The organism is Bacillota bacterium, assembly GCA_012518215.1.
Classification (GTDB): Bacteria; Bacillota; Dethiobacteria; order DTU022; family PWGO01; genus JAAYSV01.
Map to the genome: position 1 here is coordinate 115,343 of JAAYSV010000006.1, position 57,671 is coordinate 173,013.

Genomic DNA, 57,671 nt, shown 5'->3' on the forward strand with positions numbered 1-57,671 from the left:
TTGCAGGTTTCGATTACACTTTCGGCCGGGGGGCAGCCGGAAACATCTCCCATTTGAAGGAATGGGGTGATATATTGGATATTGATGTGCGGATCTGTTCACCGGTAAACGTGGAAGGAAAACAGGTAAGCAGTTCTGCAATCCGTGAACTGATTGTTGCCGGGAAGGTCAGGCAAGCCTGCAAATTGTTGAACTACCATTATTTTCGCCACGGCAAGGTTGTTCCCGGGGCGGGAAGGGGAAAGGACCTTCTCGGTTTTCCCACGGCAAATGTCAGTTTTGATCCGTCCATGGTCCTGCCCGGCAAGGGGGTATATTGCACGATCGTAAAACTGGATGGGCAACTGTTTGTCGGTGCAGCCAATATAGGGGTACGCCCAACATTCCCGGACCAGGATCTGGCAGTTGAAATCAACATAGTCGATTATCATGGGGATCTGTACGGCCAGATATTGACGGTTTACTTTATTGATAAAATCAGGGATGAGATTGCTTTTTCCAGTGCCGATGAATTGAAAATGCAGATCGCGGCAGATATAGAAACTATCAGGCGGAAAGCGGAAGGTTCTCTGCCGCTTCTTTTACCCGGTGGGTACAAATACGGGGTGACTAAATAATTTGCATGCCCTGTTAATTTGCGTCATTTTCTGATATCATTATGCCATTAAACAAAATGAACCATGGGCTAGGTTTTACGAATCCCGCCGTTTTACTTGGCTTATGGCGATTTATCGAAGGGGAGGTGAGTATCAAGTGCTGAAGCAGGAAGAAAAACGCAATCTGATCAATAGTTTCCGTTTACATGATAGTGACACCGGTTCTCCCGAAGTTCAGATTGCGCTGCTGACGGAAAGGATCAACAATCTGACCGAGCACCTGAAAAGCCACAAGAAGGACCACCATTCCCAGCGTGGTCTTTTGAAGATGGTTGGAAAGAGGAGGGGGCTTCTAAATTATTTGAGGAACAACGCCCCGGACCGTTACCAGTCCATACTGTCAAAACTCGGGCTGAGGAAATAATTCATGACAGGCAGCTGCTTGACTTGGCCAATCAAAGCGGGGTGAAGGCCCCGCTTTGAAATTGAAAAGGAGGAAATGTATTTTGGATACGTTCAAGTTGGATTTGCAAGGACGGGAATTGCTATTGCAGACCGGGAAACTGGCAAAACAGGCTGGAGGATCGGTACTTGTAAGATACGGCGATACCGTCATTCTGGTTACGGCCACGGTTTCGGATCAACCGAGAGAAGATGCCGATTTTTTCCCGCTTACCGTGGACTACGAGGAGAGGCTCTATGCTGTTGGCCGTATACCGGGTGGGTTTATCAAAAGGGAGGGCAGGCCGACGGAGAAGGCCATACTGGCAGCAAGGCTCACGGATCGCCCCTTGCGGCCGCTTTTCCCTCAGAAGTTCCGTAACTCAGTTCATATCGTGACCACCGTTTTTTCTGTGGATCAGGATTGCCCTCCGGAGACACTTTCCATCATCGGTGCTTCAGCGGCTCTTTCTATTTCCAGGATCCCCTTTGACGGACCGGTGGGGGCGGTGGTTGTGGGTATGGTGGATGATATGCCTGTGATAAACCCTACCGTGGAGCAGATGGAAAAAAGCATCATCAATTTGATTGTTGCCGGAACCGCAGATGCGATCATGATGATTGAATCATCGGCAGCCGAGATTGGCGAGGAAAGGTTGCTGGCCTGTATCGAGGCTGGTCATGAACAGATCAAGCGAATCGTGGAACTGCAGGAAAAAATCGTGGAACAGAAAGCTGTTCCCAAGATGGAGGTGCCCGAGGCCGAAGAACTTCCCCGGGAAGTGGAAAATGAGGCCAGGCAGGCACTGTCCCGTGAAATCCGGGCAGCATTTGATGTTCATGAAAAACTGGAAAGAGAAAAACAGCTGGAACATGTCAAGGAGGCGTTTTTCGAACAGTACAATGAACTCTATCCCGACCATGAGGCGGCAATCAAGGATGTATTTGAATCCTCAATGAAAGAGACCCTGCGTACAATGATACTGGAAGAAAACATCAGGCCCGATGGAAGAAAAGCCAATCAGATCAGGGAAATAAGTTGTGAGGTGGGGATCTTGCCCCGTACCCATGGCTCTGCACTGTTCACCAGGGGGCAGACACAGGTGTTGAACGTCTGTACTCTCGGGGCGTTGAGAGACATGCAAATTCTTGACGGCCTGGGGGTAGAAGAATCAAAGCGTTTCATTCACCACTACAATTTTCCGCCATTCAGCGTTGGGGAAGCCGGTTTCATAAGAGGCCCGGGGAGGCGGGAAATCGGGCATGGTTCTCTTGCCGAGCGGGCTCTGGAGGCGACAATTCCGAACGAAGATGATTTCCCGTATACGATCAGACTGGTTTCCGAGGTGCTGGAATCAAACGGTTCGTCATCGATGGGCAGTGTCTGTGCTGCTTCCATGGCCCTGATGGATGCCGGGGTGAAAATCAAAAAAGCCGTTGCTGGCATTGCCATGGGCATGATCAAGGAAGATGGAAAGTATGTCATTCTTTCTGATATACAGGGTATCGAGGATTTTCTGGGAGATATGGATTTCAAAATTGCCGGAACCAGGGATGGAATAACGACGATGCAGATGGATATAAAGGTCAAAGGTCTTTCCCGGGATATCATGGCCGAAGCTATCTCCAAGGCCAGGGAAGGTTATCTGTACATCATGGATATCATGGACGAAACCATCTCCAGGCCCAACGACGATCTTTCCCCCCATGCACCACGTATCATCACCATGCAAATCGATGTTGATAAAATCCGGGATGTGATCGGCCCCGGTGGGCGGATGATCAACAAAATCATCGCTGATACCGGTGTGGGGATAGATATTGAATCTGACGGGAAAGTATATATATCTGCTGTGGACAGGGATGCCGGGCAGAAAGCTCATGATATAATCGAAAGTCTGGTAAAAGAAGTGGAACCCGGCGAAAAATATCTGGGTAAAGTGACCCGTGTGGAAAAATACGGCGCATTTGTTGAAATATTGCCGGGCAAAGAAGGCCTCGTTCATATTTCACAGCTCGATTTTGCACGGGTGGATAAAACCGAGGATGTCCTCAATCTTGGCGACGAAGTGCTGGTCAAGGTTATCGGTATAGACGAGAGAGGAAGAATCGATTTATCCCGGAAAGAAGCCATGACGAGGCCTGCCAATCAAAAACGGTCATTTGAAAAAGGTCGGGATAGAGATCGCAAAAGACCTTTTCCGCCACGCAGGAATCGCTAGATTCAAAGCGGGCGGCCAGGTGCATAATTGAACATGGAAGTGCATATCTATAATCAAAAAAAAAGAGGTATGCACTTTTGTTATGGTTGAATATCCCCAGGAAACAGCTGCTCAGATTGCTCATCATTCTGCTTGTTTTGCTGGCTGGTGTCTTGTTTTACAGTACGATAATAAGCACTGCGGATGACGGCCCCTATTATTTCAGTGATACTTCCCAGCCACAGGCAGCTCTCACTTTCGAGGTCACATGGGGTGAAGGGAACCTGAAAGAAATTCTGGCTATCCTGAAAGATGAGAAGGTGAAAGCCACCTTTTTCGTCAGTGGAGCCTGGATTGAAAATTTCCCTGAAAAAGCCAAAGAGATACTACTTCAGGGGCATGAATTGGGCAAGTATTCTTTTTCCAGTATCCCCTTTACTTACCTGACCGAGGAAGACATGACCATCGAATTTGAAAATTTCAATCGGCTTGCTGCCGAAATACTGGAGTACCGTCCCGGAGTTTTTCGACCCCCGCTGGGAGAATACAATGAAATTTTGCTCGACGTGGCGAAAAAGAATGGTTACCAAACTGTTCTTTGGTCAATTGATTCCCGTGACCTGGTGGCCAATGACAGCGAGGAGATCATCGAGTGGATATCGGAGAAACTCCATCATGGAAGCATCATCAATTTTCGTACCAGCAGCGACCATACCACCGTTGCTTTACCCTTGATCATAAAACATATCCGGAAATCCGGCTACGACGTGCTGGACGTATCCCGGCTGATAGAAAACCATAATAAATGAAAGGAGCGTGAAGGATAATGCGGAAAAGGACCTTGTTCCTTGCCGGTTCAGCTAGCAGGATCAAAAGAATCATGTTCGTTCTGGCTATCATAATCCTGCTAATATTTGCAGCCAAACTGATCGTCTCGGCTTACCATACCAAGATGACCAGTGTGGAGAAGGGGGTCGTATTCTGGGAAAAAAATGTGGGAAAATGGTCTCGGGATGATGTAGAGAAATACGTAAAGAAGATCGCAGCCCGGGAAATTCGTCAGCCGATCGATGCCGAAATTGACCTGGCCAATAAAATGATCGTCCCCGAAGTCAGCGGGATGCGCATAGATGTCGATGCTACGGTTGAAAAGATCATGGATGCAGAGCCCCATGAGAAGGTATTGCCTCTTTACCGACAGATAAACGCACGTATCAAATGGGATGATTACCCTGCATTGCCGGCTTCCCGGGGGAATCCCAATGAAAAGTGTGTTTCCTTGATGATCAATGTTGCCTGGGGAGAGGAGTACCTTTCTGAACTGCTTTCGGTTTTGAGAGATGAAAATGTAAAGGCGACTTTTTTCATTACCGGAAAATGGGCCGAAAAGAATCAGAAATGGGTTCAAAAAATTGCCGGGGATGGCCATGAACTTGGGAGCCACGGTTATTCGGATGCAGAGGTGATGACCGATCTCAACAATGACGAAATAGAAAAGTCATTGCTGGCTACCAACGAGATACTGTATGAAGCCAGTGGGAAAGAACCGAAGTATTTTACTCCCCACAAAGGTGAATATAACCAGCTCGTTCTGGAAATAGTGGCACGGAATTCCATGCGTACGGTGTTGTGGTCTCTTGATACGGTGGATTGGCGTGACCAGATTGAAAAAATGGAAAGCAGTATCAAGGAGAATGTCAAGGGTGGGGATATAATCTTGATGCATCCCACCAGGGACATTTCCGAGCTGTTGACCAGGATTTTACCTTTCATGAAAGAAGAGGGGCTGCATGTTGTCACGGTAGATGAACATCTGTCTTCTTTTCCCTTTTTTGATGGCCCATAACCCGGTATATAGAACAAAAGAGGGGAGACAATAGGGATGGCCAGGTTCAAATTTTTCAATTACAAATTCTTGCTCCTCGTCCTTTTGATATCGGCAGTCATATTTTTTCTGGTTTTCAACCCCCTGGACAGATACAAACGCTGGAGATACGGAGTCAAAAGCGGGGTCAGGCTGGAAGGCCTCCTGGTGGAGAGGTTGCTTGAAGACGAATTGATAGATATAATAGGCCGCGCTGCTCCGAGTATAGAAGTTCCCCCCAGAAATGCTTTTGTTGATCACAAGAACAACGAGCTGGTACCTGAAGTAAATGGCAAGAAGATACATACTTCCATGACCGTGGAGAAGTTGCTCAACGCTGGTTCCGACTCATGGGTTTCACTGGAAATCATAGATATAGATCCACTGATCACTGTTTCTCTATACGAGAGTATTGCGAACGAGATCGGCCGTTATCAGACATGTATCGGGGGCGGTGGTGGACGTGCCGAAAATATAATTCTGGCTACCTCCTTGCTTGACAATTATCTTCTTTCGCCCGGTGAAGTTTTTTCCTTCAACAAGGCGGTCGGTCCGATCACCTGGGAAAGGGGTTTCAGGTACGCACCGATAATTTCCGGCGGGGCTATCGTGCCGGGGATTGGAGGGGGATTGTGCCAGGTTGCATCGACTCTTTATAACGCCGTTATGAACGCCAGCCTTGAAGTGGTGGAAAGGACCCCGCACAGCCGCCCCGTGGGATATGTCCCCCGCGGGAAAGATGCCACCGTATCTACAAACATCGATTTCAAGTTCCGGAATAATACCGGGGATTTCATTCTACTCAGGACCTCCAATGCCGGAAACATGATCAACATTTCCATACTGAACAACGGGGATAGGGATTCTTGACAACAGTTTCTTCAGCATGTACCTTCAAAGTAAATGAAGAAATGGAAGTGAACTGATGAAAACTGTCAAGGTCCACATCAAAAAAATCAATGAAAATGACGGACTGCCCCTGCCTTCATATATGACCGGGGGGGCTGCAGGAATGGATCTCCATGCCGCCATTGACGGTGCCATTACAATTGAACCTGGGCAACGGGTGCTTGTTCCCACGGGAATAATTGTTGCTCTGCCGGATGGGTATGAAGCTCAGCTGAGGCCGCGAAGCGGATTGGCCATCGATCACGGTATAACCGTTCTCAACACACCCGGAACGATTGACTCCGATTACCGGGGCGAGATCAAAGTAATATTGATAAATCTGGGCTCTCGCAAATATACTGTTGATAGGGGGGATCGTGTCGCCCAGCTGGTCGTCAAACCGTGCCCGACGATAGAACTCCTTCTTTGCAATGACCTTCCTTCCACGGGGAGGGATTCAGGCGGATTCGGGCACACGGGCCGGTAATCATGACCTGAAGCAACCGACTGTATGACAAACTTGAATTTGTCCGTGCCCTATCATTTCTGAACAAAGTGAGGAAAAAAATGAGATTGAGTGAAATTGCCCGCAAAGAACTTATTGATTTTAACGAGGGAAGATTCTGGGGGCCTGTAGGACGGGCGGATCTGATGATCGATGAAGAAAGCGGAGCTATAAAATCATTGGTCCTGGGAAGGGGCCGCTTTGCGGGTTTTGCCCAGAGTGAGGAGATTGCCATACCCTGGTCAGCGATAATCAAAGTCGGTAAAGATGTAATCATTATCGATATAGATTCCCGGAAAACAGGCATGGATTAGAAAAGTGGCCATGGATGCTCATGGTGCATAAAATGCCCCCTTTGGGAAGATACTAATGGACGTATCATCAACAAGGGGGATAGCTGTTTATGTCTAAAGTAGTGATCGGATTGTTTCATGATAGGGAGATGGCCGAAGATACGGTCATGGAGCTGAAAGATGAGGGTTACGAGAAAGAAATTTCACTGGTAGTCAAAGATGAACAGGGTGATCCGGGCGGCATGGATGACCAGAGTTTGATGGAAGGCACGGTCACCGGCGGTGTCCTGGGTGGTATTGCCGGATTGCTGGCCGGAGCGGGAGCGTTGCTCATTCCGGGTATCGGCCCGATTGTGGCCGCCGGTCCTTTCGCCGCCACTCTTGCGGGTCTGGTTGGAGGGGGGCTGGCGGGGGGCCTGATCGATTATGGTGTACCGGAAAGTAGAGGGGAATATTATGCAGAAAGGGTTCGTCAGGGCAATATCCTGATCACCCTCGAATCCAGCGATGCTCATGTTGACGATGCCGTTTCCATCTTGCGTGCAAACGGGGCCAGGGATGTGGAGGTACATGGATAATTGAATATGTAGAAAATGATTTTATGTAGCCCCGGGGGGTTCCGCCGGGGCTATTTTTTTCACCGTGCCACCCCGGGAAACATATACTGTAATGAAAATGTTTGGAAAAGAGGGCAAAGGGTGTGATTTCTCAATTAAGCAAATTGAATATAACAGTGTGTGGGGGGGACTCCAGAGAACTGGAATTGTACAGGATATTCAGACAGAAAGGCCTCAATTTGAAGATGGTCGGTTTTGACAGGATTCAAGATATTTCCGCTGCAGACCGGGCAGGGCTTGAAAATCTGGATGGTATTGATGTGCTAATATTGCCGATCCGGGGTTTCAACGAGAACGGCCGGATCATCTCAAATTTCAGTCGCGTTCCGGAAGCGAAGCAGGAAGGATCACGGGTTGGGGGATGCGATGAAGAGTTTGAATCATACCATATCGAGCCCATGCTCCGAAACTACAAAGGCAAGAATCTCCTGGTCCTTATCGGCTCTGTGAAAGATGAATTGCGACGGGAAGTACCATCGACGGTACGCTTCATAATCACCACCGCAGACAAGGAGTTCATGCAGTTGAACTCCATTCCCACGGCAGAGGGTGCCATCATGAAAGCAATGGAAGTTTTCCCGTCGACCATACATTCCAGCCGCATTTTGATTTTGGGATTGGGGAAATGCGGCATCACCCTTGCCCTGATGCTGAAAGGATTGGGCGCCAGAGTGACGGCGGTGGCAAGAAGAGTTGAATCCTGCGCCATGGCAACCAGTCTGGGTATCGAGGGGATTCTATTTGATGATCTGGACAGCGTTCTGTCCCGGGCAGATCTGATTTTCAATACGGTACCGGCACGGGTTTTGCCGCACAGCGCTTTACAATTGATCAGCAGGGAGACGTATATCTTTGATCTTGCTTCACATCCTGGCGGGGTAGACCTTGAAGCTGCACGGAATTTGAATCTAGAAGTCTACCTTTTGCCGGGGTTGCCGGGAAAGGTGGCGCCGAAAAAAGCGGGAGAGATACTGGCCCGGGTTTATCTCCGACTCATTCACACACACTGTGATTTTATCAATTCATAAAGGAGGTTTGGCCATGAGTTTGAAAGATCTTCACATCGGTTTCGGATTGACCGGTTCACACTGCACAGTTGAACAGGTATTGCCTGTAATGAAAGAAATTGCATCCCGCGGTGCATTCATATATCCCATCATTACCCCGTCATTTGACCAGGGGGAAACCCGATTCGGATCGGCGAGTGACTGGAAAAAAAGAATCGTGGCAATTTCCGGCCGACCGATCCTTAAAACAATTTTTGACGTTGAACCGCTGGGGCCGGGTAACATCCTGGATGTTCTCGTCATTGCCCCATGTACGGGTAATACCCTGGCAAAGTTGTCAAGGGGCATCACGGACACATCTGTTCTTATGGCGGCGAAAGCTCAATTTCGCAATCGCAAGCCCGTTGTGGTTGCCATATCAACCAACGATGGCCTGGGTATAAATGCAATCAGTCTTGGCTATCTACTCAATTACAAGAATATTTATCTTGTGCCATTCATGCAGGATGAACCGTACAATAAACCGAATTCACTGGTTGCCCGGATGGATCTTCTTGTTCCTACCGTGATTTCCGCCCTTCAGGGAAAACAGATTCAACCGCTGCTTTTTACCCCGAATCAGTAATATCGATATCAGGGAATTTACGAGGGGTTTTGCACGGCAGCAAGCCGGAAGACGAAAAAAATGTTTTCAACAGGCAGGAGTGCACATTGTATTTGTACAGGGCTATCAATTCCGGGGTAGCAATGGAATTTATTCAAGCTACTGCAGGAGCCTGCAGCTAGAAGCAGGGTTCTATCAGTCAATGTTTCATTCAGGCTGTATTTCTGGTATATTATATATACTGCAAGGTGATGATGGTATCAGGCATTGGTGCTGGTTTCTTGCCAAATTTGCAAATCGTGTTACGGTCGGTTTATGCAGTTGTACATAATCATACAAGAGGTGCATACAGTTGCCGCACAATATGAAGAAACAGGATACGTTGCAGATTATCCCACTGGGCGGGGTGGGGGAAATCGGCAAAAATATGTTTGTGGTCAAGTACGGGGAAGAAATACTGGTCCTGGATGCCGGCCTGGCTTTCCCTGAAGATGAGATGCTCGGTATTGATATTGTCATCCCCGATATTTCTTACCTTGTGGAAAACAAGGAATGGGTCAAAGGAATAATCTTGACCCATGGCCATGAGGACCATATCGGGGCGATGCCCTATGTTCTGTCCGATCTGCCTGATGTCCCGGTCTGGGGAACCAAACTCACCCTGGGAATGTTAAAGGCAAAGTTCACCGAATTTCCGCAATTTGATGACCTTGAATTGCATGAAATTCACCCCAGGGACAGGCTGGAGATCACGCCCAGCCTGAAATTGGAATTTTTCCGTACCAATCACAGTATTCCCGATTCCGTGGGGGTAATCATAAAAACCCCTTCTGGCATCGTGGTCTATACCAGTGATTTCAAATTTGATCAGACACCGGTCAGTGGGTTGGTTACTGATTACAACCAGCTTGCCAAGCTGGGTCGGCAGGGTGTGCTGGTTATGCTTTCGGACAGTACCAACGCTGATTTGCCCGGTTACACGCCTTCTGAAAAGGAGGTGGGTGAAACGTTGGACGATATCTTCAGGGTGGCCGAAAGCCGAATTGTAATTGCCACCTTTGCCTCCAATATTCACAGGATTCAACAGGTCGTGGATGCTGCAGTACGATATGACAGGAAGATGGCCATCACGGGGAGAAGTATCATCAACTCGACCAGGATAGCCATGGAACTGGGGTACCTGCACGTTCCCGAGGGGTTTCTTGTGGAATTGGAAGATCTGGAGAAAATGCCCAGAGAAAAGACAGCTGTACTCATGACCGGCAGCCAGGGGGAGCCGATGTCCGCCCTGTCGAGGATATCGAACTGCGAACACAGGGATATGGGAATCCACCGCGGAGACACGGTGATCATATCTGCATCTCCGATTCCAGGCAACGAGAAGATGGTTTTTCGCACAGTGGACAATCTGTTCAAACTGGGTGCAGAGGTTTTCTATCATCAATTTTCCGGGGTGCATGTATCCGGGCATGGTAGCGAAGAAGAGATAAAAATGATGATCAACATGGTTCGCCCCAGGTACCTTATCCCTGTTCACGGAGAATACAGGCATATGATGCACCATGCCAAGATAGCGGTGAAAATGGGCATGCCCGAAGAAAATGTTTTCCTGACCGAAAACGGAACGGTGATGGAAATTGTTGGAAAGAAGGCCAGGATGCTTGACAAGGTTGCCGCTGGAAATATACTGGTCGACGGGCTGGGGGTAGGCGATGTCGGCAACGCTGTTCTCAGGGATCGTAGAATTCTTTCCGAGGATGGGATCGTTGTCGTGACGGCTGCTGTTGAAAATGATCGCCTCGTAGCTGGCCCCGAGATTGCTACCAGGGGTTTTGTTTACGTACGTGAATCAGAAAATCTTCTTGAAACAGCCCGCAATTCTGTCCTGGAGTATTTTCAGGTGATAGATGATCGTAAAAAACGAAAGGATTGGTTGGTCCTCAAGGGGGAAATCCGCGAAAGAATGAGCCGTTTGTTCCGGGAAAAGACCGGAAGGCGGCCGATGATCATCCCTGTTATCATGGAAGTTGATAGGGAATAAATATTTTACCCGGCCAGGATCAACAGCAAAAAGGCTTCATTCCCCCGGGACATACCGCCATCAAAATCCTATTTAAAAATGATTCATGTAGGTCAGAACTGCATTCTCGCACCACCCTGCAGGCATACGTTGAACCGTGGAACGCCCTATAGAAAAAGGTATTCAAGGCTTGATGTAGAAATATTATGATGATTGGCACAACGGCAAATTGCCCATGTGGATTTGCCGGCTATCAAATCCGGTATTTCTTGATCCAGGTGTAAAATATTTTATTTGCAGAATGCAGTAACCGGTTTCTTGAATGTCACCTGATGTTATTTATTTATGTTCAAACGATAATATTTCCAACATTTGCTGAAGGAGAGAATCAGTGACAGACATCATAACATTCATGCAGAAGGACAAGAACCTGAAGCCTTTTTTTGAAGCCCGTTCTGTAGCCATCATAGGTGCCTCCCCCCATTTTCACAAGCCCAACGGACGTCCCGTTCAATCACTCCTTTCCTCGGGTTACAAGGGAAAAATCTACCCGGTGAACCCCAATTATCGATCAATCGGAGATCTGGTATGCTATCCTTCCATAAAAGACATATCCAATCCGGTCGAGCTGGCCATAGTTGTCATACCGGCGGCCGGTGTTCTGCCCGCGTTGTATCAATGTGCAGAAAAGGGCGTCAAGGGAGCGGTAGTTATAACTTCAGGATTTTCGGAAACAGGAGAGGAAGGGCGGCTTCTGGAAGAAGAAATGTCCGAACTGGCTCGTCAATCTGGAATGCGCATCATGGGGCCGAACTGCATGGGGATGATCAACAATTTGAACGGGCTTTGGGCCAGTTTTGCACAATTGGTGATACAGAAAGAACAATTTTACGAACGCAGTTTCAGCTTGATTTCGCAAAGCGGTTTTTTTGGAGCGTTTATATACAGGATGGCGGGGCAGGATAAACTGGCTTTCAGCCATTTTGCCAGTGTCGGTAACCAGGCCGATCTTGATTTTACCGATTTTCTTGCATACATGGTTGCTGATCCGGATGTGGAAATCATAAGCGGCTACATCGAGGGGCTGGAAGATGGGGGCAGGTTTCTGGCTGTTGCACGGGAAGCTTTACTCAGGCGGAGGCCCCTCGTGGTTATGAAAGTTGGACGGACCGCAGCCGGTGCCAGAGCCGCCTCGTCTCATACAGGCTCACTGGTTGGCATGGACAGGATATATGATGCCGCATTCAAGCAAGCCGGCATCATACGTGCGGAATCGCTGGAAAAATTTCTGGCTGCGATCACTCTCTTTGCGGCAAAAAGAAGGCCCGGTGGCCCACGGGCGGCTATTATTTCCACCTCCGGGGGGGGAGGAGTGATTCTTTCCGACGAGTGTGAGGAACATGGTCTGGATGTTGTTGAATTATCAGCGGAAACAAGCCGTGAACTGGACAAAGTATTGCCATTCTTTGCTTCATCGGCCAATCCAGTTGATCTTACGGCTCAGATAATGACGGAGCCTGACCTTCTTTTGAAATGTTTCAAACTGGTAGAAGCTGACCCCAACGTGGACATGATCATTGTCAGTCTGTACGTGAGTTTTGAACTGGCAAGGACCGTAACCGATACCATGGTAGAACTCTATAAACAGGTGGAGAAGCCCGTTCTGGCCATCGGTTATCCCTTCGGGGATATTGCCGAGGTGGAGAAGATGCTGGACCGTATGCGATCGGTTGGCATACCGGTGATCAAGGCGGCAGACAATGGGATCTGGGCGATATCAAGGTTCCTGGAATGGACAAAAAAAACGAAAACAATCACGCAGCCGGACAATATCGCGCCGGGGGCGGAACGCGATGCGGCTCTTCAGGTATTTCGTTCCCTTCCCGGAAACAGAAAATATCTGACCGAGTTCCAGGCGAGTGCCGTTTTAAAGGCTTATGATATCGATATCCCCGATGCGGGCCTGGCTTCTTCTTCCACGGAAGCAGTGCAGATTGCAGAACGCATAGGTTTTCCAGTTGTCTTGAAGATTCAATCTCCCGACATATTGCATAAAACTGATGTCGGAGGACTGGTTCTAGATTTGAACAATCCGGAGGAGGTCGAGGATGCATACCATCGTATCCGTGCTGATGTCGCCCTGAAAGTCCCCGAGGCCAACCTGGAAGGTGTATTGGTGCAAAAAATGCTGCCTCCGGGCAGGGAAATGATCGTTGGCGTGAAACAGGATGATGTTTTTGGGCCGATAGTCATGTTCGGAGCGGGGGGGATTTTCGTGGAGGTTCTCGAGGATGTTTCCTTCAGGGTTGCTCCTCTTACCCGTGATGATGCTTCCGGCATGATCAGGGAAATTGATGGTTACCCGCTTCTGGCCGGCGTTCGTGGCGATTGCCGGGCAGATATTGCGGCTGTGGAGGAAATTCTTTTGAAAGTATCCCGCCTGGCCATGGAGTTGAAAGATGAGATAGAAGAGATGGATATAAACCCCTTGCTGGTTTTTGATGATGGGGAAGGGGTGGCCGTCGCCGATGCATTGATTGTCAGGAAAATCAACGGAGAAGAATAAAAAAATGTGAATCGTTTCGATTTCCCCGGGGTTTTCTCCATGGCTGTTCTGTGGCAGTTCCTTCCTGTCCGGCATGAAATCAACCTCGCATGTGTGCTTTCTTCAGGATGTATAATTGCAATCCTCCTTTCGTAAACTAGGGTTATTGACGAGGAGGATGTGAGCAAATTGTGCCCTTCACCCCGAAGGCCAAAAACATATTTTCAAAGGCCGAGAGGAAAATTCAAACAAAACAAAACGGATGGTCGGGCTCTCGACAATATAGAAAAGTTGGGTCAGACCGATATCGTAAGTTCCAACAGCAATATCCACACCATTTCCATCATCGGGCAGATAGAAGGCCACGTGGTTCTGCCTGCCCAGAACAAGACCACCAAATATGAACATGTTATCCCCCAGCTGGTGGCGATAGAACATAACCCCGATATCAAGGGATTGTTGATAATTTTGAATACGGTAGGCGGCGATGTTGAGGCCGGTCTGGCAATTGCCGAAATGATCAATACACTTTCCAAGCCGACAGTTTCCCTGGTCCTTGGCGGGGGGCACAGCATCGGTGTGCCGGTGGCCGTCTCTACCGATTATTCGTTTATCACGGAGACAGCCACGATGACAATCCACCCGATCAGGCTCACCGGTTTTTTGCTGGGAGTTCCGCAAACCTACGAATATCTGGACAAGATGCAGGACAGGGTCATCCGCTTCGTCTGCAGTCATTCCAGGATGTCTGAAAAAAAATATCGTGACTGCATGTTCAACACGGGGCAACTGGCCCGCGATATAGGTACCGTTCTGGTTGGGAAAGATGCAACACAGATAGGGTTGATAGACGAGGTAGGCGGCCTGGGGCAGGCGGTGGCTCATCTGGAAAGCCTGATCGAGGCGCGTGAAAAAAAAGGGGATGGTCATTGATGGTATTGTATACCGTGTATCCCCTGGAAACTGTCCTTGAAGGGTACGCTTCCGTTCCCTCTGAATATCTTGAACTTGACTATGGCACCGGCTGCATTGTGGTTGAACCATTGCCTCCCCATTCTGGCAAGATTGTCAGGATTATAAGTTCACGGCCGCAGGATTATCTCAATCCCCGGTTGCAACCAGGATCCTTGATTTCCTTCGACCCGCGTGGAAAGATTGGCAGAAGCCAGTAGGGCATACGTTTTCTCCGAAATTCATATTTTACAATAAAGAAACCGGGAGGGAAGGAGAAAATCGTGATATTGACCGCCTCCGGTGGGGTGGCTCTTTTTTTGTGGGGAATGGTCACCCTGAGCGATGCGCTGGAAGATTCCCTGGCCGAACGGGCAAAATATTTTATGAAAAAAATAACCGGTAGCATCGGTGGTGGCTTTCTGGTCGGGTTGGCTGTAACCGTTGTTTTACAGAGCAGCAGCTTGACCACGGTGCTGGTCATCAGCCTGGTAAACGCCAAAGTTCTTACCCTGAAGGAAGCTTCTGCCATCATTGTCGGGGCAAACGTGGGCACAACAGTTACCGCACATCTTGTTTCTTTCGATCTGCAGAAGATGGCACTGCCGCTTTTTACCGTGGGTTTTTTGATGTCCCTCTTGCCCGTGGCTGCAATACGGCAATGGGGAAGGATAACGATCAATTTTTCCATCCTGTTGCTTGGCTTCAATTTCATGGTGGAGGGATTGTCACCGTTAAGCGAACTGGATGCAGTCAGGGAATATTTGAAGAACTCCGGGGAATATATCTGGAGGGGAATCAGCGGCGGGTTTTTGATCACGGCCATCGTGCAGAGCAGCAGTGCAGTTATGGGCATGGCCCTGGCCATGGCCAGGGAAGGGAACATAGGTGTTTCCACCGCCATGGCTTTTTTTATAGGTGCCGATATAGGAACATGTGTTACAGCTTTGCTGGCGGCCGTTAGAACGGGAACGAACGCCCGGATGGCGGCTTTGTTCCATCTGTCGTTCAATCTGTTCAACATGTTGATCGTACTACCCTGGTTCAATCTTTTTGCAAGGATAGCATCTACTACATCACCATGCCTGGCACGCCAGCTGGCCAATGCCCATACCATGTACAATCTCTGGGGAGCATTTTTTGTACTTTTGATTTTACATCTTTTATTTTACCTCACGGGACAGGTAAAGGGAAATATGAGCAGACGACCATCCTGAACACAATATTTGCTGACCGTGAGAAGTATCGATTGGAGGAAAAACGCTATTTGAAAAGAAAAGGTATATAAAATACAATTACAAAGGAGAAAATATGAATACATTTGCAGCGATACTGTTGGGAATCATACAGGGACTGACCGAATTTTTGCCGGTTAGCAGCTCGGGACACCTGGTTATTTTCCAGAAATTCCTGGGTATAGAAAGTCCGGGTATGACCATGGAAATATTTCTTCATTTCGGCACGTTGTTATCCATATTCTGGGTTTTCCGCAAAGACTTCATTGCTCTTTTTTCTTTTTATCGTGATCGAACACAGAAGCGTTTTTTGATGTTGCTGATCATCGGGGTGATACCTACAGGATTGATAGGGCTGGTTTTTAAATCCTGGGTGGAGCAGGCCTTTCAGTCGACACTTGTCGTGGGGCTTTCTCTTCTGGTTACCGGTGGCATCCTTTTTTTGATCAGACGCATACCACCGGGGAAAAATGATGTCAGCCGTATGCGAATTGGCGATGCACTGTGGATCGGTACGCTGCAGGGTGTAGCGGTGATCCCCGGAATATCGCGCTCGGGGTCAACTATCGCCGGGGCTTTGTGGAGAGGGCTGGACCGTGAAACGGCCGTTCGCTATTCTTTCATACTTGCCGCGCCTGTTATCCTTGGTGCCACCATACTGGAAGCAAAGGATCTGATCGTGTGCGGCATTGAAAAAACTTTGCTATCCAACTATCTGGTGGGCGGTTTGTTTGCCTTTGGATTTGGTGTAATAGCCATAAAGCTGTTTATCAACCTTCTTCAAAATAGAAAGTTTCATTATTTTTCATATTATTGCTGGATAGTTGGAGGTATAACGGTATTGCTGAGCCTGTTATTATCATAATAAAGGAAACCCGGGGGATGTTGAAGAAATATTCTCAAGGGGGCAGGAAATGATATGCGTTCAAAAAAAGGGCTCAACATGGAAATAAAATCGCAGATCAGGGGTATTCTGATGATAGCCCTTGCTGTTTTCTGTTACACAGGCTTGCAGTTCACAGAACAGACGGGAACTTTGGGCCAATTCGTAAACAATGTTCTGCGCATCCTGGCCGGAGAAACAGCGATAGTGATTCCTTTTATTGTCGGGGTTGTGGCACTGCGTTCAATAATTCCCGAAAAAACGATAAATATGAAGACCAGATTGGTGGGGGTTCTACTCCTTTTACTTCTTTTCACAGTCACATACCATCTGGATTTCATGTTGAATCAGGTCGATATTCTGGATGTTGAAGAGGGGTTTTTAAAGGCCAGTTTTCGTCTTGGCTACCAGCATGAAGGGGGAGGCCTGGTCGGCGCACTTTTCACCGTCATCCTCTACTATTGTTTTGGAGAAGTGGCCAGTTACATCGTTATCGTTACCCTGGCCTTGATCGGTATTCTCCTGATCATGAATGTTTCGTTGACGCAGTTGTTTGCACAGATCAAAGCATTGGGAAAATTCCTGATAAAGGCGGCCAAATTTATCGGAAAGATTTTCAAGGATCTGTACAATGTGCTCGTTGTCGGTCCGGATATGGATGAGATTCCCGATAAAACAAAAAACGAAAAGACTGACAGGGAACTTCCGGTCCAGGAGGAAGAGGCAATTGTATTTCCCCATCGCGCCGCTGAAATGAGCGATATGGATATGCCCCCGAAGTCCGAGGTGGAGAAACCTTTGTACCGCGCGGAAGACATCGCTCAACAGAAAAGAGACACCGGGGAAATTGATGAATATATTCCCGCGGAAGATAAAATTATTTTGGATCCATCCGGTGAATACAATCTGCCTTCGTTGGACTTGCTGAGTAAATCTACCGGTGTGGTGGATCACAGCCAGGATCGCCATATCAAAGAAAGGGCACGACTGCTTGAAAATACGCTGCATAGCTTCGGGGTGGGAGCAAAAGTGATCAATTATGAATCCGGCCCCACGGTAACCCGTTTCGAGGTCCAGCCCGAGGTCGGGGTTAAGGTGAGTAAAATACTGAACCTATCAGACGATATCGCTCTGAATCTTGCTGCACCCGTCGTGCGCATCGAGGCTCCCATACCCGGAAAGGCGGCACTGGGTATCGAGGTGCCCAACAAAGTTATTTCGCTGGTTCACTTCAGGGAGGTCATGGAATCTTCGGCTTTTCAAAGTTCGTTATCTCCTTTGACCATTGCACTTGGTAAGGATATCACCGGCGTTCCTGTAATCACCAGCCTCGAGCGGATGCCGCACCTGCTGATTGCCGGGGCTACCGGTTCGGGTAAAAGCGTATGCCTGAACATCATTATTTGCAGCATACTGTTCAAAGCACGTCCCGATCAGGTTCGCTTTCTGATGATCGACCCCAAAATGGTTGAACTCAATATCTACAATGGTATTCCCCACTTGATCGCGCCGGTGGTAACCGACCCCAAAAAGGCATCCCTGGCCTTGAAAAATATGATCAAGGAGATGATCAAGAGATATGATCTGTTTGCCCAGGAAGGAGTAAGGGATATCTCGGCGTACAACGAGAGGGTGGCGCGGGGGCAAGTGGAGGCTGATGTGCTTCCATATATCGTCGTTATCATTGACGAACTGGCCGATTTAATGCTAATATCTCCGTCAGAGGTAGAAGATTCAATTGCCCGCCTCGCCCAGATGTCGCGAGCGGCCGGAATTCACCTGGTTATTGCGACCCAGCGGCCATCGGTAGATGTATTGACCGGAGTTATCAAGGCAAATATTACTTCGCGCATTGCATTTACGGTGTCGTCACAGGTTGACTCAAGAACCATTCTTGATATGGCGGGTGCAGAAAAATTGCTTGGCAGGGGGGATATGCTTTTTTATCCGGTAGGCATGGTCAAGCCGTTGAGGGTACAGAATGCTTTTATCAGTTCCAAGGATCTGAAGTCGCTCACCAGATTTATAAAAAAACAGGATCGGGACAACAAGTATGGTGAGGAAATGGTGTTCACTCCCATGCCGGAAGATGAAACATGGGATGATGTCGATGTTTTGTTTCCGGATGCCGTGGAACTGGTGGTCCGTACCGGACAGGCTTCCATATCATTGCTGCAACGTAGATTGCGTATAGGCTATACTCGTGCCGCGCGCCTGATCGATGACCTTGAAGTTAAAGGAGTGGTTGGCCCACATGAGGGCAGCAAACCACGCGAAGTGATCATCACCCCCGAACAGGCTTCGCGCTTGTATGAAGAATTCAAGCAAAAATTATCTTGAAAGCTCGTTCTTCCCTACACTTACATAATTTCAAACCAAAGGAGTGTGTTATCGGATGGAAGAACTGATAAAACTTTTGCGGGATTCCCGTAAAGAAAAAAAGATCACCCTTCAGGATATAGCCGCACAAACGAAAATAAAGGTTTCCCGACTGGAAGCATTCGAAAAAGGCGATTTCTCCGTATTTGCAGGAGAGGTTTATTTGAAAGGTGCTATCAGCTCCTATGCAAAGGCAGTGGGGCTGGATCCGGCCCGGGTATTGAAGATTTACCAGAAAGCCCAGGTGAAAGTTGAACAGCCTCCGGTTGATGTGGCCAGGAAAGTTGAAAAACCCAGGACCAAAAAAAGAAAAGGTAAAAACCGGATCCTGTCCGTAGGGTTGTATACTGCACTGGCCCTGTTGTTTTTTGTTGCTATCTGGGTCTCGATCGGGAAAAACATGGGTAGGGGGCCTTTTGCGAATGGGGACAATCGATATGACAACGCGGCTACCCAACAGGCGGATGATGATCGGAATTCTGCTGAAACCGGGATAGAAGAAAAGGAGAAGGTGGGGGAAAGCAAAAAGGCCGAAATAGCCCTGGAAAATTCCTCTGCATATGATACACACTGGACCTTTGAAGGTACGGATAGCCTGAATGTCAAGATCGATTTTGCCGGAAATTGCTGGATTGACCTGCATGTTGACGGTCAAAATATTCATCAGGAGAATTTTCACAACGGGGAAGAGCTTCTGCTGGAAGTTAAAGAGAGTATGAGACTGAGGTTGGGGAATCCCCCTGTTGTGAAAATGTTTGTCAACGGCATCGAACTGGAAGGCCTATCCGACAAAAACAGGCCTCACAACTATCATTTTAGCCGAAAAGATGTTTGACAGGGGGGTCTGGAAGAGCATACCCTTCCCGGGGGGTTGACATGTTGACACATTTGCGTCAATCTGTTTCATGACACCGGTTATTTCAATACCAGTTTACTCCAGGTTTTCGTATCCAATCCAACATCGTTCAATTTTAACCAGCCATCCAAAGAGCAACAATTTGGTTTGCCTCGACCTTTGATCTTTGTTATAATGGCTGACAGTTATGTTAACTAAAACTTTAAATTAACAATGGTGATCGAGATGAACAAGATCAAATGGCATGTTATGTTAATAGTATTTTTGATCTCGCTCGTTTTCTTTTTTGGCGGATCATTTTTGTTTGAAAGATTTTTCAGGGAAAATCCCCTGGAAGAGGAATTGTGCAAGATCGAAGGAGTGGAAAGGGTGGAGATCAATGGAGATAGAAAGAACACCCTTCATGTCGATATTTTTACAGGATATACCGGGGATCTGCCCGAGATGGTGGAGGGGATAGACCGTGTACTTTCCGCACGTGTCAAAAAAGAGTACGATTTTGAACTTCATGACCGCAGAAACGAGAAAGTAGAAGTATTTTTCAGGGAAGTAAAGCCGGCAATCTATGAAGGGGCAAGGGTTGGCAATTACCGTTCAATCCAGGAGACGGTGGATCGGGCTGCGGCCGGGCATGAAGTTGAAGATTACTTTTTTTCTGTTGATGACAAATATGTTTACTTGCAGGCAAGGGATGGGAAGGACTTTCTTTACGTTGTTGTTCCACATCTCGGGCCGATGAGGGAGGATAAATTGTCATGATCGAAATCGGTGGCGGTGTGGCCCTCGCATTGATTCTGGTCCTTCTATGGTACAATTTGAATGTCCTGCCCTATCTATTTCTGGGGGGACTCCTTTACATGTTGTATCGGTTGACCAGCGGGAAATTGCCCCAATTGAACCATCTGGGGTTCAAATCACGTCCGGTGTCCAAGATTCTTTTCGATCAGATAGGTGGGCAGGAGATGGCCAAGAAGGAGCTCCTGGAGGCATTGGAGTTTATCAAAAATCCAATGAAAATCAAAAAGATGGGTATCAGGCCGCTCAAGGGGATTTTGCTGATTGGACCACCGGGAACTGGCAAGACATTGCTGGCACGAGCAGCTGCCGGTTATACCGACTCGGTTTTTGTCAGTGCGGTCGGCAGCGAGTTTATAGAAATGTACGCGGGCGTTGGTGCTCAAAGAGTAAGGCAGTTGTTCAAACAGTGCCGCGATCAGGCCAGGGCACAGAAGAAAAATAATGCAGTGCTCTTTATCGATGAATTGGATATCCTGGGAACCAAACGCGGTTCGCATAGCAGTCACATGGAATACGATCAGACTCTGAATCAGTTGCTTACGGAAATGGATGGGCTTACCCTGAATGAAGACGTGAACATTCTGGTCGTGGGAGCGACGAACAGACCTGAAGCACTTGACCCGGCTTTGGTCAGGCCGGGGCGGATGGATCGGATTGTACAGGTCGAGTTGCCGGATCTGGAGGGAAGGAAAGAGATATTGGAACTCCATACCCGAAATAAACCGCTGGCCAGGGACGTGGATATTGATAAAATAGCCCGCGATGCTTTTGGTTTTTCGGGGGCCCAGCTCGAAAACCTGGCCAATGAGGCTGCAATCCTGGCCATGCGGGAAAACTGCAACCGGGTTGGACAGGCCCACATGATGGAAGCTATTGACAAGGTGATGATGGGGGAAAAGCAGGACAAGAAGGTCGATGAAACAGAAATATGGAGGATAGCGGTGCATGAATGCGGTCACGCCATGGTCAGCGAGATTACGAAGCCGGGTTCGGTTTCGGTGGTGACAATTACCCCGCGTGGCAGTGCACTGGGTTATATGCGGCAGCATCCGGACAGGGAATACAAACTTTTCACCAGGAGTTACATGGAAAGGGAGATCTGTGTTTTGCTTGGCGGGGCCGTCAGTGAGAAAATTGTCCTGGGACAGCAGAGCACAGGATCGTTCAATGATTTCAAACAGGCCGTGGAACTGGCACGCAAGATTATCGCTACGGGGCTTTCTTCACTCGGGGTTGTTTGTATGGATGACCTTTCCCGATCCATGATCCATCGCACCGTCAGAAAAATAATTGGCGTCGAGGAAGAGAAGGTTACAGCGATGTTGACTCCTTATCTGTCGTCCATACGGAAAATTGCTTCGGTACTGGTGGAAAAAGAAAGGATTACCGGCGAGTTTCTGCGAAAGATACTGGCGGAGGCGAAAAAGGAAAAGTTGCTTCTTCGATAGATGGTTTTTCTTGCATGGGGCGTATGTTTTTCAATCTCGACGACTGGGGGTTTCTGTGTGTTATGAGGACAGCTTCAAAAATTGTGAAATTGGCTCTGGAAAAAAAGATGACTCTGGCCGTGGCCGAATCCTGTACCGGGGGGCTTCTGGCAGACAGGTTAACCGATGTTCCGGGATCCTCCGATGTCTTTTTGGCCGGAATTGTTTCGTATTCCAACCGATCCAAGGTTGAAATATTGAAAGTTAGCATCGATTGCTTGCAAAATGGGGCTGTCAGCGAGGCTGTGGCCCGGGAGATGGCCAGCAAAGCCCGGAAGATCATCGGAAGCGACATCGGGGTAGGAGTGACCGGCATTGCCGGGCCTTCCGGAGGATCGCCGGGGAAACCGGTGGGGACGGTCCATTATGCTATAGATATTGACGGCAAGGTTCGTGTCCAGCTTCTAAATCTTGGGGGTTCGCGTCGAGAAATCAAGGAGAAGGCAGTAAAGGCAATCCTGGCAGATTTGCTGGTGTTGCTGAAAAAACCGGAGCAATGATCCATGTGCAATAATTTTTCAAATGAAAAAATATTTGAATGGGTTAAAATTGTTTTCTTTTCCGTGGCAGGAATGATTGTCGCTATCAGTTTCTTCAACGAAACACGTATTTTGGCCGGTCCTTTTGAAGTCCTCGTTTCCCTGATTCCTTTCCGTGCTGGCAACACGATTGTAGCTATACCCCCCCTTGGAGAGATCAAGGTCCACACCCATGATTATTTCTTTCAGTTGAATGTGATGCTCAAGAATGTGGATATCGATCTTCTGTCCTCCAGTGTTCAAGGTTTGAACAACATTGAATCGTGGATAGAGGAATTGTTCTGGGGAGCACGAAAAGGAGTTGCCCTGTTTGGTTTGCGCAGTCTCCTGGTTGCTTTTGTGGGTGGCGGTATCCTCAGTTACCTGGGGTGTACACGAAAGATTGCCTATCGTTTCTGGAAAGGCGGCGGCATTGCCGCTATATGTTTTTTATTGATCGTGGCCTTTACGGTGGTTGCACCGTTCAATATCGCTACTTTCAACAATCCGCGTTATTCAGGGACACTGAATGCCGCGCCATGGGCACTGAATATCTTCAATGTTGGGTTGAGTACGGTTCAAAATCTAAGCGAACAGCTTGAAACCATGGCCACCAATTTGATCTATCTGTTTGACCATCTAGAAAATTTTACACCCGTCGATACGGCCGGTAATCTGAAGATATTGCATGTTTCCGATATCCATAACAACCCGGCGGCCATTGATCTCATCAAGAAGGTTGTCAATGTGTTCAACATAGATATGGTTGTTGACACGGGTGACATTACTGACTACGGGACGCCTCTGGAAGCGGAACTGATTTCCGAAGTTGCCAATTTGCCCGTGCCCTATATCTTTGTTCCTGGCAATCACGACGCTCCCCCTGTAACTTCCGTTCTACGGGAAAATGGGGTCCTGGTGCTCGATAATGAGATTGTCGAAGTTGAGGGCGTTGTTATCGCTGGGATTTCGGATCCGGCATACAAAGTAAATGAAATAATGGTGCCCGATGAAGAAATCGAGGCCTATGCCCGTTCATTGAACAGTATTTTTGAAGAGCAGGATGCAAAGCCCCACCTTCTGGCTGTTCATCATCCCCTTCTGGGAGAGTTGCTGGCGGACAAAGCAGAGACAATTCTTTGCGGCCATACACACAAAATAAGTGTGAAAGAAACAGCGGAGTCCGTGTTTATCAATGCCGGTTCAACGGGGGCTTCGGGCATACGCGGGTTGAACGATATCGAAAATGTATCGTACAGCATGTTTATCCTGTATTATAATATTGACGACGGGGAAGATCCGCTACTTTCGGCCGGGGATCTGATCAATATACCCAAAATTTCCGGTGGTTTCAAGCTGGAACGTCATCTGTTCAGTGAAGAAAGATCCGGGCCCGGAACAAGAAATGGAGGATGAGAATGCGACTTTTCATTGCCGCCGATATAAATGATGAGCAGAGGGGGAAATTGGCCGAGGTCCAGAACATGATGAAAAACCGCGTGGATGACGTTCGGTGGGTGAGGGCGCCCGCATTACATATCACCCTCAAATTTCTGGGCAAAGTGGAGATCCCTGTAAAGAATATCATAACTCTTCTGGAACATTCCGTTCATCGATTCGGGGCGTTCAACATTTCCCTGGAGGGGTGGGGTGTTTTTCCCCATTTCAGGCGTCCGCGTGTTATCTGGGTGGGAATTGGCCGGGGCAATGATGAGCTACAGGCGTTGAACCGTATGATCAACCATTCCTTTGCAGGGAGTGGTCTTGATTTCGCAGAAGGTGGTTCCGGGGAAAAAAAATTTCTGCCCCACATTACTATCGGTCGTATTCGCAATCCCGCAAAAGATGCAACAGCTGCCTTGCAGGAAATGAATGATGGCAAGTTCCCCGTTATCGATGCTGCTGACAACGAACTCGATTATATAAACCTTTATCGCAGTATTCTTTCCCCGCAGGGAGCCGAGTACATATCCATGGCCAAAATATATTTAAAATAGAATTGGCAGGAAAAAACAGTTTATAACCAGAAATATAATGCTGATGATCCTTAAATACAAGGGAGGTTTATCATGGAAAAACAAAAAGCTCTGGACATGGCCATCTTGCAGATTGAGAAACAATTCGGCAAAGGGGCGATCATGAAACTGGGGCAGACAGTAAAAAATGGTATCGAAACAATCCCTTCAGGTTGCCTGTCGTTGGATATAGCTCTGGGAATTGGCGGGTTTCCCCGGGGAAGGGTGGTGGAGGTTTACGGCCCCGAATCGTCGGGAAAAACAACCGTGGCACTGCATGCCATTGCCGAGGCCCAGAAAGGCGGGGGCAATGCTGCTTTTGTCGATGCCGAGCATGCTCTTGACCCTTACTATGCCAAAAAATTGGGTGTAAATGTGGAGGAACTGCTTGTTTCTCAACCTGATACCGGTGAACAGGCTCTCGAGATCGTGGAGATGCTGGTGCGCAGCGCGGCAGTCGATGTTATCGTGGTCGATTCCGTGGCCGCCCTGGCTCCCCGTGCGGAAATTGAAGGCGATATGGGGGATTCCCATGTTGGCCTGCAGGCACGGCTTATGTCCCAGGCCATGCGCAAGCTATCGGCTATCATCAGCAAGTCGAATACCACGGCACTTTTTATCAATCAGATTCGTGAAAAGGTGGGCGTTATGTTTGGCAACCCTGAAACAACACCGGGTGGCAGGGCCCTGAAATTTTATTCCTCGGTCAGGCTGGAGGTCCGCCGCATAGAAACAATCAAGCAGGGAGACCAGATGGTGGGTAATAGAACGCGGGCCAGAGTGGTGAAAAATAAATTGGCTCCTCCTTTCAAAACAGCCGAATTTGACATCATCTACGGGTACGGGATTTCTCGTGAGGGTTCGCTCATCGACCTGGGAGTGGAACTCGATATAATCAAAAAAAGTGGTGCCTGGTATTCATGGGATGAGGAACGCCTGGGGCAGGGCAAGGAAAACGTGCGTGAGTATCTGAAAGACAACCCGGATGTTACCGCTGCCCTCGAGAAACAGATCAGGGAAGCTTACGGTTTGCCTACCAGGAAAGATGATGCTACCGGGCCGGACAACGACGGTTCCGGCTTGATTTGAAGATGGCCGGGGCCGGGAAAGGGTCATCGGGTAACAGTGACCGGGATTACAGGGCTGCATGGAATAAATCCTTGAGGTGGTTGTCATATCGGCAAAGAAGCAAGAAAGAGATGGAGGGTTATCTATCTGGCAAGGGTTTTGATGCCGAAACATGTGCAGGTGTAATTGAAAGACTGGAAGGTGTCGGCCTCCTGGATGACAGGGAATTTGCCAGGTCATGGGTGGAATTTTCCAGACGTAAACTGAAGGGTTCTTTAAAAATAAGATGGGAATTGAAAAATAAAGGTATCGATGAAAAAATCATCGCCGACTTGTTGAAAAATGAGCTGTCAAGCGAATATGAACGGGCCAGAAAATTGATGGACAGATACCTGCCAACGGATTATGAGCGAGATGATAGAAATCTTTTGAGAAAAACAATGTCCTTTTTGAAAAGACGGGGATATCCGGGCGAAGTGGTTTTTAAAATTTCAAGAAAATATTTCGATTGATGAAGCATTTTGGATATCTGTTTGACATAACCTTTTTCAAGGTATAGAATATTATTGTATCATGTCTTGTATATTGTAGTGAGAATACAACCTACTACAAAGAGAATCGATGTGCGCCGGGCACTAAAAATATATTTTAAATTGAATCTTGTCTGGTTAAGAAAAAATGTATTTTTTTCTCTTTTGAATAGTTGTGTTCTTGCACAACTTTTTTTGTTTGTCAGGCATCATTTTTCAGGAATCAAATTGCAGGAGGTGTTAAATTCATGCCTATTCATTTTATTTTGATCTTGTCCGTAATAGGCTCTTTAATGGCTATCGGTGTTGCCTTTGCTGTCGGGTATTTTTCCCGCAAAAGGGTTGCAGAAAACAAAATGATTTCGGCTGAAAACGAAGTGGAAAAAATAATCGAAAATGCAAAATCGGAAGCAAAGGCCATTATAAGGGAGAAGACCCTGGAAGCCAAAGAAGAGGCGCATCATCTAAGAAACGAAGTGGAAAAGGAAAGTCGAGAGAGGCGTTCCGAATTGAACCGTCTGGAACGTCGTCTGGTTCAGAAGGAGGAGGCTCTGGACAAGAAGAACAATGCCATAGAGAAGAAGGAAGAGGACTTGCAACGGAAAAAGGAACATGCACAGAAGATGCAAAAAAAGATTGATGATCTGTACAAGCAACAGCTGGCAGAGCTGGAGAGGCTTTCCATGTTGTCACAGAATGAAGCCAAGGAATTGCTGATGGAGAAAGTTGAAAAAGAGATCAAGCATGAAATGGCGATCATGATCAAGGATATAGAAGATCGTGCTCATCAGGAAGCAAAAAAGAAATCGAGAGAGATTGTAACCATCGCTATACAGAGATGTGCTGCGGAACATACTTCCGAGTCAACCGTATCGGTTGTGAATCTTCCCAACGATGATATGAAGGGCAGGATCATTGGAAGGGAAGGAAGGAACATCCGTGCGCTGGAGAATCTTACAGGTATAGACTTGATCATTGATGACACCCCGGGAGCGGTGATCATTTCCGGTTTTGACCCGATCCGCCGTGAAATTGCTCGCATTTCATTGGAAAAGTTGATCAACGACGGTCGTATCCATCCGGCAAGGATAGAAGAGATGGTGGAGAAGTCGCGTCAGGAGATCGAAAATACAATCAAGGAAGAGGGAGAGAGGGCCATATTGAAGACTGGAGTACATGGCTTGCATGCGGAACTGGTCCACCACCTGGGTAAACTCAGGTACCGTACCAGTTATGGGCAGAACGTTCTTCAACATTCGATTGAAGTGTCAAAATTGGCGGGTATAATGGCTGCGGAACTTGGGCTGGACATCAACCTGGCCAAAAGGGCTGGCCTGCTGCATGATATAGGGAAAGCCATGGATCAGGAATTGGAAAGAACGGGGCCGCATGTGGCTCTGGGTGTTGAGCTGGCCAAAAAATACAAGGAATCCCCGGAGGTGTTGAATGCCATCGAGGCGCATCACGATGACGTTGACTTCAAGACCATGGAGGCCGTTCTGGTTCAGGCGGCAGATGCAATATCAGCATCCAGGCCGGGAGCCAGACGGGAAAGCCTGGAAAACTATATCAAGAGACTGGAGAAGCTTGAGGGTATTGCCGATTCGTTCGAGGGTGTAGATAAATGCTTTGCCATCCAGGCCGGAAGGGAAATAAGGATTATCGTGAAACCGGAAAGAGTCAGTGATAACAATGCTGCCATGATTGCCCGCGATATGGTGAAAAAGATCGAAAATGAAATGGAATATCCCGGGCAGATCAAGGTAACGGTCGTCAGAGAAACCAGAGCCATTGAATATGCAAAATAAAATAAGTAATTTTCAAGCCATCGATATGGAAAGTGTTCACGTGAACACTTTCCATATTTCGCTTATCAGATCATGTGAGAAGCAACGGCAACCGATCGGGAAAGGAAGATCATTTTGCGTATACTGTTCATCGGTGATATCATGGGGCGTCCGGGGAGGGAATGCCTGAAGACGGCCATTCCCGGGCTTGACAGCAATTATCGTATGGATGTGATCATTGCCAATGGTGAAAATTCCGCGGGGGGTTGGGGGATAACCCAAAAAGTTGCTCGCGAAATATTTGATGCGGGAGTTGATGTCATCACCGGGGGCAACCACATATGGGACAACAAGGATGTGTTCAATTTTATCGATCAGGAAGAACGTCTACTGAGGCCGTTGAACTACCCTCCGGGCACCCCGGGGAGGGGGTCGGTAGTTTTTGAAAAGGCAGGAAGGAAGATAGGTGTTATCTGCCTGGCAGGCCAGGTGTTCATGCCCGAAATTGAGTGTCCCTTCAGAAAGTCGGTGGGCGAGATAGAAAGGTTGAAAAGAGAAACGCCGATCATCATTGTTGATTTTCATGCCGAGGCAACTTCCGAAAAAAATGCAATGGGATGGTTTTTGAATGACAAGGCAAGTGCTGTTATCGGCACACATACACATGTGCAGACAGCTGACGAAAGAATCATCGGTCAACAGATGGGCTATATAACAGATGTGGGGATGACCGGGCCGTTCAACTCCGTAATCGGCGTGAATATCGATCAGGCTATAGAAAAATTCACCACCAAATTGCCAGTCAGATTCAGGTTGGGCGATGCACAACCCGCGCAATTGAATGCTCTTTTTCTTGAGGTAGACAACGAGGGCATCTGCACATACCTGGAAAGGATCAATATGGTCATTTAAAAATTTACTTTTTTTGATAGAAGGAATTTTGGTCATGATGATAGAATAGTATAAATATTGAAAATATAATATTCTTCAACATTAGCGATTGAAAAACAGGTAGAAGGAGGATGTAGTAACAAATGGACGTACTTAAAGTATCTGCCAAATCCAATCCCAATTCTGTAGCCGGTGCTCTGGCCGGGGTGCTCAGGGAACGGGGAGGGGCGGAAGTTCAAGCCATAGGTGCCGGTGCTCTAAATCAGGCAGTGAAGGCTGTTGCTATTGCAAGAGGGTTTGTAGCTCCCAGTGGTGTCGACTTGATATGTATACCTGCTTTTACCGATGTCCAGATAGATGGTGAGGAAAAGACGGCTATCAAGTTGATTGTAGAGCCTCGATAAGGGAAATTATATTATTCAAAAAAACACCTGGCATTCTTGCCAGGTGTTTTTGTAATTGGTGATCCGTGTATAATTGATGGGGGAGCATGCAAGGAGGTAACCATGAACAATATCTCCGGAAAAGCTTCAAAGCTTCTAAAGGAAGTAGGAGTCATCGATTGTCATTGTGACACCATTTCCAATCTGTCACTTTCCACAAAGAGCAAATACAGATTTGCGGCAGAAAATATGCATGGGCATCTGGATTTGCCGAGGATGTGCAAAGGGGGGGTCAAAACCCAATTCTTTGCGGCTTGCACGGGAAAGAGAGGCAGGGGGGCAAAAGAAACGTTGCATATGATCTCATGCTATTACCGCAATATAATCTCTGGCAACGAACATAAAATCGGACACGTGAATGCTTTTTCCGACATCGCGGCATTGAACAGGAGGGGAAAGATCGCGGCCGTTCTTTCGATAGAAGGTGGGGAAGCTCTGGATGGGGATATCTCGATGTTGGATATCTATTACATGCTGGGCGTGCGTTCTCTTTCGTTAACATGGAATTATGACAATCTGCTGGCCGGAAGTCATGGTGACAGAGGGGAAGGCAAATTGACCATGTTGGGGCGCAAGGTGGTCAAACGTATGGAGGCCCTGGGAATGTTGGTCGATTTGGCGCACATATCGCCACGTGCTTTTTATGATGTTATGGATTTTGCAAGTAAACCTCCAATTGTGTCACATGCTAATGCCAGGTCCATTTGTGACAATTCCCGCAATTTGAGCGATGAACAGTTGAAAGTTCTGAGCAAAAAGGGAGGGGTTGTGGGCTTGACTTTTTACCCCCATTTTATTGCTGATAGTGTTGATGAATGCAGTATTGACAAGCTGATCGATCATTTCGTTCACATTGCTACAATAGCCGGGGTGGAGGTGCTTGCCCTTGGTTCTGATTTTGATGGGATTGATATTACCATGGATGAACTTCATGATTGCACCTGCTATGGATACCTGGTGTCCGGGCTGATAGGAAGAGGGTTTTCCCTTTCCGAGGTGGAACTGATTATATCGGGCAATGTCCTGAGAATACTTGAAGATAATATAAAATGAAAATACCGATCAAGAAGGAGCAGTTGAATTTTGCTTGCGAAGGAAACTCCTCTGGCTGATATGCACCTGCATAGTTCATTTTCCGACGGTCTGTATCCCCCTAACAGGTTGGTGGAGATCTGTGCAAGAAATAACAGACTCAAGGCTATTGCCTTGACTGACCATGAATCAACAGAAGGTGTGGAAGAAGCGCAAAAAGCCGGGCGTCGCCTGGGAATAGAAGTGATACCCGGTGTGGAGATCGGCACTGTTTTTCAAGGCCGGGAAATTCATCTGCTAGGATATTTTGCATCTTCCGATTCCCGGTTGGGGAAAGAGCTTTCCTCGTTGAGAGCCGGACGTTACGAGCGTATGGCCGGAATGCTGGCACTCCTTTCTGGAAAAGGGGTCAAGGTGCGCATGGAAGATGTCGAGGAAGAAGCCGGGGAGGCTGCTCCGGGCAGGCTTCATCTGGCCAGACTGCTTTATAAAAAAGGTTATGTAACGACAATATCGGAAGCATTTGAACGTTTCATCGGTCGAGGCAAGGTGGCATATATTCCCCGTTTGACACTGAAGACCGAGGATGCCATTTCACTTCTGAACAGTTGTGGAGCGGTTCCCGTACTGGCACACCCCGGGATAACCAATGAAAACAGTCAATCTCTTTTTCATTTCAAAAAATCGGGTCTGAAGGGCATTGAAGTTTATCACCCCGAACATACCCCCGGATTGACTCTTTTCTACAGAGAATGGGCTCGAAGGGAAGGGTTGTTGATCACGGGTGGGTCCGATTTCCATGGGGACGACAAGGAATCCTGTCCCTTTCCGGGCTGTGCAAGTGTGGAATACAGGTGTGTTGAAGAAATTAAAAAAATGTGGGACAGGGCCCCATGATTGCTAACCCATAGCGATAGCTCCCCGATCCTTGCCCGGAACGGCAATATAAAATTATTGTTATCTCGATGGTGTAAAATAATAATGATTCAGGTATAATGGTAAAGAAATACCAGCCAGTATTGATGCGGATGTTTTGTTGTTCCTTGCAATGCCGGGAGAAATGTTGTTTTGGCGGCATGTTGGATGACCAAAGGAGTAATAGATGGAGTTCTTGTATTTTGGATTGCAGACCATGGCCATAGGCTTTACCCTTGTCTTGACGGTATTATTTGTATTGAATCTCTTGATAGTTTTGTTTAGCCGTTTGGTTGCTTTCAGATCCAATACATCGAGGAGCTCCACGATCATGCCTGTTGTAGATGAAAGCGATTCCGGTGTGGAGTCGGTCAGGGCCCGTCAAAAAATCGTTGCTGCCATAAGCGCGGCCATTGACAGTTATTTGAACTCTGAAGACGGCATGGCTGATTACAGGATCACGAGAGTCGAACCGCATCATGGCAATTTTAGCAGTCAATGGGCTTTGCAAGGGCGGGAAGATCTGCTAAAAATGAATCTGATTTTAACAAACATCAGGAGGGAAAAATTTGGTCAGAAGATCATTTAGAGTATCTGTAGATGGGGAAATATTCAGTGTCGAGGTGGAAGAAGTAAAAGAAGAGGATTCTACTTCCCGGGATGTTGAGAGTAAAAAACATGGAGATCCCGAACAAACAAAGCCGGTATCCATGAAAACCGAAAAGGTGCCACGGGATTTTTCCAATGGCGGAAAGCCGGTGAAAGCTCCCATGCCGGGTACAATAGTTGATGTAAAGGTAACCGAAGGTGACGAGGTGAAGGAGAATGATGTTCTTGTTATCCTGGAAGCAATGAAGATGGAAAACGAAATAACATCACCTGTATCGGGCACGGTGATTAAGATATTGGTTCATAAAGCTGACACTGTTGACAGTGGCGAAGTTCTGATGATTATCGGATAGATAATGGTATAACTGCAGAAAAAAAGGAGGCCCCGTTCCTTGCTGGATATGCTTTCGGAGTTTACACGGACGATGGGATTTTTCGGTTTGACCATTCCCAGGGCTATCATGATAATCATATCGTGTATCCTGCTTTATCTGGGGATTGCCAGGAAATACGAACCATTGTTGCTTGTGCCGATCGGTTTTGGTGCGTTACTGGTCAATCTGCCCTTGAATACACTCCTGGACATGCCCATGGCGGAAAACAATTTTTTGGGAGGGCTACTTTACTATCTTTCGCTTGGTGTTGAACTGGGCATCTATCCCCCTCTCATCTTTCTCGGCGTGGGAGCGCTTACTGATTTCGGGCCATTGATCGCCAATCCGATAACGCTCATGCTGGGGGCGGCTGCTCAACTGGGAATATTCGTTACACTTCTGGGCGCGCTTTTTCTGGGTTTTACCCCGCAGGAGGCATCGGCAATTGGCATAATTGGCGGAGCCGATGGGCCAACAGCCATCTATCTTACGAATCGCCTTGCACCGGAGTTGCTTGGTTCCATTGCCATTGCAGCATATTCATATATGGCTCTGGTGCCTATCATTCAGCCGCCGATCATGAAATTGTTGACGACACAGAAGGAAAGAGTCATCGTCATGGAACAACCGAGAGTAGTTTCGAAGAAGGAAAAGATTTTGTTTTCAATCGTGGTGACAATTCTCGTCGGGTTGCTCTTGCCCGAGGCAATTCCCCTGGTCGGGATGTTGATGCTAGGCAATCTTTTCCGGGAAAGCGGGGTAACGGACCGATTGAGCAAAACAGCCCAGAACGATCTGAACAACATCGTGGTAATTTTTCTGGGGCTTTCCGTCGGGGCCAAGGCCACCTCCGAATTATTTCTCACCGTCGACACGGTCAAGATCATTCTTCTGGGATTGGCTGCTTTTGCTATCGGCACGGCTGGGGGTGTTCTGATGGGCAAGATCCTGTGCAAAATCACGGGGGGCAGGATCAATCCCTTGATCGGATCCGCAGGGGTTTCAGCTGTACCCATGGCGGCAAGAGTGTCGCAGAAAGTGGGCAAGGAAGCAAACCCCAACAATTATCTGTTGATGCACGCCATGGGGCCCAATGTGGCGGGAGTGATAGGTTCAGCCATAGTGGCCGGATTTCTTCTGTCTCTCTTCAAATAATTTCCTTTTTGTGCCGCTGCAAAAATAGTCCAGTCAAAAGTATTGACCGCTGCGGGCGTTATCTGTTTCTGTCTGCTTCTTCCAGGGGGAAGGGATTTACGCTATTTATTCATGATGAGGACAGGGGGGTGAAACGCGGGTAAATTTGAACCCCACGGATGGAGTGCGAGTTATGGTAAACATCATGTTTGACCTTGTGCATTTTCCACCCCATGGGGTTCTGCCTTTATTATTCACAATTTCTTGTTTTATATTCATTCATATTAAAAAAACGAACTCATATTTTTAAGTATAAAATAAAGGAATGAAAGTGATCTGATGACAGGGGATACCACAGTCATGGTTCCGGAACCATCAAAAAAGGAAGGGGTTCCCGTTTCCCGGAAAACCACAGTATCCGTCCTTTCAATCATCGTGGTGTTCTTGTTATTGCTGATCATCGTTCTGGATTGTATCTACTACAGGAATCGATTTTACCCGGGAATATTTATCGAGGATATCTACGTCGGGAACAGGCACAGCAACGAGGTGGCGCCTTTGCTTGAAAACAGTTTCGATGGCTTGAAGGCAAAGGAAATTATTTTTTTGCACGATCAGATCGAACCGTTCTCCGTGTCCTGTTCAGATGCAGGAATATCTTTCTCCGTGGAAGATACATTGCAAGAGGGGATGGCGACAGGGCGTTTCCGCTTGTTTGGAAAATTGTTGGTTGGCAACCCCATATCAAGGATTTCTTTGCTGGTCCATAATCATCGGAGCCGAAAAAAAGTGACGCTTGAAGAAGAAATATTCTCGGAAATGATGAAGGGGCTGGCTAACCGGTACATGATATTGCCTCGTGATGCCTCCTTTGAGATACAGAATGACCATATAAACATATGCCCTGAAGAAAAGGGACGTTATTTGAAGGTCGCGGCCACACGGAACAAAATAATCCGTGCCGTTGAAAGGCATGGCAAAAACAAATCTTCTGCAAACAGCATCGAGATAAGGCCGTTGACAGGGGCCTGGCCGGCGGCAATAACAACATATGACCTGGAAAGGATGGGGATCAAAGAAAAAATCAGCAGTTTTTCCACGCCGATAGGCCCGGGAAATGCGAACCGCACGCACAACATTGTACTGGCATGTTCCATGCTTGATGGATACATACTGGCTCCCGGGGAAATATTTTCTTTCAACAATGTCATCGGTGCTGCTTCGTGCAAGGATGGTTTCAGGGAAGCACCCATCATCAGCAATGGCAAGCTGGTTCCGGGGGTGGGAGGGGGGCTCTGCCAGGTTTCTTCAACATTGTACAACAGTGCCTTGCTGGCGAACTTGAAGATCGTTGAAAGACATGGCCATTCACTCCCTGTGGGGTATGTGGAAATTGGCAGGGATGCCACCATAGCCTATGATTACCTGGATTTGAAATTTGAAAATACGCTGGGTAGTTACATCATGATCGGCACGGAGGTAAAAAATGGCCGCCTGATTGCCCGGCTATACGGCCAGGAAAATGAAACGAAGATCAGGATCACCTCCACGGACAAAATCCGCATTGCTCCACCGATAGTTTTGGAGAATGACCGGGGCATGAAGCCAGGTGAAATCGAGATGATACAGAAAGGTTCCCCGGGCTACAGGATCACCACCTGGCGGCTCTTGCTGGAAGAAGAAGCCGAGATTGGCCGGGAAAAATTGTCCGATGATTATTATAAACCCGAACCATTCATTTATCGTGCCGCTCCGTGATGAATAGTGATATACTTGAAAAAAAGTCCAGGGGGGAATAAATTGGACAGGCCATACGATGTGGTAGCCATCGGTGATTCGATTACCCAGGGTTTCCCCTTTTCTGAGGAATGCTCATGGGTCAATATCATCTCGAAAAAATATGCTCTCAAGATCGGGAACCGTGGTATATGTGGTGACCTCACCGCTGATATGTGCAATCGTTTTATTCGGGATGTGGTCAGGGAGAGGCCCCGGGTGGTGATCATTCTTGGGGGTTACAACGATGCCTTCTGCGGGGTGCCACTGGAAAAGGTGGCCTTGAACTTTCGCAAGATGCATGATGAAGCGCGGAAACATGGTATTGGAACTGTCATGGGGCTGCCTACCCCGGTAGCTTTTTACAACATTGAATCAACATTGGCGGAATACAGAAATTGGATCAGGGATTATGCCCGGGCGGAAGGAATCGGGCTGATCGATTTTTACAATCCATTTCTGGACTCATCCAACGGTGGTCCATTGCCCGGCCTGACCGTCGATGGAGCGCATCCCGGCATCGAGGGTTACAGGGTGATGGCCGGGGCAGTCGATAAGGAGATTTTTGCTCCCTTTACATCGAAAAAAGGCGGGTAGATGAAAGATTTTATCAACATGCATGCCTCTGGCGTTGACACCTTCTGTTGATCATTATCTTCTGAAAGGGAATACTAAAGACATCAAGATCGAGGAAGGTGACGGTTATGCCTCAAATCAGACCCAGGATAGAAAAATGTATAGAGGGGCTCAAAGAATCATCGGCAGAACTGAGAATTGCAGCAGAAGAAACGGAAAACGAACAGGCCCGAAATGCTTTCAATCAAACTGCCAGGATGGCAGACGAATGTGTACAAAAATGCCAGATAGCACTCAACCAGCTAAAATAACATTGTCAACAAACGAAAATTTTGATAACAGGGCAGCTGCAGACGCTGCCCTGTTATTTGGAATCATGACATGGAACAATCAGGGCAAGAATGATATACTCAATAAGAATTTCATTATTGTTTGGGAGTGTGACAGGAATGCCAACAGTGAGAGTCAGATTTGCGCCGAGCCCTACAGGGGAATTGCATATCGGGGGAGCCAGAACGGCCCTTTTCAACTGGTTGTATGCTCGCAAGAAAAATGGCGTTTTCATTCTGAGAATTGACGATACCGATGCGGAACGTTCCCGGGAAGAATACTGGACGGGAATCATCGAGGCCATGAATTGGCTCGGGCTGGACTGGGACGAGGGCCCCGACAGGGGCGGGGATTATGGGCCCTATGTCCAATCGGAGAGGTATACGTCCTACATGAAAGAGATCAACCGCCTTCTTGAAACCGGTAAAGCATATCATTGTTATTGCTCAAAAGAGAAACTGGAACGGGGCCGGGAAGAAGCGCGCCGCCAGGGAAAACCTTATGTATATCCCGGTACCTGTCGGAAATTGGACAGGGCTCCGGAGGGGGATAGAGGGGTAAAGCCTGTAGTCAGGCTGCGTACACCGGACACCGGGCAGACGGTGGTTCATGATCGGATCAGGGGGGAGGTCAGTTTCGATAACAGCATCCTTGATGATTTTATCATTTTAAAATCGGATGGGGTCCCCACCTATAACTTTGCGAGCGTCGTGGACGATTGGGAGATGAAGATAAGCCATGTCATACGGGCTGAAGAACACCTGTCAAATACTCCCCGCCAGCAACTTGTGGCCGAAGCATTGGGTTACAGCTTGCCTGTATATGCACATGTACCGATGATTCTGGCCCCCGATCGTAGCAAACTGAGCAAAAGGCATGGGGCTACTTCAGTTCAGGAATTCAAGAATAAAGGGTTCTTGCCGGAAGCGTTGATAAACTATCTGGCATTGCTGGGCTGGTCTCCACCCGGGGAGGAAGAGATATTGCCGCTGGGCAGGATCATTGACTATTTTACCCTCGATCGGGTTGTGAAAACTGCGGCCATATACGACATCAAAAAAATAATATGGATCAACGGCCATTATATAAGGGAAAGTCCTACACAAAAGATGGCCGCCCTGTCCATCCCCTTTTTACAGCAAGCCGGTCTTCTGCCTGCTTCCGTTTCCAGCAGCGATATGAGCAGGGTGAACGATATATTTGCTGCTCTAAGCGACCGGGTCAAAACGATCGAGGAATTTGTGGATGCATCCACATATTTTTTTAAAAAAGATTTTGACTATGATGAAGAAGCGGCCAGGAAGGTACTGGGTAAAGAGGATGCCAGGGACAATTTGAGGTTATTCATTGATGGGTTGAAAGCAATGGATGATTTTTCACGTGACAGCATTCAGAAAATGATGGATGAACTGTTCGCAAAACATGAAATATCCCCGGGACGCTTGAACAGGCCGGTGAGGATTGCCATCAGTGGGCGCCCGATAGGGCCCGAACTGATCGACATTATACTTATCCTGGGGCGGGATGAAACCATCAGACGTTGCGAAAAAGCTGTGACATCCAATTGGTCATAGCAACCGTGGTCAGGGGGCCTGAAATTTTTGCGGTTTGAATGCGGGCTCGAACCCTTCCAATCTCTGTACGATATCGTTCCAGACCGGCAACAGACGATCATATTTGTGGCCGGGCATTTTGTAGGTTTCCGGGGTGGAATCGATCAGCAGGTGAAGTGGAATGATACGGTGCCGCCAATCGCGGTTAACCCTGGTAATGATATAATCAACATCCTTGATACGTGTATCGCCGGAGACCATTTCTTTTTCCAGTTTGATCTGCATCAGCAGTCCGTATTTTACCTCTTCGGTAGGTATTACACCCGGCCAGTGAAACTGATTGGAAATAAAGTTACCCATCGAGTAAACCAAAAATGTGCGATGAGAGCCCCCATCATCCCTCTCCGTGGTGATATATTCCATGGGCTGGATGACATGAGGATGGCATCCCAGAATCAGATCTGCTCCTGTTTCAGCCAATATTTGTGCCATTCGTTCCTGCCATGAATTGGGCGTAAATTTGTATTCATAACCCCAATGCATGTATACAGCCACGATATCTGCACCTTCCTTGCGCGCTGCAGCAATATCCGTTTCAAAAATGTTTCGCGTTTTCTCGAGTTGTGGATCGGCATCAAGATCGATGAAGTTGATAATATATTCCTGGCCGGCAGGGATGATCATGCCGTTGATGATATCCGTGTAAGCCAGGAAAGCAATCTTGATTCCATTCACATCCACAACAAGTGGGGTGTTTCTTTCCTCCGGACTTCTGAAAGTACCGAAGGTTTCGAGTCCGGCTTCCTGGAGAACATCGATCGTTCGTAGCAGGCCGGAGGCCCCCCTGTCAAGCGAATGGTTGTTGGCTGTGGCCATCAGGTCAAAGCCGACATCTTTCAAGTTACGCGCCAATGCATCGGGACTGTTGAACCGGGCCGGATCACCGCTGAAACCCCTTTCCTCACCGGCAAGCGTAGTTTCAAAGTTGCCCACGGCCAGATCGGCTTTCTTGATATACTCCTTGATAAATTCAAAACTGGGTGAGAAGTCATATTCCCCTGTTTGCCGATCCTTTGCCCCCTCGAGTTGTGAAGGATGCACCATTATATCCCCGCATGCAACCAGAAGAACTTCGCGATATTCCTCGGTTGGGGCTGGTTCATCGGCGATGGGGCTGTCCACGGTGGCTGGATTCTTGCCGGAATTGTAGAGGAAATAAAAGCCCAGGGCCAGGGAAAGAATTACAATTGCAGTGAGGGGTAAAATGTATTTTTTCTTTAATTTTTTACGGGTCTTTTTTTTGCTATAATTGTTGTATCCGTGCATGATTGCTCCTTGAATGTTCTACGGAATTATAACATAGTTTGCTGGCCGGAAAAACCCTTTTAAAAAAATATAACAATTTTGTAACAAAGCGTATTGAAGCTCGACAATTGAAAGACCGGGGCAAAAAAGAGGCGGAGCGAGGTGAATGAAACGCAACAGATATTTTGCAAATAACCGGGGGAGATCGATGTAACTGGAGGGGGCTGTTTTTTGCATACACGTTTTGCAAATAATAATGGTAAAACAGGGAGGAAGGTCCTTGAAATGAAAACATATACCGAATATTTCACGATCAACACTGACAAACGTAGAGAATATCTTGGAATTACGGATAGGGTGGAGGAAGCGGTACGGAAAAGTGGAGTTGAAGAAGGGATGGCCCTGGTTTCGGCCATGCATATAACTGCCGGGGTATATATCAATGATGATGAACCTGGGTTCAGGGCAGATATGGACAGGATGCTGGAAGGAATCGCCCCTTTTGGCAGAAGCTACGAACATCACCGGACCGGTGAAGACAATGGTGATGCACACTTGAAAAACATTCTGATGGGGCATCAGGTGATCGTTCCAGTTACCGCGGGAAGGCTAGATCTGGGCCCCTGGCAGCAGATATTTTACGCCGAATTTGATGGACGGCGGCCCAAGCGCCTGGTAGTCAAAATCATGGGGAGCTGACATCCAGGCAAGACAAATAACGTGAATAAATGAAGAAGTTTGCCCATATCATTTATTGATATTTGCTTTTGGCAAGGAGGGGCAGATGTGGATCAATTCAGCGTTTACGGACTGGCATTAGTCCCTGTTGTTGTGGGTCTTACCGAATTGTTGAAAAGGGCAGGTGTTCCCAAGAGTATAATCCCTGTGGTGTCAATAGCCCTGGGTCTTCTTTTTTCCTTTTTCTATCTGGCTCCCGGCGATCCGAAAAAAGCCATACTGATCGGCCTGGTCCTCGGACTATCATCCATGGGATTGTACTCGGGAGCGAAGAATACATACTACAAGATCAAGAACAGGGAATTGTAAAGGAAAGGGACAATCGGGTTGATTGTTTGCAAACAGGCCGCACGGGCCTGTTTTTTATTGTTCGTATGCTTATTAATTTGTTGAGAAGTGGCGTATTTAGAAGGATAATAATCAGCAGATGACGAATTAGAGAAATTACCTGCTCTTGCGAGGAGACACTATGGGTGAAGATATATTGTATTTTTATCATATCGGTATCTTTTTTCTTTTTGGCTCTTGCTGTTGTATTGCATGCTGACAGGTTGTACCCGGTGACGTTGGTCTGGGGCCTGGTCAATGCTCTTCTATTTCCGTTGTATTTAAGCTATTTTCAGCCCTTGACCTCGTTTCTGTTGTATATGATCGTTTTTTTGGCCGGGGGAAGGGTAATCTATACTGTTTCCCGGAGGCGCCGGCAAGAAGTGAATACATCGCGTGTCAGCCGGGAAAACAAGCAGGCTCCGGAAGGAACGGAGCAAGAAAAGGGGGGAGATGTATCAAAAGAAATAACCGATACGTCCCCGGTGGAGAGCGCCATGGCCGGGGATGGAAGGGCATGCCCATCCGGCCGCATCATGGAAACTCCCGGGAAAACCATTGTCACATGCACGAGCAGTGAACCAGAAATACCGGCCGATATTGAAGAACGAGCCGGCAAGGAGGGGGTTCCCTGTCTGCCCATCCCGAGGCCATTGCCTTGTTTGCCTTTGATCACGATGGAAGATCGCAGGAAAGAGCTGGCAGTCCTGCTGGAAAGGGGCATCACGGTCGATGAACTGGTAAATATCTATCTCCGGTGTCGCATGGAGAACAATCTGCTTGTTTCGGTGGAATACCTGCAGGCCGCTTTTTCCAGAACCGATGATTCTGGCATAAAATTACTTCTCTGTGCCGATCTGGTCATCATTTACAGGGAACTGGGCAGGTATTCGGAAGCCGCTACATTTGTTTCGTCATTTCTGAATGAAGAAGGCCAACTGCTGGAAACATCGACCCGGGAACATTTTGAGATGCTGCTGGTTTACCTGCAGGAATTGGACAAACTACTACAGAAGGATGGTCTTACGGGTACTTCTTATTCCGATTTGCCGGAAATGACAAAGTTGAAGGCCGGAAAAATATGGAAAAATAATACAATCTATCTTTAAGAAGGAGGAACAAAGCTCATGAAGCGAAGCCAGGAATTGTTGGGGATACCGATTTTCAGCATTAGCGAGGGTGTCCAGATCGGAACTGTCAAAGGTTTGCTGATAAATCCCTGCGAAAAAAATGTCGAGTTTTTGTTAATTGACGAACCGGGAGCATCAGAAGAGCTCAGGGGAATTTCTTTCCTGTCCGCGAATGCAATTGGCGATTTTGCCATCACGGTGGAAAAAGATTGCGGTGTAATTGATCTTCTGAAGGTAAAAGTATTGAAGAATCTGGTCGATGTCGGATTGGATATTTTCGGGAAAAAGGTCGTTAGCAACAAAGGGGCTTATATCGGAGATGTTTCCGAATACTCCATCAATACGGAGGACGGGAACATTGCCGAGTTCTTTTACCGTACAGAGGGAAACAATGAAACAGAATATGCCCTTTCTGCAGAACAGGTTATAACCATCGGCAAGGAGGCCCTGATAATCGATGATTCCATTGCTGCAGGAACAACCACTTCCGACCCGGTAAAACAGGAGGAGCAAGAACCGGCATCAACGCCTCAGGAAGAGTTGCGAAATTTTAAAGAGGGAGATGAAGGAACACCTGAATTGACGGAGGAGGTAGACATTGTTACCACGGGAGAAACAACAGCGGTTGAAACAGAAATTCCGGTGGTAGAGGTCCCGTTGGACGCTTCCGCAAAAGAGGAGGTTCAGGATCCCGTTGCTATCGAAAATGATGATATAGGCGAAGAAATTGAAATAGAAAAGTCCGCAGAGCCGGAGGCAGGTTCAAAACAAGAAACCTCCGAAGGCCAGGAGAAAACACTTTCGAAACTGGTTCAGCAACAGAGACAGTATATACTTGGGAAAACACTGATCAGGGATATAAAAGATGAAAATGGGGAGATACTGGCCAGGGAAAACGAGAAGGTAACCGATGAAATATTTTACCGTCTGTACAGTGCCGGGCCACAAAAAATAGTTGAAGCGATGACCTATGTGAAGGACTAATGCAGGGTATGCCGTAGAACAATTCCGCTTCAGGGTAATGTAACCGGATGAATAGAAAACGTTTGTTTTTTTTGCTGATGGTATTTTTCCAGGCTCTTGTCCTGGTCCTCGGGGGAGTGTGTTTTTCCTTCTTCGGGTATAACAAAGATACTTTTGGCCGCGAAATAACGATTTCCGGCATATCGGTGGCCGGGTTGTCGGAAAGTTCTGCAAGGGAAAACCTGAAGAAAGAACTTTCCTTGCCATCCAGGATAGTTTTCGTCTGGAAGGAAGAGGAGTATGCCATTCCTGTTGATGCCGGAAATATCTCTCATGATATTGATCTGTCCATTGATAGGGCCCTTCAGGCAAAAAATATATTTCATGAAATCGCATGGTTTCCGCCAATGATTGACTTTGCCGTACCCCTCGCAATAACGAAAGATTTCCTCCGTGAGGAAATCACGAAGATCAAGGGTGAATTTGATCGTCCCCCTGAAAATGCGCGGTTATTTATCAAGGAAGGGGTTCCCTACCTGGAAGAAGGGGTTCCGGGCCGCTGCCTGGATATTGTTGCTACCGAGCAGGAGGCCGTAAAACGGCTGCAAAGGGGGCAGACTTCAAACATACCCGTCAGGGCCGAAATACTTGAACCGGATATCAAGAGCAAGAACCTGCCCGATACCAACAATATTCTTTCCGAATACAAAACTTCGCTGGATGGGGTTCACGCCAACGCTGTCAACAACATCGGCATTGCGCTTGGTTTTTTGGATGGAACCATTATCGGGCCGGGAGAAACCTTTTCCTTCAATCTTGCAGTGGGTCCTGTTACGTCCGATCGGGGTTACAGGGAAACGGAGGTCCTTGAAAACCATGCGGAAACGATCGTGGGGATCGATGGCGGCTTGAATCAGCTTGCAACTACCACATATCAGGCAGCATTGCTTGCTGGACTGGAAATAATTGAGAGGCATCCGCATGGGGGAGAGGTTCCTTATGTCAGGCTGGGGCTCGGTGCCACGGTAAATTATCGTTCCAGGGATCTTGCGATCAAAAATACATATAAAGATCCGATTCTTCTGGTTGGCTCGGTAAATGACGGAGTCTTGAGAGTCAAATATTACGGTGCACCTGGACCCGATAGCGCATACACGGTTAAAATCGAGGCAAATATCGCGGAGACGATCCCCCCGATCAAGTTTGAGCAGGAAGCTCCAGGTTTGCCCAGGGGGCAGACAGAGATCGTCCAGGAGGCACGCGATGGATACCGCGTGGAAGTATTCAGGGTTGTGTATGATGGGAATAAAGAAATCAGGAGAGAATTGATCTACGAGGATTTATATCAGCCGGTAAATGAAATCATCCGTATCGGTACAAGAAGTGCACAATAAATCCATCTTGCAGGGCTGATTGAAGGATCAAGGCGGCCCTGTATTTTAAATGGTAATTAGTTAACATAAGATATATTATCGGAAGATAACAAAGAGTCAGAATCTGGCAGGTCGGTTATTGGCCCGCGATCACTGGCTTCTTCTCTCTTTTGTTCTCTTTTGTGGTTCATAGTATTTTTCCAAAATTATTTATTGACGATCATTTGACGATCATCAATCTTGAGATTTCGATTCGGTATATTCCATACAAATAATTTTTTTTAGCTTGAACACAACAAACTGGATTTTTCCACCGAATGCCTTGAAGAACATCGACAATGTTAAACGTGGAATGAAATGCCTGTCCCCCACCTTCCAAGTTTTTATAAAACACTCATTTTTGCAAAATTCATTGAAGTTGGACTTGTAGAGATCACACATGGCGGAATACCGGAACATGGTAATGACATTGTACGGATAATACAGACCCTGTCAAAGGTTATTGACAGGGCATTTCAAATACAATAAGATAATCATGACAATATAGATAAAATCGAAGAACGGAAACAGTACGGGAAGTAAATCCTTACAGAGAGCCGTGATCGCTGGTGGAAGACGGCAGGAAGCCCTTCTCCGAACTCCTCCGGGAGGTGCCCGGGTGAACGTAAAGAAACAAATAGCCCGGAGCCGCAACCCTGCGTTACGGGATCGAGTGGACTGGATATAAAGGCCTCCAGTCAAATAGAGTGGTACCGCGAAACTTTCGTCTCTTGACGGAAGTTTTTTTAAGAAAATGCATGGGAGGGATGGCCAGATGGGTAACCGGGAAAAAATATTTATATTTGACAGCACGTTGAGGGATGGAGAGCAGACTCCGGGTGCAAAATTGAATCTTGACGAGAAGATCAGGATAGCTCACCAGTTGGCCAGATTGAATGTTGATGTTATAGAAGCTGGTTTCCCGATTTCTTCACCGGGTGAACTGAAAGCTGTTGAAAGGATATCCAGGGATGTAAAAGGCCCTGTTATATGCTCCCTGGCCCGTTGCATCAAAAAAGATGTCGATGCTGCCTGGGAATCGGTTAGGGATGCCGAAAGGCCCCGTATTCATGTTTTTCTGGCGGCCTCCGAAATACACATGCGTCAGAAATTGAAGAAGGATCCGGAATTGCTTCTTGAACAGGCCAGGGAGGCAGTAAAATATGCTCGCAGTTTTACATCTGATGTGGAGTACTCCCCCGAAGACGCCACGCGGGCGGATGAAGAGTATCTTTTTCGGGTCATCGAGGAGGTCATCAAAGCCGGTGCCACTGTGATCAACGTGCCGGACACGGTCGGTTATGCGCTGCCCGAGGAATTCGGGGAATTGATACGCCGGATCAGGGAAAATGTGCCGGGTATGGAAAAGGTAGTGTTGAGTGTTCATTGCCATGATGACCTGGGGTTGGCGGTAAGCAATTCGCTGGCGGCCATAAAGAATGGTGCACGCCAGGTCGAATGCAATATCAACGGTATAGGTGAAAGAGCGGGCAACGCCTCGCTGGAGGAGATAGCGGTAGCGCTGCGTATACGCCAGGACAGAATGCCCTATTACACCGATATCAACCTGACTGAAATTTACCGCACCAGCAGGCTGGTCAGCAAACTGACGGGGATCCCCGTACCGATCAACAAAGCCGTGATTGGCAAGAATGCCTTTGCTCACTCGTCCGGTATTCACCAGGATGGAGTCCTCAAGGACAAGCAGACCTACGAGATAATTGATGCCAGGCTGATTGGTGGGAAGGCTGCCAAGATGGTCCTCACGGCTCGTTCCGGAAGGCATGCCTTGAAAAATGAACTGCAGGAAATGGGCTACACCCTTACCGAGGAGGATTTCAATTCTCTCTATTCGAGGTTTCTTGAACTGGCAGACAAGAAGAAAGAAGTTTATCGTGAGGACCTGGAAGCGCTCATATTCGAGCATATTTCCTTTACCGTTCCTACCTACAAGCTCGATTTCCTGCAGACCGTGGGTGGTAGCAAGAGTATCCCCGCAGCGATCGTCAGGCTGCTGAAAGGAGACGAGGCATTTGAAGAGGTGGCTGTCGGGGCAGGCCCTATCGATGCTGCTTACCTGGCCATCAACAAGATTACGGGCATAAACATCGAGCTTACTGCTTACCAGCTCAGTGCCGTTACCGGAGGTAAAGATGCGCTTGGCGAGGTTACGGTCAAGATATCCCATGACAACAAGATCATTACCGGCAGGGGGTTGAGCACCGATGTCATCGAAGCGAGTGTCAAGGCATATGTCAACGGGATAAATAAACTTATTGCCATCAACAATACCAGGAATGGCGCCTGATTTCAATCAAGGGCTTTTTCAGCCCTCAAGCCGATAATATTTTCCGATTGCAGGCAACCCTTGAGCAGATGAACGTCTCTGACGTTCTTATCGAGCCAGGCGGCTTCTTTTTCCGGCGAAAGGATCGCGGGCATGCGGTCATGGATGCTCCTGATGGTGGGGAGCGGAGAAGTGGTGATAATAACAAAGGCGGCATACTCCTCTCCCCCATTATCTTCGAAGATATCGAACAATCCGGCCAGGGAAAACAGACCATCTCCCTGGATATCGATCCTGTATTTGATTTTTTCAATACCTTCTTTCTTCCATTCGAAAAAAGCATTCACAGGCACGATGCACCTCTGTTGGCGAAAACTTCTCCTGAACATGGGCCGGGTGTCGGCTGTTTCTGCCCGGGCATTGATGACCATCCCCCGCTTCTGGAAACCGGGGAATCCCCAGCGCATCAATCTCAGGCTGTTTCCTTGCCCGTGATCCCTTACCACAACAGGCACCCTGAAGGAGGGAAACACCTCCCCGGTGGGAATATATCCTTCCGGATTTTTCATTTCGGCATCGTATCTCAGGCACAAACTGTCTATTTCATCACCCAGCCAGTACCGTCCACACATTTTTGACTATTCTCCTCCCCCATTGCTCAACATTTCCTCTGAAAATATTATAACTTCATGAATAATTGATGTCCACAAAATAATCGAACATATGTTTGCCATTATTGCAAGAATGGTCTATAATATTTACAGATTAACCACAGGAGCAGGACCATGAAACCGTTGACCGACAAGCAGAAAGAAATATTTCAATTCATCAGGGATCATATCACCCGGAGGAACTACCCCCCGTCAATAAGGGAAATTTGCAATGCTTTCGGACTCCGTTCCACCTCCACCGCCCATTTCTACCTTACCGCCCTTGAAAAAAAGGGCTATATTCGCCGTGAACCTGCCAGACCCAGGGCCATTGAATTGCTGGTTCCCGATGACGGGGGTGCCGATGATGCTGTTTTCGTTCCCATTGTCGGTACTATAACGGCCGGTAAACCTATCCTTGCTGCGGAAAATATCGAGGGATATTTTCCGCTTCCACTTGATCTTTTTCCTGGCACTGACGGAAAGTTCATGTTGCGCATCAGGGGAGACAGCATGATCAATGCCGGGATGATGGATGGCGATTATATCCTTGTTCAGCAACAGCGGGACGCCCGGAATGGAGACATTATCGTTGCTTTGATTGAAAACGATGAGGCGACGGTCAAACGTTTTTTCAAAGAAAGTGAATACATCCGGCTTCAGGCAGAAAATGATGACTACGAGCCCATCATTACCGAAAACATAACCGTGCTGGGCAAGGTGGTGGGGCTCTTCAGGAAATTTTAAATTTTTCCAGGGAGCTGCCTTTTTTCTCTTCTTTCTTCTTTCCACCCCGTATATCCCCGTTCATGCCGGAACAAAAAACATCCCCAACTTCCTTTTCGCGACGATGGGAACGGAAGTAACGATGTGGGGTGTTTTATTTCAAGGATGGCAAGCCATGTAAACCGCTTCTGCTGCCTTGCAGATAGCGATAAGAGCATGGGAAATGGTAAGAGCACCTTGCAGAAAAACAGTGAAGGGTTCCCGCATGGGAGCATCGGCGGAAAGTTCACCGGATGCACCCTGGATAAAAGCCCCGGCAGCCATGATGACCGGATCCGTGTAACCTGGAACCGGGGAAGGTAGCGGCGCAAGGTACGACCCCACCGGGGAATACTTCTGTATCGTGCGGCAAAACAGCTCGACCAGCCCGGCATCTTCAAGGGTAATGGCCTGCACGGTATCCCCTCTTTTTCCATCATATGCCGGCCTGGTGTCGAATCCCAGGTATGCAAAAAGTTTCGCGGCAAAAACAGCCGACTTGAGAGCATTTCCCACCAATGTAGGTGCATTAAAAAGCCCCATATAGAGATAGCGCTTTGTACCCATGGCACCCAGGTGCCCGCCCAGGCCAGGTGCGGACAGCCGATCCGCGATCCTGTCCACCAATGCGGCTTTGCCGACCAGGTATCCGCCTGTCAATGCGAGTCCCCCGCCGGGGTTCTTGATCAGGGACCCGGCAAGAACATCCGCTCCTTCTCCGAGCGGCTCCACGGTTTCGACAAATTCACCGTAGCAGTTATCAACCAGTACAGCTACATCCGGCCGATGTTTTCTGATCGCTGCAGTGATATTTTTTATGTCTTCAACGGTCAAGGCCACTCTTGAACTGTTGTATCCGAGTGAGCGTTGTATAAAAGCTACCCTCACATCTGCAGAAAGTTTCCCCTGCAGATGGGACAGGTCAGGGTAGCCGTTCTCATCGAGGGGCAGTTCATCGTATTTGATCCCCCACTCCGCAAGGGTACCCGTTTCTGCCTTTTCCCGGCCGTCACTTTTACCGATGATCATCTGCAGGGTATCGTAAGGGGGGCCGGTGATGGAGAGCAATTTGTCACCGGGGCGCAGAAGACCGAAGAGGGCGACGGACAGTGTATGCGTACCGGAAATGAGGTGGGGCCTGACCAGGGCCTTATCACCACAGAAAATGCGTGCATAAACTTTTTCGAATTTCTCCCTTCCTGCATCATCGTATCCGTAACCACTACTCTCATGGAAATCTTCTTCTGCTACCCGTTCTTCGCGGAAGGCTTCCAGGACCCTCGATTGGTTCTGCAGTGTGATCCGGTCGATTTTTTTCCACTCCGGCTCGACGGCGGGACAGGTGTTTTTGATTATTGTTTTCAGGTCAGCGGGCAAATCCAGGTCATCGACCCATTGCATGTTTTCCATGATTTTCAATCATCCTTCCGTTCTTCAAGATAGGTATAGGCGTAATTGTTTTCCAGAAATCCTGCATTGACAGTGGCTTTTACCCGCATATGGGATCCGTCGTGGTCAGCTGTTTCAATTATTCTCCCTTCCCGGTAGAGCCTGGAAAGGAAGGGGTTGTCCCGGTAGGGGATGTAAAAGTCCACCGTATGGTAGCTCTTTTCATAATGTTTCACCATGATATTTTTTAAATCCTCCAACCCCTCCCGCCTGATGGCCGAGGTAAAACATGCACCGGGGTACTCCCGTTTCAATGCCTCGATGTTGATGTCCATCATGTTCAGCCGATCGAATTTGTTGAAGACCATCACTTCCTTCCGGGCATCGATTCCCATCTCTTTCAGCATATCCCGGACTACATGTATCTGTTCCCTGAACTCGGGATGGCTGGCATCGACAACATGAAGGAGCAGATCCGCTTCACTTATTTCTTCCAGTGTGGCCTGAAAAGCGGTTATAACCGATGGGGGGAGGTTGCGGATAAAACCTACCGTGTCAGTAAGCAATACGGAGTTCCCTTCATTCAGGGGGACATTTCTGATCAGGGGATCAAGGGTGGCGAAGAGCTTGTCTTCCGTGAAAGCTTCTGCATCGGCAAGTGCATTCATGAGCGTGGATTTTCCGGCATTAGTATATCCCACAAGGCTTGCTACATAGTTGCCGTCTTTTTTCCGCCTTTGACGGTGGAGCTGGCGATGCTTTTTGATCTCTGCGATCCTTTTTTTCAGTTCCCCGATTCGTTTCCGGATACGCCTGCGATCCGTCTCAAGTTTGGTTTCACCCGGACCACGTGTTCCCACTCCGCCGCCCAGGCGCGATAGCTTGGCTCCGTAACCCGTCAGACGTGGCAGAATATATTGCATCTGAGCAAGTTCAACCTGGAGTTTTCCCTCCCTGGATATCGCCCTGGTGGCGAAAATATCCAGAATTATCCCCGTACGGTCAAGAACTTTGGCTTCCAACCTTTCTTCAAGGTTCCTCATCTGCATGGGGGATATTTCACACTCGAAGACGACGAGGCCTATGTTGTCCCCTTCGAGAACTTGCGCCACTTCATCCACCTTGCCCGCACCGATACAGTGAGCAGGATCCGGGCTCTCCCTGCGTTGCACGACCCGGGCCACTGTCCGGGCCCCCGTGGTGTTGACCAGCTGTTCCAGTTCGGTCAATGCAGAATCAATCTGTTCTTCCGATTCCTCCCTGTTTGCCAGATAAACCAGCAGGGCCTTCTCCGGTCCATCGCTGTACCTGTGTTCCGTCAATTTGTAGATAGGATGATCATCCCTTCATTTTTATTGGAATCGCTATCGAAACGACTATTTATATATTATCATAGTTGCTCATTGGTACTCAGATCTTCCGGATTGAGTATCATCAGTTTCTTGCGCGAATAGTGATTTTCTTTCACCAGACGCATGGCCTGTTTCCGTGTTGCTTTTTCCAGCAGATTGCGAACGTAGCGAGCGTTGCTGCATTTCAGGCGCCCCTCGTTTGAGAGTCTGGTCAAATGCTTTCTAAGTGCATATTCGGCTTCGGGGGAGATCAAATATTCTTTTTCCGCAGCCATCGATTCGGCTATGGCCATCAACTCATCGATGCTGTAGTCAGGAAATACGATCATCATGGGGAATCGTGATCTTAGCCCCGGATTCATGTTCAGGAAATAATCCATCTCCCGGAGATAACCGGCCAGGATGAGTATGAATTGATCCCGATAATCCTCCATGGCCTTGACCAGGACATCGATGGCCTCTTTTCCAAAGTCTTTCTGCCCTCCCCGTGCCAGGGAATATGCTTCATCAACAAAGAGTATTCCTCCCAGTGCTTTTTTGATCTGGGATCTTGTTTTTTGTGCGGTGTGCCCGATATATTCGCCCACCAGGTCTGCTCTCTCCACTTCGACGATATGACCCTGGGAGAGTATCCCGATTTCATGGAATGTTTTTCCCAGCAATCTGGCCACGGTGGTCTTTCCCGTACCGGGATTACCCTTGAAGATCATGTGCAGGGTGAGTGCATCGGTCTGCAGCCCGTAGAAGATCCTCTGCTGTTTTATTTCCGAATACGCCTGTATTTCCAGAACGATGTCTTTGACATCCTTCAGCCCGATCAGTGATCTGAATTCATCGATGATAAATGGTGAACTCTCCCCGCCCTGTTTTTTTTGGGGCCCGTGCGGAAGACACGCCTTGCCACTGCGAGAATATGTTTTCTGCAAGCCTTCTGCGCCACCCCGTTGGGTGTTTTTCCCTACAAAATAAGCGATCTTTACTATTCCATTTCCCCCTTTGCATCAGGCGCAGGTCCTGACCGTGCTTTTTTCATTATACGTCAATCCCGGCCAAACGGGATAAATAAAAGCAGAGAACCTTTCCAAACAGGTTCTCTGCCGCCCTCTGTATTTTATTGATAGGATGATTCTGGATCATCCATCGTTCATTCAAATTTCGCTTGCCGGGAATCCCCGACCGGAGTTTTCGCCCGGTTGCCCCCCCTCAACCTTCAAGGAAATATTGCGAGCTGGTATGATGGTGGAGATGGCATGTTTATAGATCAGTTGCTGTCGGCCATCCACCTCCAGCATTATCGTAAAATTATCAAAACTACGTACGGTTCCCTTTATCTGATAGCCATTTATCAGAAAGAAGGTCATCGGTATGTTTTCTCTTCTGACCTGGTTTAAAAAAGTATCCTGCAAGTTAATGCCAGTTTTGTTCATATCAGTTATTCTCCTCCATATTTATACAAGCAGTCAATATATTCGTCTTTTTTACCCCTTTATCCTCCCATCATGCCATTAATATTTTCTACCAATTTTTCTATATCAATTCCCCGGGTATCAAACCAGCGGATGCGCCCATCACGACGGAACCATGTTAGCTGCCTTTTGGCATAGTTCCTCGTCTCTTTCTTGATAATCTCCGTTGCTTCTTCAAGTGCAAGCTTCCCTTCCAGATAATCGGTAAGCTGCCGGTAACCCATTACCTGGAGACCGGGCGCATCTTTCGGGTACCTTAGCAGTAGATTCCTGACTTCTCCGACAAAATCGTTTTCCATCATCTCATCAGTTCTGCGGTTGATCCTCCGATACAGTTCTTCCCTGTCACGGGTAAGGCCTATGATGACAAAACGGTAACGGGGACTCTGTTTCCTGGTTTCCTGCCATTGTTTTGAGATCTGCCTCCCTTCACTGTGGTAAACCTCGAGGGCCCGGACAATCCTCCGTTTGTCCCGGGGATGAATCTTCATGGCGGATTGCGGGTCGTGCTTGGCCAGTTGGCGATGTAGATATTCGGACCCTCTATCCCGGGCAATCCCGTTCAATTCTTCCCGCAACCTTCTGTTTCGGCCGGAACTGCTGAAGACATAAGCATCAGTTATGGATCTGACGTACAACCCGGTACCCCCCGCGATGATGGGGAGCTTTCCGGCGGATAATACCTCCGGTATGGCCTTGAGAGCCAGCTTCTGGTAGTGGGCCACGCTGAATTGTACATCGGGATCTATGATGTCAATAAGGTGGTGCTTTATTCTCTCCTGTTCCGACAGTGATGGTTTGGCGGTTCCAACATTCAGATGGCGGTACACCTGGGCTGAATCCGCAGATACTATCTCCCCATCCAACCGCGAAGCCATTTCCAGAGCCAGATTGCTCTTGCCTACCGCGGTTGGGCCAACAATGACCATCACCACCGGCAGTTTTTTGCCGTCATCAGGTTGAAAATATTTAATGGTTTTCAATACCCCCCTTTGCGGCGGAATCCCTTTTCCAGTTCATGGCGGGTAAAGGAAATCAATATCGGACGTCCGTGGGGACAGTAAAACGGGGTTGCAGTCATCCCCCACTCCCTGATAAGTTTTCTGATTTCGGGAAGACTCATTTTCTGATTGGCCTTGACCGCATTCTTGCAGGCCATCATCCTGATGACCGGTTCATTCGCATCGGTGCCCGGCATCTCTTTATGTTCACCGATATATGCCAGCAAGTCAAGAAAAATTTCCCGGTTGAAGATGTCGGCCAGCATCAGTGGTATTTCCCTTACCAGATAGGTATTCTCCCCAAATAATTCTATTTTGAACCCAGCATTTTCCAACAGGGAGATGAATTCAGGCATGTTTTCAGCCAGGGAGGCGGGGACTTCAATGCTGATCGGCGTGGCCAGGACCTGTGCATCATGCTCCGCTTCACTGTATTTTTTCTTGTAATGTTCATACAGCACCCTTTCGTGGGCGGCATGCTGATCTATGAGCAGCAATTTGTCTCCTTTCTGGGCCAGGATGTATGACGACAGATACTGTCCTATCACCTGGTAATCCTCCTCGGGAAAGATTTGACTGCTCTCTTCCGGAGTGCTGACAAACGCCTCCTTGCCGAAATCATCGAAGGGAAGGCTGTCGGCGATCCTTTCATCGTGGAGATGGTAGGTTCTGTCCCTCTGCCCTGTTTTCTTCTGAACGGGGGGAAAACCGGGCGAGCGGGCTCCAGGATTTCTTCTGCGAGCAAAACCCTCGCTTCCCAACGAAATGGAAGGCGAGGTGCGTTTCAAAGTGTCGCTGACAGCCCTGAAGAGCAATCCGGTTATTTCACGGTCATGATGGAACCTCACTTCCGCTTTGGCAGGATGAATATTCACATCCACTGTTTCCGGCGGGAGCCGAAGATGGATGACTGCCAGAGGAAAACGTTGTCCAGGTACAAGACCCTGGTAGGCCCGTTTCAGGGTGCCGCTCAGGAGGTTACTCCTTATCAGGCGGCGGTTGACCAGGAAGGTCTGGTATTGTCGCGTTGACCTGGTTAGCAACGGGGTGGAGATATAACCCTCGATACTCATGCCTCCCCGCTGTTCGCGCTGCAATTCCAACATGGACCGCGGTACATCCTTGCCGTAGGCTTCAGCAATGATTCCGGGTACATCCCCGTCCCCCCTGGTCTGGAATATCAACCTCTCCCCATGCCAGAAGGAGAACGCCACATCAGGGAAAGAGAAGGCCAGTCCGGTCAACAGCAAGGAGATTTTCCTGGCTTCGTATGCCGGTGTTTTTAAAAATGCCTTGCGCGCCGGGGTGTTGTAAAAAAGATCGTTCACCACGACATCTGTCCCAACAGGGGCGCCAACTTCTTCCTTGCTCTGTTTCTTTCCGCCTGCCAGTTTGATGCGGATTCCTCCCAGTTCCCCCGGGGGGCGGCTGATCAGGGTTACCCTGGACACGGCGCTGATACTGGCCAGGGCCTCTCCGCGGAATCCAAGGGTATCGAGATGCTCAAGATCATCAGTTGTGGAAATCTTGCTTGTTGAATGCCTCTGAAAAGCATGGCTGATTTCTCCGGTGGGGATGCCTATACCATCATCCGTAACCCGGATTTCCTTCAGGCCGCTTTCACGGATGCGGACCTCTATCAGGGTGGCCCGGGCATCCAGAGAATTTTCAACCAGTTCCTTGACTACCGATGCCGGGTTTTCAACAACTTCTCCGGCAGCTATCTGCTCCACCACATCGGGGGCAAGTATTCTTATTCTGCTCATGATTTTTCCCCATCAGTATTTTTTTTCAAAGCGGACTGTATGCGGAAGAGTTCCTGCATGGCTTCCAGCGGGCTTATAGTTTCCAGCTTTATCTCCAGCAATTCCTTCATGACACTGCGAGGCAATTTCACATGATTGCCATCATCCTGACCCCGCATCTCCTCTTTCCTCGCAGGGTTGTCCAGTTCGAAAAGACTGACCTGTTTTATACCCTTGCGGTCTGCTTTCTCGATCTCCGTCAATATGGCCTCGGCCCGCTCCACAACTTCTGCAGGCAATCCTGCCAGACGGGCTACATTGATGCCGTAGCTTCTGTCTGCCTTTCCAGGGATCACCTTCCTTAAAAAAATAACCCTGTTGCCGCGTTCCCTGACGGCCATTGTATAATTTTTGATTCCCGGCAGCTCATTCTCGAGCACGGTCAGTTCGTGGTAATGCGTGGAAAACAGTGTCCAGGATCCAAGATATTTGTGGATATATTCCAGAACGCTTCGGGCGATGCTCATACCATCGTAGGTGCTTGTCCCACGGCCGATTTCATCCAGGAGAATAAGTGTTTGCGGTGTAGCTTCCCTCAATATGGATGCCGTTTCATTCATCTCCACCATGAATGTGCTCTGACCTGCGCTGAGGTCATCGCTGGCCCCGATTCGGGCAAATATACGCTCCAGAACAGGCAATCGTGCCGATGTGGCGGGCACAAAGCTGCCCATCTGGGCCATCAGGCAGATCAGGGCTATACTCCGGCAGTAAGTGCTCTTTCCCGCCATGTTGGGTCCGGTAAGTATCAGCATCTTCCGGTTTTCCCGGAGAAGAGCATCGTTGGGCACGAATCTTTCGCCCAGGTCCATCTTTTCGATCACAGGGTGCCGCCCATCCTTGATTTCGATAGGGCCGTCCAGGCCTATTTCCGGGCGGCAGTAGCGGTTGACCAACGCGGCCTCTCCCAAACTGCGCAGGCAATCCAGCTGAGCAATGTACTGTGCTGCCTGCTGGATGGAATCGGTATATTTCAATACCTCCTGGCGGAGCTCTTCGAATAACTGATATTCGAGACGGATCAATTTTTCATTGGCTCCGGTTATTTCTTCCTCGATCTTCTTCAATTTTTCGGTGATGAAACGCTCGGCGTTGACCAGCGTTTGTTTGCGATGGTACTCCGGCGGGACCAGGTGTAAATTGTTCTTTGTAACTTCGATATAATACCCGAATACCCGATTGTAAGCCACTTTCAGGGATTTGATTCCCGTCCGTTCCCGCTCCTCTCTTTCCACCTCAAGAAGCCATTTGTTTCCCTGGCGGCAGATTTTTCGCAGATGATCAACCTCCGTGTGGAACCCTTCGCGAATAATTCCTCCTTCCTGCAATGCAAGGGGGGGATCATCGATCAGTGCCCGATCCAACAAGGCAGTTAACTCGTCAAATAGCGGTAGGTGGGTGACGATTCTTTTCAGAAGAGGTGATTTTGCCTGTTTAAGTGTTTTTTTCACTGCAGGCAGTCGCCATAAAGTTTCTTTCAGGGCAGCAAGGTCGCGGGCATTGGTTGCTCCAAAATTGACTCTGGAGCAGAATCTTTCCAGGTCAAAGATCCGCGCAAGCTGTTTGCCGAGATCGGCTTTCAAAGAAGATTGGTTGTAAATTTCATCCACGGCTTCGATCCTCTCACCTATTGCCGTGACATCCCTGAGAGGCTGTTCCAGCCAGCTTTTCAGCAAGCGTCCGCCCATGGAGTTGCAGGTATAATCGAGGACACCGATCAGGGATCCTTTCCTTTTGCCTTCACGTATCGTCTGCGTGAGCTCCAGGTTTCGGCGTGTGACCCCATCCAGAACCATGTATTCCCCGGGGAAATACAATTCCAGCGTTTTCAGATGTTTCAAGGAGGTTTTCTGGAGTGTTTGAAGATATGTAAGCAGGGCTCCGCTTGCCGAAATGGCAAGAGGGTATTTGTGCAGCCGGGTTTTCTTTATCTGCTTGCTACCCCACTGGGCAAGAACCGCTTCCTGTGCTTCACGGTGGGAGAAATAGCTGTCGGGGACTTCCTCCAACAAGGTTTTTTCGTAGATTTTCCGGCATTCGGAGACAATCCTGTCTTCCATCATCCACGAGGTGCAGATAACCTCGGCCGGAACCAATCGTTGCCACTCGGCCCTGATCAGGTCCTCTGCATTTTCGCCGGATACTTCCGTGGCCCAGAAGCCCCCCGTGGAAATATCCGTGATGGCCAGCCCGTAATAATTATCAGTATCCTTGAGAAGGGAAAGCAGGTAGTTGTTGTGGTTGTTCCGGAGCATGGACTCGTCGATAACCGTTCCCGGTGTAACGATACGGGTCACCTCGCGTTTTACCAGCCCACCCCCTGCCGTGGAGGGTTCCTCGGTCTGATCGCATATTGCAACCTTGTGGCCCTTTTCAATCATACGCGGCAGATAGTTGTCGATGGCGTGTATGGGTATCCCGGCCATGGGAACGGGGTCTTTTTTGTCCGTATCCCTGGTAGTCAGCACCAGGTCCAGTTCATGCGATGCAACCCTTGCATCATCAAAAAAAAGCTCGTAAAAGTCCCCTACCTGAAAGAAGATAATTTTATCTGCATGTTCTTCTTTGATCGACATGTACTGCTCCATCATTGGCGTCAGCTTGCCCAATTTGTCTCCATACCTCCGGTTAAAATATGTCTCCTATATTCTTTCTTTTTCTGGCTCCCCCGAAAGATGCCATGTCCCGGCTTGCTCTATGCGCAGATCAATCAGATGTCCTTCCATGTCCGGGTTGCCCTTGAAATGAACCAACTTGTTGGTCCTTGTTCTCCCGGTAAGTTTGTGGGGATCATTTTTGCTGACACCCTCCACGAGGACTTCCGCAACCGAACCGACCAGTTCAGAATTGATCTGCAGGCCTATCTCCTGCTGTTTCCTGTTCAGGTCCATGATTCTAGCTCTTTTTACTTCCCGGGGTATCTTGTTTTTCATTTTGCTTGCCGGTGTGCCCCGGCGCTCCGAATAGAGAAAGGAAAATGCTGCATCGAATCTTATCTCCTCGATCAGGGCCATCGTTTCCATGAAATCTTCTTCTTCCTCACCGGGGAAACCGATGATGAAGTCGGTAGTTATCGCCGCATCGGGGATGTATTCCCTGATTGTCTCCACCAGGCGGATGTAGTATTCACGGGTATATCCGCGGTTCATCTTCTTGAGAATGCGGTTACTGCCCGATTGAATGGGCAGATGAAAATGTTCACATATATTCTCCGAACGTGCAATCACATCGATAATCCTTTCTTCAAAATCACGCGGATGAGAGGTCATGTACCTGATCCTGCTGATTTCCGGCACTTTGCTCAATTCATCAAGTAGCTGGTGAAAACGGTTTTCACCGGCAAGGTCTTTCCCGTAAGCA

At 48.2% G+C, this 57,671-nt stretch carries 55 protein-coding genes and 1 other annotated feature (2 of these 56 running past the window's edge); of the genes, 45 read left to right on the plus strand and 10 right to left on the minus strand.

Annotated features, from left to right (window positions below):
• From GX364_00890 to GX364_01075, 38 genes are all read left to right on the plus strand, one after another.
• A protein-coding gene (locus GX364_00890) for a bifunctional riboflavin kinase/FAD synthetase (protein NLI69407.1) crosses the window boundary here: on the plus strand, nucleotides 1–617 show its 3' portion. Its footprint begins 364 nt before the window's first position; only the last 617 of its 981 coding nucleotides appear in the window; the start codon falls outside the window, past its left edge; it ends in the stop codon at nucleotides 615–617.
• A 103-nt stretch (nucleotides 618–720) separates the two neighbouring features.
• Nucleotides 721–1,020 (plus strand): 30S ribosomal protein S15, encoded by a 300-nt coding sequence (gene rpsO / locus GX364_00895; GenBank protein NLI69408.1) that lies wholly within the window; start codon nucleotides 721–723, stop codon nucleotides 1,018–1,020.
• 61 nt (nucleotides 1,021–1,081) lie between these two features.
• A complete protein-coding gene (locus GX364_00900) occupies nucleotides 1,082–3,259 on the plus strand; it encodes a polyribonucleotide nucleotidyltransferase (protein ID NLI69409.1) in 2,178 nt (725 codons plus the stop codon).
• Between the two features lie 77 nt (nucleotides 3,260–3,336).
• Entirely contained in the window at nucleotides 3,337–4,047 is a 711-nt protein-coding gene (locus GX364_00905) for a polysaccharide deacetylase family protein (GenBank protein NLI69410.1), read from the plus strand.
• A gap of 17 nt (nucleotides 4,048–4,064) precedes the next feature.
• Complete coding sequence (locus GX364_00910; GenBank protein ID NLI69411.1) at nucleotides 4,065–5,084, plus strand: polysaccharide deacetylase family protein; 1,020 nt, start codon at nucleotides 4,065–4,067, stop codon at nucleotides 5,082–5,084.
• Nucleotides 5,085–5,120: 36 nt separating this feature from the next.
• Complete coding sequence (locus GX364_00915; protein ID NLI69412.1) at nucleotides 5,121–5,972, plus strand: hypothetical protein; 852 nt, start codon at nucleotides 5,121–5,123, stop codon at nucleotides 5,970–5,972.
• 55 nt (nucleotides 5,973–6,027) lie between these two features.
• Entirely contained in the window at nucleotides 6,028–6,477 is a 450-nt protein-coding gene (gene dut / locus GX364_00920) for a dUTP diphosphatase (protein NLI69413.1), read from the plus strand.
• A gap of 80 nt (nucleotides 6,478–6,557) precedes the next feature.
• Entirely contained in the window at nucleotides 6,558–6,809 is a 252-nt protein-coding gene (locus GX364_00925) for a YlmC/YmxH family sporulation protein (protein ID NLI69414.1), read from the plus strand.
• A gap of 89 nt (nucleotides 6,810–6,898) precedes the next feature.
• Complete coding sequence (locus GX364_00930; protein ID NLI69415.1) at nucleotides 6,899–7,366, plus strand: hypothetical protein; 468 nt, start codon at nucleotides 6,899–6,901, stop codon at nucleotides 7,364–7,366.
• A 122-nt stretch (nucleotides 7,367–7,488) separates the two neighbouring features.
• Nucleotides 7,489–8,433: a hypothetical protein gene (locus GX364_00935; GenBank protein NLI69416.1), complete on the plus strand. Its 945-nt coding sequence runs from the start codon at nucleotides 7,489–7,491 to the stop codon at nucleotides 8,431–8,433.
• Between the two features lie 13 nt (nucleotides 8,434–8,446).
• Nucleotides 8,447–9,037 (plus strand): dipicolinate synthase subunit B, encoded by a 591-nt coding sequence (locus GX364_00940; GenBank protein ID NLI69417.1) that lies wholly within the window; start codon nucleotides 8,447–8,449, stop codon nucleotides 9,035–9,037.
• Between the two features lie 343 nt (nucleotides 9,038–9,380).
• Entirely contained in the window at nucleotides 9,381–11,057 is a 1,677-nt protein-coding gene (locus GX364_00945; protein ID NLI69418.1) for a ribonuclease J, read from the plus strand.
• A gap of 370 nt (nucleotides 11,058–11,427) precedes the next feature.
• On the plus strand, nucleotides 11,428–13,602 hold the full coding sequence (locus GX364_00950) for an acetate--CoA ligase family protein (protein NLI69419.1): 2,175 nt from the start codon (nucleotides 11,428–11,430) through the stop codon (nucleotides 13,600–13,602).
• Between the two features lie 168 nt (nucleotides 13,603–13,770).
• Complete coding sequence (locus GX364_00955) at nucleotides 13,771–14,514, plus strand: translocation-enhancing protein TepA (GenBank protein NLI69420.1); 744 nt, start codon at nucleotides 13,771–13,773, stop codon at nucleotides 14,512–14,514.
• Nucleotides 14,514–14,753, plus strand: a complete 240-nt coding sequence (locus GX364_00960; GenBank protein NLI69421.1) for a hypothetical protein — start codon at nucleotides 14,514–14,516, stop codon at nucleotides 14,751–14,753. Before GX364_00955 ends, GX364_00960 begins: the two co-directional genes overlap by 1 nt.
• A gap of 63 nt (nucleotides 14,754–14,816) precedes the next feature.
• Nucleotides 14,817–15,749 carry a Na/Pi cotransporter family protein gene (locus GX364_00965; protein NLI69422.1) on the plus strand — a complete coding sequence of 311 codons (933 nt, stop codon included), beginning with the start codon at nucleotides 14,817–14,819 and terminating at the stop codon, nucleotides 15,747–15,749.
• Between the two features lie 94 nt (nucleotides 15,750–15,843).
• Nucleotides 15,844–16,632: an undecaprenyl-diphosphate phosphatase gene (locus GX364_00970; GenBank protein NLI69423.1), complete on the plus strand. Its 789-nt coding sequence runs from the start codon at nucleotides 15,844–15,846 to the stop codon at nucleotides 16,630–16,632.
• A gap of 54 nt (nucleotides 16,633–16,686) precedes the next feature.
• Complete coding sequence (locus GX364_00975) at nucleotides 16,687–18,990, plus strand: DNA translocase FtsK (GenBank protein ID NLI69424.1); 2,304 nt, start codon at nucleotides 16,687–16,689, stop codon at nucleotides 18,988–18,990.
• 55 nt (nucleotides 18,991–19,045) lie between these two features.
• Nucleotides 19,046–19,864: a helix-turn-helix domain-containing protein gene (locus GX364_00980; protein NLI69425.1), complete on the plus strand. Its 819-nt coding sequence runs from the start codon at nucleotides 19,046–19,048 to the stop codon at nucleotides 19,862–19,864.
• Between the two features lie 321 nt (nucleotides 19,865–20,185).
• A complete protein-coding gene (locus tag GX364_00985) occupies nucleotides 20,186–20,644 on the plus strand; it encodes a hypothetical protein (protein NLI69426.1) in 459 nt (152 codons plus the stop codon).
• Nucleotides 20,641–22,131 carry an AAA family ATPase gene (locus GX364_00990; protein ID NLI69427.1) on the plus strand — a complete coding sequence of 497 codons (1,491 nt, stop codon included), beginning with the start codon at nucleotides 20,641–20,643 and terminating at the stop codon, nucleotides 22,129–22,131. The genes GX364_00985 and GX364_00990 overlap by 4 nt, the downstream gene beginning before the upstream one ends.
• 62 nt (nucleotides 22,132–22,193) lie before the next feature.
• On the plus strand, nucleotides 22,194–22,670 hold the full coding sequence (locus GX364_00995; GenBank protein ID NLI69428.1) for a CinA family protein: 477 nt from the start codon (nucleotides 22,194–22,196) through the stop codon (nucleotides 22,668–22,670).
• Between the two features lie 3 nt (nucleotides 22,671–22,673).
• Nucleotides 22,674–24,104, plus strand: coding sequence for a hypothetical protein (locus tag GX364_01000; GenBank protein NLI69429.1), 1,431 nt, complete (start codon nucleotides 22,674–22,676; stop codon nucleotides 24,102–24,104).
• Between the two features lie 2 nt (nucleotides 24,105–24,106).
• Complete coding sequence (gene thpR / locus GX364_01005) at nucleotides 24,107–24,685, plus strand: RNA 2',3'-cyclic phosphodiesterase (GenBank protein NLI69430.1); 579 nt, start codon at nucleotides 24,107–24,109, stop codon at nucleotides 24,683–24,685.
• Nucleotides 24,686–24,754: 69 nt separating this feature from the next.
• Nucleotides 24,755–25,792 carry a recombinase RecA gene (gene recA, locus GX364_01010; protein ID NLI69431.1) on the plus strand — a complete coding sequence of 346 codons (1,038 nt, stop codon included), beginning with the start codon at nucleotides 24,755–24,757 and terminating at the stop codon, nucleotides 25,790–25,792.
• Nucleotides 25,789–26,283, plus strand: coding sequence for a regulatory protein RecX (locus tag GX364_01015; GenBank protein NLI69432.1), 495 nt, complete (start codon nucleotides 25,789–25,791; stop codon nucleotides 26,281–26,283). Before recA ends, GX364_01015 begins: the two co-directional genes overlap by 4 nt.
• 266 nt (nucleotides 26,284–26,549) lie before the next feature.
• Nucleotides 26,550–28,109: a ribonuclease Y gene (gene rny, locus GX364_01020; protein ID NLI69433.1), complete on the plus strand. Its 1,560-nt coding sequence runs from the start codon at nucleotides 26,550–26,552 to the stop codon at nucleotides 28,107–28,109.
• A 108-nt stretch (nucleotides 28,110–28,217) separates the two neighbouring features.
• On the plus strand, nucleotides 28,218–29,000 hold the full coding sequence (locus GX364_01025; GenBank protein ID NLI69434.1) for a TIGR00282 family metallophosphoesterase: 783 nt from the start codon (nucleotides 28,218–28,220) through the stop codon (nucleotides 28,998–29,000).
• Between the two features lie 122 nt (nucleotides 29,001–29,122).
• Nucleotides 29,123–29,383: a stage V sporulation protein S gene (locus GX364_01030; protein ID NLI69435.1), complete on the plus strand. Its 261-nt coding sequence runs from the start codon at nucleotides 29,123–29,125 to the stop codon at nucleotides 29,381–29,383.
• Nucleotides 29,384–29,485: 102 nt separating this feature from the next.
• Nucleotides 29,486–30,475 carry a membrane dipeptidase gene (locus GX364_01035; protein NLI69436.1) on the plus strand — a complete coding sequence of 330 codons (990 nt, stop codon included), beginning with the start codon at nucleotides 29,486–29,488 and terminating at the stop codon, nucleotides 30,473–30,475.
• Nucleotides 30,476–30,505: 30 nt separating this feature from the next.
• A complete protein-coding gene (locus GX364_01040; GenBank protein ID NLI69437.1) occupies nucleotides 30,506–31,351 on the plus strand; it encodes a PHP domain-containing protein in 846 nt (281 codons plus the stop codon).
• A 205-nt stretch (nucleotides 31,352–31,556) separates the two neighbouring features.
• Nucleotides 31,557–31,958, plus strand: a complete 402-nt coding sequence (locus tag GX364_01045; GenBank protein NLI69438.1) for an OadG family protein — start codon at nucleotides 31,557–31,559, stop codon at nucleotides 31,956–31,958.
• Nucleotides 31,939–32,331, plus strand: coding sequence for a biotin/lipoyl-binding protein (locus GX364_01050; GenBank protein NLI69439.1), 393 nt, complete (start codon nucleotides 31,939–31,941; stop codon nucleotides 32,329–32,331). Before GX364_01045 ends, GX364_01050 begins: the two co-directional genes overlap by 20 nt.
• A gap of 108 nt (nucleotides 32,332–32,439) precedes the next feature.
• On the plus strand, nucleotides 32,440–33,507 hold the full coding sequence (locus GX364_01055; GenBank protein NLI69440.1) for a sodium ion-translocating decarboxylase subunit beta: 1,068 nt from the start codon (nucleotides 32,440–32,442) through the stop codon (nucleotides 33,505–33,507).
• A gap of 339 nt (nucleotides 33,508–33,846) precedes the next feature.
• Entirely contained in the window at nucleotides 33,847–35,244 is a 1,398-nt protein-coding gene (locus tag GX364_01060) for a hypothetical protein (protein NLI69441.1), read from the plus strand.
• 42 nt (nucleotides 35,245–35,286) lie between these two features.
• Nucleotides 35,287–35,859 (plus strand): lysophospholipase, encoded by a 573-nt coding sequence (locus GX364_01065; GenBank protein NLI69442.1) that lies wholly within the window; start codon nucleotides 35,287–35,289, stop codon nucleotides 35,857–35,859.
• Between the two features lie 107 nt (nucleotides 35,860–35,966).
• Nucleotides 35,967–36,149 (plus strand): DUF1657 domain-containing protein, encoded by a 183-nt coding sequence (locus GX364_01070; GenBank protein NLI69443.1) that lies wholly within the window; start codon nucleotides 35,967–35,969, stop codon nucleotides 36,147–36,149.
• A gap of 138 nt (nucleotides 36,150–36,287) precedes the next feature.
• A complete protein-coding gene (locus GX364_01075) occupies nucleotides 36,288–37,742 on the plus strand; it encodes a glutamate--tRNA ligase (GenBank protein NLI69444.1) in 1,455 nt (484 codons plus the stop codon).
• Between the two features lie 9 nt (nucleotides 37,743–37,751).
• Here GX364_01075 and GX364_01080 read toward each other — a convergent pair whose 3' ends face one another.
• Entirely contained in the window at nucleotides 37,752–39,047 is a 1,296-nt protein-coding gene (locus GX364_01080) for a CapA family protein (protein ID NLI69445.1), read from the minus strand.
• A gap of 264 nt (nucleotides 39,048–39,311) precedes the next feature.
• On the opposite strand from GX364_01080, the gene GX364_01085 reads away from it, so the two are divergent.
• The 6 genes from GX364_01085 to GX364_01110 all read left to right on the plus strand — a co-directional run bounded on the left by GX364_01085 (nucleotide 39,312) and on the right by GX364_01110 (nucleotide 45,904).
• A complete protein-coding gene (locus GX364_01085; GenBank protein NLI69446.1) occupies nucleotides 39,312–39,725 on the plus strand; it encodes a YjbQ family protein in 414 nt (137 codons plus the stop codon).
• Between the two features lie 87 nt (nucleotides 39,726–39,812).
• Entirely contained in the window at nucleotides 39,813–40,073 is a 261-nt protein-coding gene (locus tag GX364_01090) for a hypothetical protein (protein NLI69447.1), read from the plus strand.
• Between the two features lie 164 nt (nucleotides 40,074–40,237).
• Entirely contained in the window at nucleotides 40,238–41,200 is a 963-nt protein-coding gene (locus tag GX364_01095; protein NLI69448.1) for a hypothetical protein, read from the plus strand.
• A gap of 18 nt (nucleotides 41,201–41,218) precedes the next feature.
• Nucleotides 41,219–42,205 carry a hypothetical protein gene (locus tag GX364_01100; protein ID NLI69449.1) on the plus strand — a complete coding sequence of 329 codons (987 nt, stop codon included), beginning with the start codon at nucleotides 41,219–41,221 and terminating at the stop codon, nucleotides 42,203–42,205.
• Between the two features lie 47 nt (nucleotides 42,206–42,252).
• On the plus strand, nucleotides 42,253–43,578 hold the full coding sequence (locus GX364_01105; protein NLI69450.1) for a hypothetical protein: 1,326 nt from the start codon (nucleotides 42,253–42,255) through the stop codon (nucleotides 43,576–43,578).
• 526 nt (nucleotides 43,579–44,104) lie between these two features.
• Nucleotides 44,105–44,331: a binding site (T-box leader), on the plus strand.
• A gap of 40 nt (nucleotides 44,332–44,371) precedes the next feature.
• Nucleotides 44,372–45,904 (plus strand): 2-isopropylmalate synthase, encoded by a 1,533-nt coding sequence (locus GX364_01110; protein ID NLI69451.1) that lies wholly within the window; start codon nucleotides 44,372–44,374, stop codon nucleotides 45,902–45,904.
• A gap of 2 nt (nucleotides 45,905–45,906) precedes the next feature.
• Here the strand turns inward: GX364_01110 and GX364_01115 are convergent, their stop codons facing one another.
• On the minus strand, nucleotides 45,907–46,515 hold the full coding sequence (locus GX364_01115) for an SOS response-associated peptidase (GenBank protein NLI69452.1): 609 nt from the start codon (nucleotides 46,513–46,515) through the stop codon (nucleotides 45,907–45,909).
• Nucleotides 46,516–46,668: 153 nt separating this feature from the next.
• On the opposite strand from GX364_01115, the gene lexA reads away from it, so the two are divergent.
• Nucleotides 46,669–47,280 carry a transcriptional repressor LexA gene (gene lexA / locus GX364_01120; protein ID NLI69453.1) on the plus strand — a complete coding sequence of 204 codons (612 nt, stop codon included), beginning with the start codon at nucleotides 46,669–46,671 and terminating at the stop codon, nucleotides 47,278–47,280.
• A 138-nt stretch (nucleotides 47,281–47,418) separates the two neighbouring features.
• Here the strand turns inward: lexA and GX364_01125 are convergent, their stop codons facing one another.
• The 8 genes from GX364_01125 to miaB form a co-directional block, all read right to left on the minus strand.
• Entirely contained in the window at nucleotides 47,419–48,699 is a 1,281-nt protein-coding gene (locus GX364_01125; GenBank protein ID NLI69454.1) for a hypothetical protein, read from the minus strand.
• Between the two features lie 14 nt (nucleotides 48,700–48,713).
• On the minus strand, nucleotides 48,714–50,009 hold the full coding sequence (gene hflX / locus GX364_01130; GenBank protein ID NLI69455.1) for a GTPase HflX: 1,296 nt from the start codon (nucleotides 50,007–50,009) through the stop codon (nucleotides 48,714–48,716).
• Between the two features lie 68 nt (nucleotides 50,010–50,077).
• Nucleotides 50,078–51,013 (minus strand): AAA family ATPase, encoded by a 936-nt coding sequence (locus GX364_01135; protein NLI69456.1) that lies wholly within the window; start codon nucleotides 51,011–51,013, stop codon nucleotides 50,078–50,080.
• 174 nt (nucleotides 51,014–51,187) lie between these two features.
• The gene (gene hfq / locus GX364_01140; GenBank protein ID NLI69457.1) at nucleotides 51,188–51,466 is read right to left on the minus strand and encodes an RNA chaperone Hfq; all 279 of its coding nucleotides are present in this window, start codon (nucleotides 51,464–51,466) and stop codon (nucleotides 51,188–51,190) included.
• 59 nt (nucleotides 51,467–51,525) lie between these two features.
• On the minus strand, nucleotides 51,526–52,488 hold the full coding sequence (gene miaA / locus GX364_01145) for a tRNA (adenosine(37)-N6)-dimethylallyltransferase MiaA (protein ID NLI69458.1): 963 nt from the start codon (nucleotides 52,486–52,488) through the stop codon (nucleotides 51,526–51,528).
• On the minus strand, nucleotides 52,485–54,272 hold the full coding sequence (gene mutL / locus GX364_01150) for a DNA mismatch repair endonuclease MutL (protein ID NLI69459.1): 1,788 nt from the start codon (nucleotides 54,270–54,272) through the stop codon (nucleotides 52,485–52,487). The genes miaA and mutL overlap by 4 nt, the downstream gene beginning before the upstream one ends.
• Nucleotides 54,269–56,920 (minus strand): DNA mismatch repair protein MutS, encoded by a 2,652-nt coding sequence (gene mutS, locus GX364_01155; GenBank protein ID NLI69460.1) that lies wholly within the window; start codon nucleotides 56,918–56,920, stop codon nucleotides 54,269–54,271. The genes mutL and mutS overlap by 4 nt, the downstream gene beginning before the upstream one ends.
• Nucleotides 56,921–56,953: 33 nt before the next feature.
• On the minus strand, nucleotides 56,954–57,671 hold the 3' portion of the coding sequence (gene miaB / locus GX364_01160) for a tRNA (N6-isopentenyl adenosine(37)-C2)-methylthiotransferase MiaB (GenBank protein NLI69461.1). The gene runs 641 nt beyond the window's last position; 718 of the gene's 1,359 nt are visible here — the last part of the coding sequence; its start codon lies off the right edge, out of view; its stop codon occupies nucleotides 56,954–56,956.

Bases quoted from the DNA above. Each gene is read 5' to 3' on its own strand.
- GX364_01055 (NLI69440.1), top strand. From the start codon at position 32,440: ATGATAATCATATCGTGTATCCTGCTTTATCTGGGGATTGCCAGGAAA.
- GX364_00915 (NLI69412.1), top strand. From the start codon at position 5,121: ATGGCCAGGTTCAAATTTTTCAATTACAAATTCTTGCTCCTCGTCCTT.
- GX364_01105 (NLI69450.1), top strand. From the start codon at position 42,253: ATGAATAGAAAACGTTTGTTTTTTTTGCTGATGGTATTTTTCCAGGCT.
- GX364_00995 (NLI69428.1), top strand. From the start codon at position 22,194: ATGAGGACAGCTTCAAAAATTGTGAAATTGGCTCTGGAAAAAAAGATG.
- GX364_01035 (NLI69436.1), top strand. From the start codon at position 29,486: ATGAACAATATCTCCGGAAAAGCTTCAAAGCTTCTAAAGGAAGTAGGA.
- GX364_00925 (NLI69414.1), top strand. From the start codon at position 6,558: ATGAGATTGAGTGAAATTGCCCGCAAAGAACTTATTGATTTTAACGAG.
- hfq (NLI69457.1), bottom strand. From the start codon at position 51,466: ATGAACAAAACTGGCATTAACTTGCAGGATACTTTTTTAAACCAGGTC.
- GX364_01030 (NLI69435.1), top strand. From the start codon at position 29,123: ATGGACGTACTTAAAGTATCTGCCAAATCCAATCCCAATTCTGTAGCC.
- GX364_01110 (NLI69451.1), top strand. From the start codon at position 44,372: ATGGGTAACCGGGAAAAAATATTTATATTTGACAGCACGTTGAGGGAT.
- GX364_01115 (NLI69452.1), bottom strand. From the start codon at position 46,515: ATGTGTGGACGGTACTGGCTGGGTGATGAAATAGACAGTTTGTGCCTG.
- rpsO (NLI69408.1), top strand. From the start codon at position 721: ATGGCGATTTATCGAAGGGGAGGTGAGTATCAAGTGCTGAAGCAGGAA.
- GX364_00960 (NLI69421.1), top strand. From the start codon at position 14,514: ATGGTATTGTATACCGTGTATCCCCTGGAAACTGTCCTTGAAGGGTAC.
- lexA (NLI69453.1), top strand. From the start codon at position 46,669: ATGAAACCGTTGACCGACAAGCAGAAAGAAATATTTCAATTCATCAGG.
- GX364_01060 (NLI69441.1), top strand. From the start codon at position 33,847: ATGGTTCCGGAACCATCAAAAAAGGAAGGGGTTCCCGTTTCCCGGAAA.
- GX364_00930 (NLI69415.1), top strand. From the start codon at position 6,899: ATGTCTAAAGTAGTGATCGGATTGTTTCATGATAGGGAGATGGCCGAA.
- thpR (NLI69430.1), top strand. From the start codon at position 24,107: ATGCGACTTTTCATTGCCGCCGATATAAATGATGAGCAGAGGGGGAAA.
- GX364_01125 (NLI69454.1), bottom strand. From the start codon at position 48,699: ATGCAATGGGTCGATGACCTGGATTTGCCCGCTGACCTGAAAACAATA.
- GX364_01080 (NLI69445.1), bottom strand. From the start codon at position 39,047: ATGCACGGATACAACAATTATAGCAAAAAAAAGACCCGTAAAAAATTA.
- GX364_00980 (NLI69425.1), top strand. From the start codon at position 19,046: ATGGAAGAACTGATAAAACTTTTGCGGGATTCCCGTAAAGAAAAAAAG.
- GX364_00970 (NLI69423.1), top strand. From the start codon at position 15,844: ATGAATACATTTGCAGCGATACTGTTGGGAATCATACAGGGACTGACC.
- GX364_00975 (NLI69424.1), top strand. From the start codon at position 16,687: ATGCGTTCAAAAAAAGGGCTCAACATGGAAATAAAATCGCAGATCAGG.
- GX364_01000 (NLI69429.1), top strand. From the start codon at position 22,674: ATGTGCAATAATTTTTCAAATGAAAAAATATTTGAATGGGTTAAAATT.
- dut (NLI69413.1), top strand. From the start codon at position 6,028: ATGAAAACTGTCAAGGTCCACATCAAAAAAATCAATGAAAATGACGGA.
- mutL (NLI69459.1), bottom strand. From the start codon at position 54,272: ATGAGCAGAATAAGAATACTTGCCCCCGATGTGGTGGAGCAGATAGCT.
- GX364_01085 (NLI69446.1), top strand. From the start codon at position 39,312: ATGAAAACATATACCGAATATTTCACGATCAACACTGACAAACGTAGA.
- rny (NLI69433.1), top strand. From the start codon at position 26,550: ATGCCTATTCATTTTATTTTGATCTTGTCCGTAATAGGCTCTTTAATG.
- GX364_00940 (NLI69417.1), top strand. From the start codon at position 8,447: ATGAGTTTGAAAGATCTTCACATCGGTTTCGGATTGACCGGTTCACAC.
- GX364_01075 (NLI69444.1), top strand. From the start codon at position 36,288: ATGCCAACAGTGAGAGTCAGATTTGCGCCGAGCCCTACAGGGGAATTG.
- GX364_00990 (NLI69427.1), top strand. From the start codon at position 20,641: ATGATCGAAATCGGTGGCGGTGTGGCCCTCGCATTGATTCTGGTCCTT.
- GX364_00910 (NLI69411.1), top strand. From the start codon at position 4,065: ATGCGGAAAAGGACCTTGTTCCTTGCCGGTTCAGCTAGCAGGATCAAA.
- GX364_00945 (NLI69418.1), top strand. From the start codon at position 9,381: ATGAAGAAACAGGATACGTTGCAGATTATCCCACTGGGCGGGGTGGGG.
- GX364_01100 (NLI69449.1), top strand. From the start codon at position 41,219: ATGAAGCGAAGCCAGGAATTGTTGGGGATACCGATTTTCAGCATTAGC.
- GX364_01045 (NLI69438.1), top strand. From the start codon at position 31,557: ATGGAGTTCTTGTATTTTGGATTGCAGACCATGGCCATAGGCTTTACC.
- GX364_01070 (NLI69443.1), top strand. From the start codon at position 35,967: ATGCCTCAAATCAGACCCAGGATAGAAAAATGTATAGAGGGGCTCAAA.